This is a genomic window from Rhodospirillales bacterium (assembly GCA_016872535.1).
GTDB lineage: Bacteria > Pseudomonadota > Alphaproteobacteria > Rhodospirillales > 2-12-FULL-67-15 > 2-12-FULL-67-15.
Genome location: VGZQ01000019.1, coordinates 1 through 42943 on the forward strand (window position 1 = coordinate 1; position 42943 = coordinate 42943).

The 42943-nt window shown below is 65.7% G+C and carries 36 protein-coding genes and 1 pseudogene; 21 read left to right on the forward strand and 16 right to left on the reverse strand.

Annotated features, from left to right (window positions below; translation table 11 throughout):
• Positions 1 to 33: 33 nt before the first annotated feature.
• From FJ311_05480 to FJ311_05490, 3 genes are all read right to left on the reverse strand, one after another.
• Positions 34 to 1266, reverse strand: a complete 1233-nt coding sequence (locus tag FJ311_05480) for a site-specific integrase (GenBank protein MBM3950888.1) — start codon at positions 1264 to 1266, stop codon at positions 34 to 36.
• Between the two features lie 977 nt (positions 1267 to 2243).
• The gene (locus FJ311_05485; protein ID MBM3950889.1) at positions 2244 to 2618 is read right to left on the reverse strand and encodes a helix-turn-helix transcriptional regulator; all 375 of its coding nucleotides are present in this window, start codon (positions 2616 to 2618) and stop codon (positions 2244 to 2246) included.
• Between the two features lie 40 nt (positions 2619 to 2658).
• Positions 2659 to 2844, reverse strand: a complete 186-nt coding sequence (locus FJ311_05490; protein ID MBM3950890.1) for a toxin — start codon at positions 2842 to 2844, stop codon at positions 2659 to 2661.
• A gap of 196 nt (positions 2845 to 3040) precedes the next feature.
• Here FJ311_05490 and FJ311_05495 point away from each other — a divergent pair, with 196 nt between their 5' ends.
• Positions 3041 to 3340 carry a chemotaxis protein gene (locus tag FJ311_05495; GenBank protein ID MBM3950891.1) on the forward strand — a complete coding sequence of 100 codons (300 nt, stop codon included), beginning with the start codon at positions 3041 to 3043 and terminating at the stop codon, positions 3338 to 3340.
• A 167-nt stretch (positions 3341 to 3507) separates the two neighbouring features.
• Entirely contained in the window at positions 3508 to 3720 is a 213-nt protein-coding gene (locus FJ311_05500; protein MBM3950892.1) for a hypothetical protein, read from the forward strand.
• Positions 3721 to 3737: 17 nt separating this feature from the next.
• On the opposite strand, the gene FJ311_05505 is transcribed toward FJ311_05500, so the two are convergent.
• Positions 3738 to 5372, reverse strand: coding sequence for an AMP-binding protein (locus FJ311_05505; protein ID MBM3950893.1), 1635 nt, complete (start codon positions 5370 to 5372; stop codon positions 3738 to 3740).
• Between the two features lie 69 nt (positions 5373 to 5441).
• Between FJ311_05505 and FJ311_05510 the strand changes: the two genes are divergently transcribed.
• Positions 5442 to 6278, forward strand: a complete 837-nt coding sequence (locus tag FJ311_05510) for an SDR family oxidoreductase (GenBank protein MBM3950894.1) — start codon at positions 5442 to 5444, stop codon at positions 6276 to 6278.
• Between the two features lie 36 nt (positions 6279 to 6314).
• On the opposite strand, the gene FJ311_05515 is transcribed toward FJ311_05510, so the two are convergent.
• From FJ311_05515 to FJ311_05525, 3 genes are all read right to left on the reverse strand, one after another.
• Positions 6315 to 6653, reverse strand: a complete 339-nt coding sequence (locus FJ311_05515; protein ID MBM3950895.1) for an mRNA-degrading endonuclease — start codon at positions 6651 to 6653, stop codon at positions 6315 to 6317.
• On the reverse strand, positions 6653 to 6898 hold the full coding sequence (locus FJ311_05520) for an AbrB/MazE/SpoVT family DNA-binding domain-containing protein (GenBank protein MBM3950896.1): 246 nt from the start codon (positions 6896 to 6898) through the stop codon (positions 6653 to 6655). The genes FJ311_05515 and FJ311_05520 overlap by 1 nt, the downstream gene beginning before the upstream one ends.
• Positions 6899 to 6961: 63 nt before the next feature.
• Positions 6962 to 8098 (reverse strand): hypothetical protein, encoded by a 1137-nt coding sequence (locus FJ311_05525; GenBank protein MBM3950897.1) that lies wholly within the window; start codon positions 8096 to 8098, stop codon positions 6962 to 6964.
• An 86-nt stretch (positions 8099 to 8184) separates the two neighbouring features.
• Between FJ311_05525 and FJ311_05530 the strand changes: the two genes are divergently transcribed.
• From FJ311_05530 to FJ311_05570, 9 genes and pseudogenes are all read left to right on the forward strand, one after another.
• A complete protein-coding gene (locus tag FJ311_05530) occupies positions 8185 to 10248 on the forward strand; it encodes a molybdopterin oxidoreductase family protein (protein ID MBM3950898.1) in 2064 nt (687 codons plus the stop codon).
• Positions 10249 to 10320: 72 nt separating this feature from the next.
• Positions 10321 to 11331 carry a DUF3179 domain-containing protein gene (locus FJ311_05535; GenBank protein ID MBM3950899.1) on the forward strand — a complete coding sequence of 337 codons (1011 nt, stop codon included), beginning with the start codon at positions 10321 to 10323 and terminating at the stop codon, positions 11329 to 11331.
• An 87-nt stretch (positions 11332 to 11418) separates the two neighbouring features.
• Positions 11419 to 12243 carry an ATPase gene (locus tag FJ311_05540; GenBank protein ID MBM3950900.1) on the forward strand — a complete coding sequence of 275 codons (825 nt, stop codon included), beginning with the start codon at positions 11419 to 11421 and terminating at the stop codon, positions 12241 to 12243.
• A 59-nt stretch (positions 12244 to 12302) separates the two neighbouring features.
• Positions 12303 to 12974: pseudogene (locus tag FJ311_05545) on the forward strand (VWA domain-containing protein).
• Positions 12975 to 13046: 72 nt separating this feature from the next.
• Positions 13047 to 13787: a molecular chaperone DnaJ gene (locus FJ311_05550; protein ID MBM3950901.1), complete on the forward strand. Its 741-nt coding sequence runs from the start codon at positions 13047 to 13049 to the stop codon at positions 13785 to 13787.
• 96 nt (positions 13788 to 13883) lie between these two features.
• Positions 13884 to 14753 (forward strand): UTP--glucose-1-phosphate uridylyltransferase GalU, encoded by an 870-nt coding sequence (gene galU, locus FJ311_05555; protein ID MBM3950902.1) that lies wholly within the window; start codon positions 13884 to 13886, stop codon positions 14751 to 14753.
• 38 nt (positions 14754 to 14791) lie between these two features.
• Positions 14792 to 16111, forward strand: coding sequence for a UDP-glucose/GDP-mannose dehydrogenase family protein (locus FJ311_05560; protein ID MBM3950903.1), 1320 nt, complete (start codon positions 14792 to 14794; stop codon positions 16109 to 16111).
• 4 nt (positions 16112 to 16115) lie between these two features.
• Entirely contained in the window at positions 16116 to 17510 is a 1395-nt protein-coding gene (locus FJ311_05565) for a phosphomannomutase/phosphoglucomutase (protein ID MBM3950904.1), read from the forward strand.
• 2 nt (positions 17511 to 17512) lie between these two features.
• Positions 17513 to 17926, forward strand: a complete 414-nt coding sequence (locus FJ311_05570; GenBank protein ID MBM3950905.1) for a gamma-glutamylcyclotransferase — start codon at positions 17513 to 17515, stop codon at positions 17924 to 17926.
• A gap of 7 nt (positions 17927 to 17933) precedes the next feature.
• Here FJ311_05570 and FJ311_05575 read toward each other — a convergent pair whose 3' ends face one another.
• Positions 17934 to 19217 carry a D-alanyl-D-alanine carboxypeptidase gene (locus FJ311_05575; GenBank protein ID MBM3950906.1) on the reverse strand — a complete coding sequence of 428 codons (1284 nt, stop codon included), beginning with the start codon at positions 19215 to 19217 and terminating at the stop codon, positions 17934 to 17936.
• Positions 19218 to 19611: 394 nt separating this feature from the next.
• Between FJ311_05575 and FJ311_05580 the strand changes: the two genes are divergently transcribed.
• The 5 genes from FJ311_05580 to FJ311_05600 all read left to right on the forward strand — a co-directional run bounded on the left by FJ311_05580 (position 19612) and on the right by FJ311_05600 (position 26436).
• Positions 19612 to 20076, forward strand: coding sequence for a phasin family protein (locus FJ311_05580; GenBank protein MBM3950907.1), 465 nt, complete (start codon positions 19612 to 19614; stop codon positions 20074 to 20076).
• Positions 20077 to 20241: 165 nt separating this feature from the next.
• A complete protein-coding gene (clpS, locus tag FJ311_05585; protein MBM3950908.1) occupies positions 20242 to 20628 on the forward strand; it encodes an ATP-dependent Clp protease adapter ClpS in 387 nt (128 codons plus the stop codon).
• A 2-nt stretch (positions 20629 to 20630) separates the two neighbouring features.
• A complete protein-coding gene (gene clpA / locus FJ311_05590) occupies positions 20631 to 22946 on the forward strand; it encodes an ATP-dependent Clp protease ATP-binding subunit ClpA (protein MBM3950909.1) in 2316 nt (771 codons plus the stop codon).
• Positions 22947 to 22971: 25 nt separating this feature from the next.
• Entirely contained in the window at positions 22972 to 24081 is a 1110-nt protein-coding gene (locus FJ311_05595) for a CoA transferase (protein MBM3950910.1), read from the forward strand.
• A 69-nt stretch (positions 24082 to 24150) separates the two neighbouring features.
• Positions 24151 to 26436 (forward strand): cyclic nucleotide-binding domain-containing protein, encoded by a 2286-nt coding sequence (locus FJ311_05600; protein MBM3950911.1) that lies wholly within the window; start codon positions 24151 to 24153, stop codon positions 26434 to 26436.
• Positions 26437 to 26440: 4 nt separating this feature from the next.
• On the opposite strand, the gene FJ311_05605 is transcribed toward FJ311_05600, so the two are convergent.
• The 8 genes from FJ311_05605 to FJ311_05640 all read right to left on the reverse strand — a co-directional run bounded on the left by FJ311_05605 (position 26441) and on the right by FJ311_05640 (position 37456).
• Positions 26441 to 26983, reverse strand: a complete 543-nt coding sequence (locus tag FJ311_05605) for a hypothetical protein (protein ID MBM3950912.1) — start codon at positions 26981 to 26983, stop codon at positions 26441 to 26443.
• A gap of 36 nt (positions 26984 to 27019) precedes the next feature.
• Positions 27020 to 27616 (reverse strand): hypothetical protein, encoded by a 597-nt coding sequence (locus tag FJ311_05610; protein MBM3950913.1) that lies wholly within the window; start codon positions 27614 to 27616, stop codon positions 27020 to 27022.
• A gap of 44 nt (positions 27617 to 27660) precedes the next feature.
• Positions 27661 to 28827 carry an N-acetyltransferase gene (locus tag FJ311_05615; GenBank protein MBM3950914.1) on the reverse strand — a complete coding sequence of 389 codons (1167 nt, stop codon included), beginning with the start codon at positions 28825 to 28827 and terminating at the stop codon, positions 27661 to 27663.
• Between the two features lie 36 nt (positions 28828 to 28863).
• Complete coding sequence (locus FJ311_05620) at positions 28864 to 30228, reverse strand: TRAP transporter large permease subunit (GenBank protein ID MBM3950915.1); 1365 nt, start codon at positions 30226 to 30228, stop codon at positions 28864 to 28866.
• Positions 30229 to 30234: 6 nt separating this feature from the next.
• A complete protein-coding gene (locus FJ311_05625; GenBank protein MBM3950916.1) occupies positions 30235 to 30804 on the reverse strand; it encodes a TRAP transporter small permease subunit in 570 nt (189 codons plus the stop codon).
• Positions 30805 to 30814: 10 nt separating this feature from the next.
• Entirely contained in the window at positions 30815 to 31873 is a 1059-nt protein-coding gene (locus tag FJ311_05630) for a TRAP transporter substrate-binding protein (protein ID MBM3950917.1), read from the reverse strand.
• A gap of 135 nt (positions 31874 to 32008) precedes the next feature.
• A complete protein-coding gene (locus tag FJ311_05635) occupies positions 32009 to 33391 on the reverse strand; it encodes a response regulator (protein ID MBM3950918.1) in 1383 nt (460 codons plus the stop codon).
• Between the two features lie 348 nt (positions 33392 to 33739).
• Positions 33740 to 37456 carry a vitamin B12-dependent ribonucleotide reductase gene (locus FJ311_05640; GenBank protein ID MBM3950919.1) on the reverse strand — a complete coding sequence of 1239 codons (3717 nt, stop codon included), beginning with the start codon at positions 37454 to 37456 and terminating at the stop codon, positions 33740 to 33742.
• A 661-nt stretch (positions 37457 to 38117) separates the two neighbouring features.
• Here FJ311_05640 and FJ311_05645 point away from each other — a divergent pair.
• From FJ311_05645 to FJ311_05660, 4 genes are all read left to right on the forward strand, one after another.
• Positions 38118 to 38477, forward strand: a complete 360-nt coding sequence (locus FJ311_05645) for an NADH:ubiquinone oxidoreductase subunit NDUFA12 (GenBank protein MBM3950920.1) — start codon at positions 38118 to 38120, stop codon at positions 38475 to 38477.
• A gap of 4 nt (positions 38478 to 38481) precedes the next feature.
• Positions 38482 to 38967 carry an MCE family protein gene (locus FJ311_05650; GenBank protein ID MBM3950921.1) on the forward strand — a complete coding sequence of 162 codons (486 nt, stop codon included), beginning with the start codon at positions 38482 to 38484 and terminating at the stop codon, positions 38965 to 38967.
• Positions 38967 to 39428: an MCE family protein gene (locus FJ311_05655; GenBank protein MBM3950922.1), complete on the forward strand. Its 462-nt coding sequence runs from the start codon at positions 38967 to 38969 to the stop codon at positions 39426 to 39428. The genes FJ311_05650 and FJ311_05655 overlap by 1 nt, the downstream gene beginning before the upstream one ends.
• A 57-nt stretch (positions 39429 to 39485) precedes the next feature.
• Positions 39486 to 42943: PAS domain S-box protein (locus FJ311_05660; GenBank protein ID MBM3950923.1), on the forward strand; the 3458-nt coding region annotated here is incomplete at its 3' end.

The following is a 42943-nucleotide window of genomic DNA, read 5'->3' on the forward strand; positions in this document are numbered from 1 at the left end:
CATCCCGCCGCCAGGTGCCTCGCGCCTCGCACGTCAGGCAACGACCCTCAACTGGGGTTTAGTCTCGTGGCTTCTTATGATGCTTTCAACGAGCTTCGATAGCTTTCTCAGGGCCTCCGCCTTTTCATGGCCATAGTCATGGCGGTCATAGACGCCAGCAACACCGTTGATTGCGTGACCCAGAACCCGTTCAGCCACGTCGGAACGCACCCCGGCGCGGGACATCAAGCTTCTCGCCGTCCGGCGCAGGTCATGCAGGACCCAAGGCTCCAATTTGACGTCGTCCGGACTGACGCCTCGGCCTGTCGCCGTTTCTCTCATAATAAGAATCATATTCCGGTCGAGATCGGCTTTGGCCTTGGAGAACCCGGAAAACGGGCTCTTTCCGTCGGTCGTGAAGCAGTAAGAACCGTCCTTGGGAAGGGTTTTCAGGATTGTTTCCGCGGCCGGGGAGAGTGGCACGGTGTTCGCCCGCTTGGACTTGTAACGTTCAGCGGGGATCGTCCATTTCGTCCCCTCGATTTCCGACCAGCTGGCATTGGCGACTTCGTCCCGGCGCTGGGCGGTAAGGAGAAGAAGCCGCACAAGAGGGCCAAACAGCATCGGCTGGGAGTCCTCCGTTGCCGTCCACAACGCCCGTAACTCATCATCCGTCAGGATACGTGTCCGCGCCCTCTCCCGCGGGCGGACCCGTGCCATGCCGCGGACAATGGGTGATATGAACTTGTCGTCACGGGTGGCATGCCAGTTGAAGAGTCGCCGGATCTGGGCAAGAACCCGGTCGGCCATTACCGGGCCATTCTTGTCCTCGATGCCGTCGAGCAGACGGGCGATATCGGCACGGGAGATATCCCCGACGGGGCGGCTCTTCCAGGCCGGGATGACGTAGCGGTTGAAGATGCGTTCCGTTTCCTTCCAGGAACGGTTCTGCTTCATCGCGACCCGCCTGACGTAGTCGGCGGCCAACCGGTCGAAGGAAGTGAGTTTTTCATTCTGTTTCTTCTTCGTTGCTGCCAGCGGGTCATTGCCGGCGGCAATTTCGCCAAGAATGCGGAAGGCCTCCCGGCGCGCGATTTCCGGCGTCAGGGGGCCGTGCTTGCCGATGGTGATCCACTTCTGGCGATCGCCAACTCGGCTTTTGACGAAATAAGTTTTGGCTCCAGCTCGGGCACGCACCCCAAAGCCCGGTAGAGTGGCGTCCCAGAGGGTTGATCCGGGCTGCAGCTGATCGACGCGCGTCTTGGTGATTGTCGTACGGTTGTGCATGTGTGCTCTCCTAGACCTTCTGATGCTTCCATCGGGCTACCACCGGGCTACCACCAGAGAGAAAAACGTGGCGTAGGCTGGCGAAAGGAGATGTAAGCAATCTGTTGAAATGCGCTACTGAAATCAGTAGGTTGTCGCGCGCCAGCGAAAGACATCGAAAGCAAGCGAAAACCGTCCGACTTAACTTTTAATCAGAGGGTCGCTGGTTCGATCCCAGCCGGGCTCACCAAATAAATAAATGAGTTAGGCCGTTTCACCAAAACACCCCCCAAGCTTTTGGTAACGGTATTGGTAACAAAATACAGGTTAGCGCAAAGAAAAGCCCCACCAAACGGGGCGGGGCTGTGCCCGCGTTTGTCGAGAATCTCCCCCCCCCTGGTTTCGGGCCACCTGAAGGCGGTAACGCCTGCCGACGAGTGACTGAAACCCCAGCAACACCGCCACGCTTCACCCGTAGGGCGTGCCAATCTCGACGTTAAGTTTTTTACGGGGGTAAATTTGCGTTCATAGGAGAACACCATGAACACACAAGTTTACAGCCTGATATTGCCAGAGCGGATTCCGCTGCTTCGGGTTTCCGTGATCGTCCTTAGTGTCATCGGCTTTATCGTTTTCGGTCACTACATGGCCGACTGGTCTAAGCATAAGGGCGATGGCCCCCAGTGCCTCAGGGCTGGCAGTACGCAATTCGTGGTAACGCCCGTTACTCCAGCGGTAATGACGCTTTGCAGGGGCGACGAAAACAGGGCTGGGGAATACCGGTTTCGATCATGAAAGAAAAAACCCGCTGATAGGGCGTGACCCGCGCACCGACTTGTCCTCGTTCATAGGCAGAATCCGTTCTGGTTACGGCTTTCTTTGGGAGCTTAGTAACGAAACTTACCCGAGATGCCTGGTTGGTAAAGGATATGCCGGAATCCTTTACTAACGAAAAATGTTGGTAATCGGTGTCTCGCCGCCGCCGACGGAACGGGGCGTCAAGGTGCGGGTGCGACCATTTCCAAACCGACCCTGAGCGCCTTGGCCAAGGCGCGGAGCGTTTCGAGCGATCCGACGCGCCGGCCGGTTTCGATTTGCGAAAGATAGACCGTGCCGATCCCGGCGGCCTTCGCCAGCGTCGCCTGGGTCATGCCGCGATGTTCGCGGAACGCCTTGATCGGGTTGGCGCCGTCGAGAATGGCGTTGACCACTTCGGCCGGGAAAGCCTCGGCCTTGCGCGCCATGGCGGCGTCGTACAAGGCCTCGTCGGATACGCCCTCGGCGAACGGGCGCACGCGCTCCCACACGCTCCAGGGAATCACCGCGTAGGCGGGCTTGCCGTTGTCGCCGGTGATGATCTGCGGTTTGACCATGACGTTCTCCTAATCGTAGGCCCCGCTAATCGTAGGCCCGCTAATCATAGGCTTTGCCGCGCGGGGCTATGGCCAACACGTGAACGACCAGCACGTCGCGGCGCAGACCGTAGATCACGCGCCAATCCCCGACGCGAAGCCTGTAGCCGGGGCGTCCCTTGAGCGCCTTGACGTTGTTGTTCGGCGCGAAGGGGTCGATGGCCAGGCGCTCGATCTTGGTCCGGATGGTTCGGGCCGGTCAAGAAACGCCGCCGTTCCCGTGCCCGCCGGGCGGATTTGCAAATCCGCCCCTCGCCGGCGCGATCCCGGCCGGGCGCGCCAATGTTTACATCCCCCGTGGATTGTGGATATAAGGCCGGGTCGTTTCGGCCCGATCGCGCCACTCCATCCGACGGCCATCCACAAACGCTTAAGGATCACCGATGAGCGTCGACAGCAAGCTCGCCGAAGTCCGCGCCGAGATCGAATCGCTCCAGGGCGAGATCGAGAAAGTCGGCCGGGTGGCGCAGGAAATCGACGCCATCGCCAAGCAGACCAATCTTCTGGCCCTGAATGCCACCATCGAGGCGGCCCGCGCCGGTTCGGCCGGCAAGGGCTTCGCCGTGGTCGCGGGCGAGGTCAAGAACCTCTCCGCCCAGACCGCGCGCGCGACCAAGGAAGTGTCCGAGGTCGTCAGCACCCTGATGAACCGGGTCGACAGGCTGGCGATGCTCATCGACTGACGGCGCGACGGGCGCCGAATCGGCCGTACGGTTTTTCTTCGAACTTTTTTCCGAATGCGCGCGTCGATTTTCGCCGCGATTTGTGATGGCCGTCACTGAGCGGGCGGGCCCCTCGTGCCATGCTGGGCACGCTCGTCAAATACCCGTTGCTGATAGGGATATGTGAGATGCCCACATTCGAAGTCGCCGTTTACAACCAAGCCGTCCGCGACAAGGTCAAGGCGGGCGAACGCCACCGCGAGCTCAACGACGATTGGGCCGACATCCATTATGTCGAGATCGAAGCCGATAACGTCTCCGCCGCCCGGCGCAAGGCGGAGGGAAAATATCCCCGCAGCCGCGGCTTCGTGATCGAGGACGTCTCCGCCCATCGGTTCTAAGGTTCGCGCGACGCGCGTCACCCTTTTTCCGCCTCGCGCAATTCCTTGCGCTTGATCTTGCCGGTCGCGGTCAGCGGCAGCGATTGGCGAAACTCGATCAGGCGCGGGTATTCGTGCGGGGAGAGGCGCGTTTTGACGAACGCGCGAATGTCCTCTTCCAGCGCCGGGCCGGGGGCGTGGCCGGGCTTCAGCACGATGAAGGCCTTGACCGCCTCGGTGCGGACCGGGTCGGGCACGCCGACGGCGGCGGCCAGCGCCACCGCCGGATGGCGGATCAGGCAGTCCTCGATCTCGCCCGGGCCGATGCGGTAGCCGGCCGAGGTGATGACGTCGTCGTCGCGCCCGAGGAACCAGAGATAGCCGTCGTCGTCGCGGTGGCCTTCGTCGCCGGTCAGCAGCCAGTCGCCGACGAATTTATTTGCCGTGGCCTCGGGATTTTTCCAATAGCCGAGGAACATGACCGGGTCCGGCCGTCGCACGGCGATCTTGCCGACCGTGCCCGGCGCGACCTCGCGCCCCCGGGCGTCGACCACCGCGACCTCGTGCCCGGGCACGGCGACGCCCATGGAGCCCGGCTTGACCGGCATCAGCGCCGCGCAGTTGGCGACCACCAGATTGCATTCGGTCTGGCCGTAGAACTCGTTGATGGTGACGCCGAACGCCGCGCGCCCCCAGTCGAGCAGCTCGGCGCCCATCGGCTCGCCGGCGCAGGCGAGGGTCCTGAGGCCCGGGCGGAAACGCTCGCGGATGTTCGCGACCTGGCGCATCAGGCGGAGCGCCGTCGGCGGCATGAAGGTGTTGCGCACGCCGTGGCGGGCCATCAGATCGACCGCCCGATCCGGGTCGTACTTGCGCGCGCGCGAGGCGAGCACCGGCACGCCGTGATGCCACGATCCCATCAGCACGTTCATCAGCCCGCCGATCCAGGCCCAATCGGCCGGCGTCCACATCAGGTCGTTCGCCTGCGGGAAAAATTCGTGCGGAAATTCGATCCCGGGCAGGTGGCCGAGCAGCGTGCGGTGCGCGTGCAGCGCGCCCTTCGGGTTGCCGGTGGTGCCCGAGGTGTAGACGATGAGCGCCGGGTCTTCGGCGGCGGTCTTGAGCGGCGCGAAATCGGGCGACGCCTTGGCCAGTTCCGCGTGCAGGTCGCGCTGGCCGGGGGTCGCGCCATCGGCGCCCGCGCCGACGGTCAATATGGCCTGCAACTCGGGCAGGCGGTCGCGGATGGCGGCGATCTTGGCGAGCCCGGCGGCGTCAGTCACCACCGCGCGCGCGCCGCTGTCCTTGAGGCGGTATTCGAGCGCGTCCTCGCCGAACAGCACGAACATGGGGATCGAGATCAATCCCGCCTTCCACGCGCCGACGTGGGCGACCGGCGTTTCCAGGGATTGGGAGAGCAGGATGCCGACCCGGTCGCCGCGCCCGAGGCCGAGGGCGAGGTAGAGATTGGCCATCCGGTTGGACAATGCGCGCACCTCGCCGAAGGTGTGGCGGGCGACGCGGCCGCTTTCGTCCTCGACGATCAGGGCGAGGCGATCGGGGTCGGCGTCCGCCCATTTATCGCAGACGTCGACGCCCATGTTGAAGCGCTCGGGGATGTCCCAGCGCAACGCCCGGCGCACGTCGGCGTAGGTGGCGGCCTTGGTCAGCATGGCGTCTCCCTGTGGCCCGGGTGCGCGTTCGTGTATGCTGAGGCGATTTTTCCGGACGGAATTTCCCGAATGTTTCTCCCGGACCTCCTCCAAGGCAAGCGCATTCTGATCACCGGCGGCGGCACCGGCCTCGGCAAGAGCATGGCCGCCCGCTTCCTGGGGCTCGGCGCCGACGTGGCGATCTGCGGGCGGCGCGCGGACGTGCTCGAGGCCGCCGCCGCCGAACTGAATGCTCCGGGACGGATTGCGTGGCGGGCGCTCGACATCCGCGACGCGGACGCCGTCGAAGGCGCGATCGCGGCGTTGTGGGAGGAAAAGCCGCTCGATGCCCTGGTCAACAACGCCGCCGGCAACATTCTCGCGCGAACCGAAACCTTGTCGCACCGGGCGGTGGACGCGGTGGTCGGCACGGTGCTGCACGGGGCGGCCTACCTGACGCTCGCCTGCGGGCGGCGCTGGATCGATGCGGGACGCGCCGGCAACGTTCTCTCCATCGTCACCACCTACGCCTGGACCGGATCGGGCTACGTGGTGCCGTCGGCCATGGCCAAGGCGGGCGTGCTGGCCATGACCCGGAGCCTCGCGGTCGAATGGGGGCCGAAGAACGTCCGCCTCAACGCCATCGCGCCGGGGCCGTTCCCGACCGAAGGCGCGTGGGAACGGCTGGTGCCGACCAAGCAACTGGAGCAAGCCTGGCGCGACCGGATTCCGCTCGGCCGTTTCGGCCGCCACGAGGAACTGACCGATCTCGCCGCCTACCTGCTCAGCGACCGTTCCGGCTACGTCACCGGCGAGGTGGTGACCATCGACGGCGGCGAGTGGCTGAAGGGCGCGGGCCAGTTCAACTTCGCGGAAACGCTGACCGACGACGACTGGGACGCGATGAAACCGAAGGGGAGGAAATAACAGCGCGCTCGAGATTCCACGCCGCGCCGTAGCGCGCTATTCTCCCTTGATGATCGCCTCGGCGATCGCCTGGACGCTCAGCAGCGCCTCGGGCGGGCAGTCGTCGAACTTTCGGACGTTGCGGGCTTGGTAGTCGATGGTGCGCAATTCGTTGGCGAGGATGACGCCCTTGGCTTTTCGCGCGCCGCGCACGGCGATCTCGAACGTTCCGCCCTTCGCCTTGGTGGTAAGGGGAACCACCAGCGCCAGGCCGGTGGCGACGCTGTAGGCCGCCGGAGTCAGGACAAGGGCGGCGTGGCGATCCTTCGTTTCCCGTCCGGCCTGGGGACTGAATTCGACCCAGACGATATCGCCTTTGGCGGGCGTGTACCCCATCAAAGCTTTTCGCGGCCCACGGGCGCATCGTCCCACCCGCGTTCCTCGGGGGCGTGGCGATGGCGCGCCGGATCGAACCCAGCCAGAAGTTCGGTGAGCGTCGGCTTCTTGGCCGATACCAGGGTGACGGTTTCGCCCTCGGTGTGGAAGACGACGGGCCCCCCATCCTTGACGCCGAGCAGTTCCCGGACCTTCACCGGAATCGTCACTTGTCCCTTGACCGTCACTTTCGCCTGAACATTCACGCCCTATCTCCTTACCTAATGCTTAAGTAAAGTAATGGATCATTACTTCATTCGCAAGCCCCCCTAGGGTCGCGTTTCTTCGTCCTTGATGCCGGGGTCGAACTGGTACCAGGCGTCGAGCCCGGCCAGCACCACGCCGTCGAATCCTTGCGCGACCACGCCGTAAAGATACGAGTCGTTGCCGCCGTTGACGATCCGCTGCCAGGCGGGACGCCAATACTGCACCCAATGGCGATCGGGATCGCCGGACATGGGCGAGCCGATGAAGCCGGGGTTGCCTTCGCGCCAGCCCGGCTTCCAGAAAAAGCTGCCGGCGGAAATGGTGGCGATATCGACCCGCGCCAGCACCAGGCGCCGGGAGCCGAGCTTCTTGTACTTCAGCGTCTCGACCGCCTGTCGCGACAACGGCTGGCGGCCGTGGAACACGTCGACGATCACGGCGTCGAAATTGGTGTCGTGCATTTTGAGGGCGAATTCGTCCTCGCGGCCGAACGGGCGCGAGTCGGAGAGGATCATGAAATTGCGCACGGCGGGAAACGAAACGATCGATTCGCCGTTCTCGCGGTACGGCCGCTCGGGGAAGCGCGGCAGCGCGTTGATGAGATCGATGGCGCGCGGGGCGGGAAAGGGGATCGCGCCGATTTCCGCCGCGCGCCGGATCGCTTCGCCGGCCTCGTCGGCGTTCCGCACGAAATCGACGACCATCAGCTTGATCCGCTCCGCGCGCGCGGTTTCGAGCAGCGCCAGGCGCCGTTTCAGGCGTTCCGGGCTCGGCTCGACCCCCGGCTTGGCCGGGTCGTCGAAAAAGAGGCCGGGAACCAGGATGCCGTCGAGCGTCTGCATGTAGGCGCGCGCCGGCGCGGTCTTCAGCCGGTCGGCTTCGTCCTGCTTGACCAGCAGATCGAGGCCGCCCTCGGCGATCACCGCGAAATCGGCGCGCTGGCCGCGCACGAACGCGGCGGACGCCTGGACGAAGCGGCGCATTTCCTCGCGCATGTCGAGCAGCGGCGCGGTCGGCGAGCGGACAGCGGGTTCGGCCGGGCCATTGAGCCTTTCGCCCTGGACGCGGATTTCGCCTTTTTTCGTATCTTTCTTGGTCGCGCCTTTTTGCGCGGGCGCGGCCGGAGCCTGGGCGTCGGCGGGAGAAATCCCGGCGAGAACCAACAGGGCGGCGAGAGCGAGAACGATGAAACGGCGCATGAGGGCCAATCGCGGGTGATATCGCGGCGAAAGTGGGGTCATTCCACCCTTTGCCTCGCTGGCTGGCAAGGGTTAAGAAAACGGGCATGACCTTTGTGCGATTCGTTTGCCCGCACGATTGCCCCTCGACTTGCGCGCTGGAAGTCGAGCGAATCGATTCGCGCACCATCGGCCGGGTGCGAGGGTCGGAAGCCAATCCCTACACCGACGGCGTCATCTGCGCCAAGGTCGCCCGCTACGCCGAACGGGTGCATCATCCCGACCGCCTGAAAACGCCGCTGCGCCGCGTCGGGCCGAAGGCGGAGCCGGGCGGACGCAACCGGTTCGAGCCGTGCTCGTGGGACGAGGCGCTGGACATGACCGCGGCGGCGCTTGGCGAAGCGGCGGCGACGCACGGCGCGACCTCGGTCTGGCCTTATTTCTACGCCGGCACCATGGGCCTCGTGCAGCGCGACGGGATCGATCGGCTGCGCCACGTCATGGGCTATTCGCGCGAAGACGACACCATCTGCATCCGGCTTAGCGATTCGGGCTGGAAGGCGGGCGCGGGCGCCAAACGCGGAACCGATTCGCGCGAGATGGCGGAATCCGACCTGATCGTGTTCTGGGGGACCAACGCGGTTTCGACCCAGGTCAACGCCATGCACCACGCCGCGCTGGCGCGCAAGAACCGCGGCGCCAAGATCGCCTGCGTCGACGTCTACCGCAACCCGACCATGGAAGCGGCGGACATCCCGTTGCTGCTGCGTCCCGGCACCGACGGCGCGCTCGCGTGCGCGATCATGCACGTGCTGTTCAAGGAGAATTACGCCGACCGCGACTACCTCGCGCGCTACACCGACGCCGACTCGCGCCTGGAGCGCCACCTCGAGGCGCGCACGCCGGCCTGGGCCGCCGCCGTCACCGGCCTGCCGGAGGAGGGAATCGTCGCCTTCGCCCGCCTGTACGGCCGGACCAAGCGCAGCTTCATCCGGCTCGGCTACGGGTTCACGCGCCAGCGCAACGGCGCGGCCGCCATGCACGCGGCGAGCTGCCTGCCGGCGGTGACCGGCGCTTGGCGGCACAAGGGCGGCGGCGCGCTCTATTCCCAGAGCGGGATATACAAGAATTTGGACCAAAGCGTGATCATGGGCCTCGACCGGCTCGACCGCCGGGTGCGCGCGCTCGACCAGTCGCGGATCGGCGCGGTGCTGCTCGGCGAGCCGGAGGCGCTGCTCGGCGGTCCGCCGGTCAAGGCGCTGTTCATCCAGAACACCAACCCGATGGTGGTCGCGCCCGATCTCGCCAAGGTCCGCGCCGGTTTCGCGCGCGCGGATTTGTTCGTGTGCGTCCACGAGCAGTTCATGACCGAAACCGCGGCCGCCGCCGACGTGGTGCTGCCGGCGACGACGTTCCTGGAACACGACGACATCTATCGCGCCGGCGCGCATACCTGGCTCCAGATCGGGCGCAAGGCGATCGAGCCCTACGCCGAGGCGCGCTCGAACCACGAAGTGCTTCAGGGCCTGGCGCGCAGGCTCGGCGCCAAACACCCGGGCTTCGACATGACCGCATGGGAGTTGATTGACGACATGCTGCGCCGCTCGGGCCTGCCGCCCGCCGAGCAGGTCTGGGCCGACGGCGGCGTGGATTTTTCGAAGGGCTTCGAGGACATGCATTTCCTGAACGGGTTCGCCCATCCCGACAAAAAGTTCCATTTCGCTCCCGACTGGAAGGCGGTCGGCGCCGATCACATCGCCATGCCGGCGTTGCCCGATCATGTCGAGATCATCGAAAAGGCCGACGCCGGGCATCCGTTCAAGATGGTGGTCGCGCCCGCGCGCCAGTTCCTCAACTCCACCTTCACCGAAACGCCGGGTTCGCAGAAGCGCGAAGTGCGGCCGACCGCGCTGATCCACCCCGCCGACATGGCCCGCCTGAACATCGCCGAGGGCGACCGCGTGCGCCTCGGCAACCGGCGCGCGAGCGTCGTGGTCCACGCGCGTTCGTTCGACGGCGTGCGCGAAGGGGTGACGGTGGTCGAGGGAATCTGGCCCAACAAGTCCTTCGCCGAAGGGCTCGCCGTTAACGCCCTGATCGGCGACGACCGCGCGCCGCCGGCGGGCGGGGCCGCCTTCCACGACACCGCCGTGTGGATCAAAAAGGCGTGAGGATCGGGTTTCCGGCGGTTTCGTTCAACCGCATGTGATCGCGGATTTCCGTCGGGCGATCATAATGCCGGAATGGAACTTGACTCCCGTTTTGCCAATGTCGCCCGCGCGGCGTGCGCCGCCGCCCTGGCTCTCGTATTCGCGCATTCGGGGTCGGTGTGGGCGGGCGCGGCGCCCGACGAGTGGCGAGTCGAATGGCCGCGCACCGATTTCACCCGTGCCGGCGTGCCGTTCGACGAAATCATGTCGGGCGGCCCGCCCAAGGACGGCATCCCTTCCATCGACCGGCCGAAATTCGTTCCGCTCGCCGAAGCGCGGGGTGTGCGCGACACCGAGCCGGTGATCGGCCTCGTCCTCAAGGGCGAGGCGCGGGCTTATCCGATCTCGATCCTGATCTGGCACGAGATCGTCAACGACACGGTCGGCGGCGTTCCGGTCGCGATCACCTATTGCCCGCTCTGCAATTCGGCGGTGGTGTTCGATCGGCGGTTGGGCGGGCGAACGCTGGAATTCGGCACCACCGGCAAGCTCCGCCACTCGGACCTGGTGATGTACGACCGCCAGACGGAAAGCTGGTGGCAGCAGTTCCTGGGCGAAGCCATCGTCGGCGCGTTGACGGGGGAGACACTGCGGATGGTGCCGAGCCGGCTGGAATCCTTCGCCGAATTCCGCCAACGCGCGCCGGCGGGGCGCGTGCTGGTGCCGAATAATCCCGGCATGCGGCGTTACGGTATGAATCCGTATGCCGGCTACGACTCCTCGGACACGCCGTTTCTGTATCGCGGGCCGCTGCCCGAAGGGATCGGCGCGCTCGAGCGGGTGGTCGTGGTCGGACGCGAGGCTTGGCCGCTGACGCGGGTGCGGGCGAAGGGAGTCATCGCGCGTGACGATCTCCGCCTGACGTGGCGACCGGGCCAAGTGTCCGCGCTCGATGCGCGCCGCGTGGCCGAGGGCCGGGACGTGGGCGGGGTCGTGGTCGAACGCCGCCGCGCCGACGGCCAATGGGAAGACGCCGTTCACGACGTGGCGTTCGCGTTCGCGTTTCGCGCCTTCCACCCCGCGGGCACGCTTCATCTCGATTAAGCGGCCTAATGACTTGTTAACCGCGCCGGGCTAGGTTATCCCGAAATTATCGGACGAATCGGAAAGTCCCGCGAGGGGAATCGCGCCATGTCGGCGAAGCGCGCGCACGTGATCGTGCTCGGCAACGAGAAGGGCGGGTCGGGCAAGTCGACCACCGCCATGCACGTCATCGTCGCCGCGCTCCGCGAAGGGCGCAAGGTCGCCAGCATCGACCTCGACGCCCGCCAGGGCACGCTGACCCGCTATCTCGCCAACCGGCGCAATTACGCCCGCGCCGAGGGATTCGATCTGCCGATGCCGGCGCATTACGCGGTCGACCGGCGCAACAACCTGCCGTTCGGCGCGCCGTTGCTGGCGGAGGAACGCGACCGGCTCCGGCTGCTGCTCGACGGCGCCATGTTCGCCCACGACCTGCTGGTCATCGACACGCCGGGCAGCGACAGCGAATTGTCGCGCTACGGCCACGCCTACGCCGACACGCTGGTCACGCCGATCAACGACAGCCTGGTCGATTTCGACGTGCTCGCCCACGTCGATCCGCGCACGCTCACGGTCAAGGCGCCGAGCCATTACGCCGAGATGGTCTGGCAGGCGAAGAAGGAACGCGCCGAGCGCAACCTGGGTTCGATCGATTGGGTCGTCATGCGCAACCGGCTCTCGCACCTGGATGCGCGCAACAAGCGCGAAATCGAGCGCCTGATGCGCGACTTCGCGACTCGCCTCGGCTGCCGCGTCGCGCAGGGCTTCGCCGAGCGGGTGATCTACCGCGAATTGTTCCTGCAGGGCCTGACCATGATGGACTTGGAAGACGTCAAGCCCGGCGCCATGTCCATGAGCCACGTCGCCGCGCGCCAGGAAGTCCGCTCCCTGCTCGACGCGCTCCGCCTGCCGCCGCGCCGGGCGGCGGCGTAGAAATCGGAGGCTGTGGCGTGCCCTGTCGGTGAAGGTTATCTTTGCCGGCGGGTGAAAGCATGGCCGGTAAAGATCGCCTTCCCGACGCGGGCGCCGATAAAACCGAAGCCGCGAAAGCCGTGTCCGAATTTCTGGCGCGGGCCAAAACCGTGCCCGCGCCGCGCGTTCGGGGCGCGGGCCGGGGCCGCTTGCTGTTCGTCATGGACGCGACCGCCAGCCGCGAGCCGACCTGGGACAAGGCCGCCCGCATCCAGGGCGAAATGTTCCGCGCGGCGGAGGCCGTGGGCGGGCTCGACGTGCAGTTGGCGTTCTATCGCGGTTTCGACGAATTCAAGGTCAGCCGGTGGGTTCGGGACGCGGATGAAATGACGCGCCTGATGGAATCCGTTTTCTGCCTCGCCGGCGAGACCCAAATCCGCAAGGCTCTTGGTCACGCCGCCGGCGAAACACGGGCGGCGCGCGTCAACGCGATGGTTCTCGTCGGCGACGCCTTCGAGGAGGACATCGATCGCGTCGTGGCGGCGGCGGGCGAGCTCGCCTTGCTCGGCGTCCCGGCGTTCATGTTCCATGAGGGCGACGATCCGGCCGCCGAATTCGCGTTCCGCCGGATCGCCGAACTGACCCGCGGGGCCTATGTCCGTTTCGATGCCGCCAGCGCCGACGCGCTTCGCGATCTCCTGACCGCGGTCGCCGTGTACGCCGCCGCCGGCGCGGACGCCTTGAACAAAATCGCCCGCGCCAAGGGCGGGACGATTTTGGCCGTAGCCCGCCAGGTGTCGGGCCCCAAGGGTTGAGCGGGAATGCTGACCTGGTTCCTGATCGGGCTTTTGCTGCTGGCGGCGACGGTCCTGGTATTGAGGCTCTTCGTCGCCGCCGATCCCAAGAAACTCGCCCGCGCCATCGTCTGGACCGCGAGCGGCGTTCTCGGCGCGCTCTTTCTCTATCTCGCCGTCACCGGTCGGCTGTCGTGGCTGTTCGTCGCGATCCCGGCGATCATGCCCTGGATTTTCCGGGCGCGGGCTCTGGCGCGCATGTTCAAGACCTTTTCCCGAATGCGCGGCGCGCCGACCGGCGCGGCGAGCGGACAAACTTCGCGGGTCGAAACCCGGCACTTGCGCATGACGCTGGACCACGACAGCGGCCGCATGGATGGCGAAGTGATCGAAGGAAACTGGGCCGGCCGAAAACTCTCGGACATGGATCGGATCGCGTTGATCGCGCTTTTGGCGTACCTGAACGAGGTCGATACGCAGTCCGCTTCGTTATTGGTTGCCTATCTCGATCGGGAACGGCCGGGATGGAAGGAGGGGGCGGAAGCCCGAGCAGCCGGCGCGAACGCAACCGACGGAGCCGAATCGGAGGGTTTCGCTTCCGGCCCCATGACCCGGGAAGAGGCGCTGCGCATCCTGGGACTGGAGGAGAGCGCGGACGAAGCCGCGATCAAGGCCGCGCATCGGCGCCTGATGGCGCAATTGCACCCCGACCGGGGCGGTTCCTCCTACCTCGCCGCCAAGATCAACCAAGCCCGCGACACGCTGCTGTAACCCGCGGTTTCGCCGCCGTGGCGCGCCTTGCGCCCCTCCCTCCCGTGTGGCAATAAAACCGCCTTCCGAGCCCAAGCCACCTGCCAGGGACCCCCGATGGTCAAGCCCGTCAAGAAGGCCGTTTTTCCCGTCGCCGGCCTCGGCACGCGCTTTCTGCCCGCGACCAAGGCGCTGCCCAAGGAAATGCTGCCGATCGTCGACAAGCCGCTGATCCAATACGCGGTCGAGGAAGCGCGCGACGCCGGCATCGAAGAATTCATCCTGGTCACCGGGCGCGGCAAGACGGCGATGGAGGATCATTTCGACCACGCCGTCGAACTCGAGCAGACCTTGAAGGAACGCGGCAAGATGGAGGCGCTCAAGGAAGTGCTCGACTGCCTGCCGGAATCGGGACGGGTCTATTACACCCGCCAGCAGAAACCGCTCGGCCTCGGCCACGCGGTCTGGTGCGCGCGCAGTTTCATCCACGACGAGCCGTTCGCCGTGCTGCTCGCCGACGACCTGATCATGGCCGAGCCCGGCTGCCTGAAACAGATGGTCGATATCTATGCCCAGGTCGGCGGCAACATGGTGGCGGTCGAAAACGTGCCGCGCGAGAAGACCAACCAGTACGGCATTCTCGACGTGGCCCAGGAGCAGGGCGGGCTCGCGCGCGCCAAGGGGCTGGTCGAAAAGCCGGCGCCCGAGGTCGCGCCGTCGACGCTCTCGATCATCGGGCGCTACATCCTCCAGCCCGAGGTGTTTCACCACCTCGACCGCCAGGACCGGGGCGCGGGCGGGGAGATCCAGCTCACCGACGCCATGGCCAAGACCATCGGCCAGGTGCCGTTCCACGGGCTCCGCTTCAAGGGCAAGCGCTTCGATTGCGGCAGCAAGCAGGGCTTTCTCGAGGCCAACCTCGCCTTCGCGCTCCGCCGCCCGGACCTCGCCGAAGGGGTCAGGGCCATGCTCAAGCAGTACGTGTGAGCGATCGCTCACGCCATTGACGGGAAACGGATCGCACCATGCGCGTCGCCATGATCGGCACCGGCTACGTCGGACTCGTCTCCGGCGCGTGTTTCTCCGAATTCGGGGTCGAGGTCGCTTGCGTCGACAAGAACGGCGGCAAGATCGCCGATTTGCGCCAAGGCAAGATGCCGATCTACGAGCCGGGACTCGACGAACTGGTCGCGCGCAACGTCCAGGCCGGGCGGCTGTCGTTCTCGACCGATCTCGCCGCCGCGGTCAAGGGCGCGGACGCGGTGTTCATCGCGGTCGGCACGCCCAGCCGGCGCGGCGACGGCCACGCGGATTTGAGCTACGTTTATGCCGCCGCGCGCGAGGTGGCGGCGGCGTTGACCGGCTATGCCGTCATCGTCACCAAGTCGACGGTGCCGGTCGGCACCGGCCGCGAGGTCGAGCGCATCGTGCGCGAAACCCGGCCCGACGCCGACTTCGACGTCGTCTCCAACCCCGAATTCCTGCGCGAGGGCTCGGCCATCGGCGACTTCATGCGCCCCGACCGGGTGGTCATCGGCGCGGAGACCGAGCGCGCGCGCGAACTGATGCGTCGGCTCTATCGGCCGCTCTACCTGATCGAAACCCCGATCATCTTCACCGCGCTGGAGACCGCCGAACTGATCAAGTACGCCGCCAACACCTTCCTCGCCACCAAGATCACCTTCATCAACGAGATCGCGGACTTGTGCGAAAAAGTCGGCGCCGACGTGCAGGACGTCGCCAAGGGCATCGGCCTCGACGGCCGCATCGGGCGCAAATTCCTGCACGCGGGACCCGGCTACGGCGGTTCGTGTTTTCCCAAGGACACGCTCGCCCTGGTGCGCACCGCCGAAGCCGTCGGCAGCCCGATCCGCATTGTCGAGACGGTGGTGGCGGTCAACGAGCGGCGCAAGAAGGCGATGGCGGCGCGCGTCGTCGCGGCGTGCGGCGGCTCGGTCAAGGGCGCGACCATCGCGGTCCTCGGCCTCACCTTCAAGCCCAACACCGACGACATGCGCGATTCGCCGAGCCTGGAGATCGTGCCCGCGCTGCAAAAAGCGGGCGCCCGGGTGCGCGCCTACGACCCCGAAGGCATGAAGGAAGCCAAGGCGCTGCTGCCCGGCGTCGACTGGTGCCGGGACGCCTACGACGCGCTTCAAAACGCCGACGCGGGCGTGATCGTGACCGAGTGGAACCAGTTCCGCGCGCTCGATATGGCGCGGCTGCGCCAGATCATGAAACGCCCGGTGCTGGTCGATTTGCGCAACATCTACCGCCCCGACGAAATAGCCGCCGCCGGCATCGCCTACCATTCCATCGGCCGGCCGCCGGCGGACGCGAAATAGCCCGATGGCCAAGGCCGGCGCTCGCGCCCTGCACCCGACGCTGCTGCGCGAATACGACATTCGCGGCATCGTCGGCAAAACCCTGACGGCGGAAGACGCGCGCGCCATCGGTCTGGCGTTCGGCTCGATCCTCGCCCGGGACGGCGGGCGCACGGTCGTGGTCGGCTACGACGGCCGCATCGAATCACCGGATTTGGAGCGGGCGCTGGTCCAAGGCCTGACGGCGACCGGCATGTCCGTCACCCGGATCGGCCTCGGGCCGACGCCGATGATCTATTTCGCCGCCCACGACATGGCGAGCGACGGTTCGGTGATGGTGACCGGCTCGCACAATCCCCCCGAATACAACGGCTTCAAGTTTTCGCACCGGGGAAAACCCTTTTACGGCGCGGACATCCAGAATCTGGGGCGGGTCGCGGCCGAGGGCGCCTTTGCTTCCGGGCGCGGCGAAACCCGCGACCGCAACGTGCTGGATGCGTACGTCGCCCGCTTGGCCCGGGATCACCGGGGAACGCGCGAACTCGCGGTCGCCTGGGATCCCGGCAACGGCGCCGCCGGCGACGCGCTCGCGCGGCTGGTGCGGAAGCTGCCCGGACGCCACACGGTGATCAACGGCGCCATCGACGGGCGCTTTCCCGCCCATCACCCGGACCCCACGGTCGAAAAGAACCTCGCCCAACTCAAGGCCGCCGTGACCGGGGGCGGGTGCGACCTCGGCTTCGCCTTCGACGGCGACGCCGACCGTATCGGCATGGTCGACGGCCGGGGCCGCGTGCTGTGGGGCGACCAGATTTTGGTTCTGCTCGCGGGCGAAGTGCTCAAGGACGAGCCCGGCGCGACCATCATCGCCGACGTCAAGGCGAGCCAGGTGTTCTTCGACGAGATCGCCCGCCTCGGCGGCAGGCCGCTGATGTGGAAGACCGGCCATTCGCTGATCAAGGCCAAGATGCAGGAACTGAAGGCGCCGCTCGCGGGCGAGATGAGCGGACACATCTTCTTCCGTCACCGCTTCTACGGGGTCGACGACGCGCTCTACGCGGCGGTCAGGCTGCTGTCGGTGGTCGCGTCCGGCGACATGAGCCTCGCCGAACTGCGCGACGCCTTGCCGGCCATGGTCAACACGCCGGAAATCCGCTTCGACTGCGCCGAGGACCGGAAATTCCGGGTGGTCGAGGAGGTTCAGCGCCGCCTCAAGACGGCGCCCGGCCTCGCGGTCGACGACGTGGACGGCGTGCGGGTGACGACCGCCGACGGCTGGTGGCTGCTGCGCGCGTCCAACACCCAGGCGGTGCTGGTCGCGCGCTGCGAATCGCGGAACGCCGAAGGCCTCGCCCGCCTCAAGGCCGCGCTCGCCGAGCAGCTGACGTTGAGCCGCGTCGCGATTCCCGATCTCGGCTGACCATGGCCGATTATTTTTTCTACGGCTCGCTGATGGACGCCGACGTGCTGTCGGCGGTGGCCGGCGAGCGCATCCCGCCCGGGCGCCTGATCCCGGCGCGTCTGCCCGGTTACGAGCGCCTCGGCATGCGCCACGGCGTTTTTCCCACGCTGGTCGAATATCCGGGCGCCGAGGTGGCGGGAATGCTGGTGCGCGGCATCGACGCGGACGTCGCGCGGCGCCTCGCCCGTTACGAAGGCCCGGGCTACATCCTGGCGCGCCGGACGGTGACCACCGCCGACGGCCCGATCGAGGCCAACGTGTTCATCCTCATGCGTCCCGGCCGAACGTCGGGCAAGATTTGGGATTTCGAAACTTGGTGCCGCCGGCACAAACGCCGTCTGTTGCGCGCGCTGGCGAAGGATCGCGCGCGCTGACGATTTCTCACGAGGCGTTGGCGTATTCGGCGTGCTCGGCGTCGATGGCGCGGATGCAGGCCATGTTCTTGGCCTGAAGCGCGGCGCAGGCCTTGGCCGCTTCCGCCTTGGAAAGACCGGCGATACGGGCGCGATAGATCGGCTTTCCCTTTTTCGGATTGGTCGGAACGATCTTGATCTCGCCGTTGCCGAGGGTCACGGGCGCGATCTTGGCCGCGGTTTGCGCCGCCTGTTCGGCGAGCGCGTAACGGTGGAACGCGCCGACCTGGATCATCCATTGCCCGCCGGAGGCCTGCGCGGTTTCGGTTCGCGCGCGGGCGCGGTTTTGTGCCGGCGAAGGCGCCTGGCGCGCCGCGACCGCGGTCGGCTTGGCTTTGTCGGCCTTCGGCGTCGCTTGCGCGACCGAGGTGCGCATGCGTTCCGGCGCGGCGGGGAAATCGGCGATCCGGACGCCGGCCAGGGTTTCGAAGCCGCGATCGAGCAGATCGGCCATGCGCGCGTTGCGGGTCGCCGGCGAGCGGTCGCCCATGACCACGCCGATCACGCGGCGCTTGTCGCGCACGGCGGAGGCTACGAGGTTGTAGCCGGACGCGCGGATGTAGCCGGTCTTGATGCCGTCGGCGCCGGAATAATCGCCGAGCAACTGGTTGTGATTGCGATGCGTGACGCCGGCGTGGGCGAATTCCGGCGTGGAAAAGACCGCATAATGGTGCGGAAAGTCGCGGATGATCGCGCGTCCGAGGACGGCCATGTCGCGCGCGGTGGTGACCTGGGCCGGATGCGGCAGGCCCGAGGCGTTGCGGAACACGGTCCGGGTCATGCCGAGCGCCTTGGCCTTGTCAGTCATCGCCAAGGCGAAATCGGATTCGCTGCCGGCGATGCGCTCGGCCAACGCCACCGTCATGTCGTTGGCCGATTTGGCGACGATGGCCAGCACCGCGTCGCGCACCAGGATGCTCTGGCCGGCGGGGACGTTGAGCTTGGAGGGCGATTGGGCGGCGGCGTTCTTCGACACCCGGATGCGTTCGTAGGGCGAAAGTTGGCCTTTATCCATCGCCTCGAAGGCGAGGTAGAGGGTCATGATCTTGACGAGCGACGCGGGATGCACCAGCCCGTCGGGATTGACCGCGTGCAGGACCCGGCCCGAATTCGCGTCGACCACCACCTGGGCGAAGGGCACTTCGGCGCGCAGCGCGGGCGCATCGATGAGAAGGCCGGCGGCGAGCAGGGCCGAAGCCCCGAAACGGGTCATGGCCGGAAACCAGGACGAACGGCAGGCGTTGGACGGCATCGGATGGCTGAAGCGGCCCCTGGTGTTGTTTTTCCGTTGTCGGCGCCCGAATCGCGCACCGGACACCCTACGATTAGAGCCCAAGACCTCGTGCCGCCACAAGAGCGAGAGGAGGGGGCTACACCCGTTTAAAACCGATTACCGAACAAACGGTTAAAGCCGCCGTTTCCGTTCCAAGCAGGGAGCCGCCACGGTTTGCATATGCGAGAAAATGAATAGCTGATGGGTGTGGTTAAAATTAATTTATTTGTTTTCAATATGTTAAAAAACAACCATAAAATGGTGCTATGCACAAAAAAGGTTGACAGACGGGTTTTTAGAGCGTATTTGTTGGACCGTCACGCTGCATTGCAGCATCACAGAATTTCCGAAACCGAGGCAGAGGTTTTTCGCCATGAACGCTCCCACCCGCAAGACCGCCGTCGCCAAAAGCGCCGATCTGATCGAATCCGTTTCCAGCGTCGCCAAGGACGCGATGGAGGGCTTCTTCAACCCCGCCGCCGCGACCAAGCAGTTCGAAACCGCCGTGGCGTTCGGCCGCGCCAACTGGGACGCCGCGTCCCAGGCCGGCAACGCGTTGCTGGCCGGCGCGCAGCAGATGGGCCAGGCGTGGCTGGCGCTGGCGCAGGAATCGATCGATGACGGCGTCGCCGCCGCGCGCCGCCTGACGGCGTGCCGCAGCACGCCGGAATGGCTTGCGGCCCAGAGCGACATCGCCCAGGCCTCCTACGCCAAATACACGAGCAAGAGCCGCGCGCTCTCCGGTCTCGCGGTGAAACTCGCCGAGGACGTTTCGTCCCCGGTCGTTGCCCGCGCCGACGCGGCGCTCGGCGCCCTCGTCAAACCGACTGCTGCCTGACCTCCCTCCCATCCCCCCAAGAGACGGGCAGCATCCGCGCCCGGTGGATCCTCCCTCCACCGGGCGCATTCTTTTTGGTAAATGCGCGGGGCGCGCGCCGTCGGAACGCGGATTTGGCGGGGCGGATCATTTTCTTTATACTCCGGGGTCAGGGAATTCGTGGCCATGACCCCTTCGTCCCACCGATTATCCAGCGTGCCGCCGAGCGGCCCTCCCCGGGTGCCGCCCGCGCGCCGCGACGACGACGGGACCCGGACCGGGCTCGCGGTCAAAACGCGGCCGAAGGTCAAGAGGCCGTCGCTCTACAAGGTGCTGCTGCTCAACGACGACTACACGCCGATGGAGTTCGTCGTGCACGTGCTGGAGCGTTTTTTCGGCAAGTCGCACGAGGAAGCGACCCGGATCATGCTGCATGTCCATCACAAGGGGGTCGGCATCTGCGGCGTCTACACCTACGAGATCGCCGAGACCAAGGCCGGCCAGGTGATGGACCTCGCCCGCCAGCATCAGCACCCGCTCCAGTGCACCATCGAGAAGGAAGGGGACGGCTGACCGTGTTGTCGCGCAATCTCGAGCAGACGCTGCACCGCGCGCTGGCGAGCGCCAGCCAACGCCGCCAGGAGTTCGCCACCCTCGAACATCTTCTCCTCGCGCTCTGCGACGACCCGGACGCGATATCGGTCTTCCGCGCCTGCGGCGTCGACGTGGAGTCGCTGCGCGCCGAGATGACCGAATTCGTCAACGGCGACCTCGCGCGCATGGGGCTCGTCCAGCGCAACCAGGAACCGAAGCCGACCGCCGGATTCCAGCGCGTCGTCCAGCGCGCGATCATGCACGTCCAATCCTCGGGCCGCGAGGAAGTGACCGGCGCCAACGTCCTGGTCGCGCTGTTTTCCGAGCGGGAAAGCCACGCGGTCTACAGCCTGCAAACGCGCGAAATGTCGCGGCTCGACGCGGTCAACTATATTTCCCACGGCATCGCCAAGGTCGGCGCCTCGCGCGCGCGCGGCACGCCCCACGGCGCCGACGAGGACGCGCAACCGGAAAAAATCGTGCGCAAGGGGCACGAGGCGCTCGACACCTATTGCGTCAACCTCAACAAGAAGGCGCGCGAAGGGCGCATCGACCCCCTGATCGGGCGCCACGCCGAAATCGAGCGCACCATCCAAATTCTCTGCCGGCGCAACAAGAACAATCCGCTGTTCGTCGGCGACGCCGGGGTCGGCAAGACCGCGATCGCGGAAGGCCTGGCGCGGCGCATCGTCCAGGGCGAGGTGCCCGAGGTGCTCAAGGACGCGACCATCTTCGCCCTCGACATGGGTTCGCTGCTCGCCGGCACCCGCTATCGCGGCGATTTCGAGGAACGCCTCAAGGCGGTCATCGGCGAAATCGAGAACACGCCCGGGGCCATCATGTTCATCGACGAAATTCACACGGTGATCGGCGCGGGCGCGACCTCGGGCGGGTCGATGGACGCGTCCAATATCCTGAAACCCTCGCTCGCCGCCGGCGCGGTGCGCTGCATGGGCTCGACCACCTACAAGGAATACCGCGCCCATTTCGAGAAGGATCGCGCGCTGGTGCGCCGCTTCCAGAAGATCGACGTCTACGAGCCGTCGATCGAGGACGCGGTCAAGATCGTCAAGGGCCTGAAGCCCTATTTCGAGAAGCACCACAAGGTCCATTACACCGAGGGCGCGCTGCGCGCCGCGGTCGAACTGGCGGCGCGCCATATCCACGACCGCAAGCTGCCCGACAAGGCGCTCGACGTCATCGACGAAGTCGGGGCTTCCCGCATGCTGCTGCCCGAACCGAAGCGCAAGCGCACGGTGAGCGTCAAGGACGTGGAAACGGTGGTCGCCAAGATCGCGCGCATTCCCCCGAAGAGCGTGTCGATCGACGACCGCAAGGCGCTCGGCACCCTCGAAGCCGACCTCAAGGCGGTGGTGTTCGGCCAGGACAAGGCGATCGAATCGCTGGCGTCGTCCATAAAGCTCGCCCGCGCGGGCCTGCGCGAGGGCGAAAAGCCGATCGGCTGCTATCTGTTTTCCGGGCCGACCGGCGTCGGCAAGACCGAGGTCGCGCGCCAGCTCGCCAAGATCCTCGGCGTGCAATTGGTGCGCTTCGACATGTCGGAATACATGGAGCGCCACTCGGTTTCGCGCCTGATCGGCGCGCCGCCGGGCTACGTCGGCTTCGACCAGGGCGGCCTTCTGACCGACGCGGTCGATCAGCAGCCGCACACGGTGTTGCTGCTCGACGAAATCGAAAAGGCGCACCCCGATCTGTTCAACATTCTTTTGCAGATCATGGACCACGGCAAGCTCACCGACCATAATGGCAAGAGCGTCAATTTCCGCAACGTGATCCTGATCATGACCACCAACGCGGGCGCGGCCGAAATGGCCAAGGCCCCGATCGGGTTCGAGCGCATCGAGCGCGAAGGTGACGACAAGGAAGCGATCGAGCGCGCCTTTTCGCCCGAATTCCGCAACCGGCTCGACGCCGTGGTGTCGTTCGCCCATCTGCCGCCGGAGGTGGTGGCGCGCGTGGTGGACAAGTTCATCCTCGAGCTCGAGCTGCAACTCGAGGAACACGGCGTGATCCTGGAAATCACCGACGGCGCGCGCGCCTGGCTCGCCCGCACCGGCTACGACCGGCAGATGGGCGCCCGTCCGCTCGCCCGCGTCATCCAGGAGCACATCAAGAAGCCGCTCGCCGACCAGCTGCTGTTCGGCCGCCTGGCTTCGGGCGGGGTCGCCCTGGTGCGCGAGGCGGACGGCAAGTTGGCGATCGATTACCCCGACCCTTCCGGGCGCACCCTTCCGGCCAAGCGCAAGGACCGCAAGCCGCCGGCGCTGGTGGAGTAGGCCCGCCGTCCGGCGGCCGCCGCCGATGCTCAAATCCTGGCTCGCCGGCACGCGCGTGCTCGACCTCGGCCAATACCTGCCGGGGCCCGGGGCGGCGCAAATCCTCGCCGATCTCGGCGCCGACGTACTCAAGGTGGAGCCGCCCTCGGGCGATCCCCTGCGCGCCCTCGATCCCGTGACGGGAAATCCCGTCTCGGGCGTTTCGCCCTATTACGCGTCGATTAATGCCGGAAAGCGCGTCCTCCGCCTCGATCTCAAGAGCGAGGAGGGCAAACGAGCGTTCGCGCGGCTGGCGGAGGTCGCCGATGTGTTGATCGAATCCTTCCGGCCCGGCGCGCTCGCCAAGCTCGGGTTCGGCGCCGATCGCTTGCGCGCCGCGAATCCGCGCCTGATCCATGTCGCGCTTTCGGGCTACGGCCAGTCCGGTCCGCTCGCCGTTACCGCCGGGCACGACCTCAACTACCTCGCGTTTGCCGGATTATTGGCGGCGAGCGGGCCGCATGCCGCGCCGGCCATTACGTTTCCGCCCATCGCCGATCACGCCAGCGCCATGCATGCGGCGCTCTGCGCCCTCGGCGGCCTGCTCGGGCGCGCGCGCACGGGGCAGGGGGCGTTCATCGACGTCTCGCTTGCCGAAACCGTTCTCGCCTGGCAGGGATGGGGCCTGACCGCGGCCCGGGCGGGCGCCGCCCCCGCGCGCGAAGGGGCGCTGCTCAACGGCGGCGCCGCGTATTACCGGATTTATCGTACCGGCGACGGGAAATTCGTCGCCCTGGGGGCGATCGAAAAAGCGTTTTGGCGCAACTTCTGCGAAGCCGTGGCCCGACGTGATTGGACCGACCGCCACGCCGACCCGTTGCCGCAAACCGCACTCATCGCCGAAGTCGCGGACGTTTTCGCGGGCGCGCCCCGCGCCGAATGGGATCGCAGACTCAAGAACGTCGATTGCTGCTACCAACCGGTGTTGGATTACGGCGAAGTGCCGGCGCATCCGCATGTCGCGGCGCGCGGATTGGTGCGCGGGGCCGAAGCCGCGTTTGCCGCGATCGTCGATGGCGAGCCGCCGTCCATGCGGGCGCCTCATCGGGATGTAACCATAGAAGAAGCCGTGGCGGCGTGGGTCGAAACGGTGTAAGAAACGCCGGCTCCAGCGGATTGCCATGCGGCGTCGGATTATAAGAAGCATCCTGGGGGAGGGAGCGTCATGAACGGCGAACCGGCCGCGTCGGTCGGCCGCGATCTCGTTGGCGGATTCAACGCCGCGATGATCGGACTGCCCTATACCCTCGGCCTCGGCATCGTCGCGTTCGCGCCGCTCGGACCCTCGTTCGCCGCCGAGGGGGCGCTCGCGGGTATCCTCGGCGCGGTGGGCGTTGGCCTTCTCGTTCCATTATTCGGCGGGACGCGGGTAATGATTTCCGGCCCGCGGGTAACCATGGCGCTGGTGGTGGCCGCGACGTTGGCCGAGATTGCGGCGCCCGGATCGCCTTTCGCCGGCCGGCCGGCGGTGGTTGCGGCCTTTGCCATGCTCGCGCTTGCCGGAATGATTCAAGTTCTGCTCGGGGCATTTCGGATTGGCGGGCTTATCCGCTATGTCCCGTATCCGGTCATCGCGGGAATCGTGACCGGATCGGGCATTTTGATCGTTTTAGACCAAATGCGCGCGTTGTTCGCGATCCCGAGCGGAACCGGATGGTTCGACGCAATCGCGCGCGGGCATCTGCCGCCGGTCGGGGCGATCCTCGTCGCGGCCGCGACGGTCGCCGTGGCCTGGACGGTCCCGCGCGTGTGGCCGCGGCTCCCGGGCGTCTTGCTCGCCCTGTTTGCGGGCCTTGCGTTTCACCACGCGCTCGAGCCGGTTCTGGGTTCGGCGGCGCTCGGCGAGGCGGTCGGCGCGATGGAAGGCATGAACCAGGTTCTCTTCGCGGGAACCGTTGAGAACTGGTCGACTTGGCTCCGGGGCGATATGTGGGCCGGCATCGACCTCGACCACCCCGCGATTACGACGCTGGTCGTCGGCGCCGTGTCGGTTGCGGCGCTCGCGACCCTCGACACCCTGCTCGCGGTTCAGTTCGCCGATAGCCTGACGCTCGATCGCACCAGCGGCAGCCGCGAACTGCTGGTTCAGGGGTTCGCCAATATGCTTGTCGCCCTGGGCGGGGGCTTGACCGGGGCCGGTTCTCCGGCTCGGACCGCCGCCAGCCATCATGCCGGCGCGCGAACCCGGTTGGCGTCCGTTTTCGGCGCTCTTGCCATGCTGATCCCGCTCGCGTTCCCCGGCGCTCTCGCGCATCTGCCGGTATCCGTGGTTACCGGCATTCTGATCGTGATCGGCCTCGAGTTGATCGACAAATGGACGGTCGGCCGCGCCCGCGACCTGGCCGTGTCCGGCTGGCGCAATCATCCCCAGATCCTCATCGAGGTCGGCATCGCGGGGCTCGTCGCACTGATCGCGGTGGCGCTCGGCCTGATAACGGCGCTGGGGCTCGGCGTCCTGATCGCGGGCGTTGTCATGATCGGACGGTTAAGCCGCTCGCTGGTGCGCCGGGTCTACCGTGGCGCCCATATTCATTCCCGCCGCCAGCGCGACCGGCGCAGCCTGGACATCCTCGCGCGGGACGGCGATCGGATCGCGGTCCTGGAACTGGAGGGACCGATTTTCTTCCACAGCGCGGACCATCTCGAATCGGTGGTGGAACGCTTGATCGCCGATGGCGCTCGCTACGTCATCCTCGACATGAAGCGGGTGACGGAAGTGGACGTGACCGGCGCGCGCACGGTGGAGCACTTGGTTCGCCGCGCCGCCCGTTCGGGCGTCTTCGTCTTCATCAGCTATTTGCCGGCGGAAAAGCGGCGTGGCCGGGGCGATTTCATGGGAACGGAGCGCCGGCGGGTCGGGAACGCGCGCCGGGCGCGGATCGCCTTCGAACGGTTCGGCGTCGTCCGCGCGGTCGGAGAGAATCACATATTTCCCGATACCGACTCGGCGCTCGCGGCATGCGAGAACTTGGTCCTCGGCGTCGGCGAGCGCGATCGTCGCGACGATCATGGGCGAGAAGCGATCGTCGGCGTCTTCCGGGGCTTTACCGGGGCGGAACTCCGCGACATTCGCCGCCGGGCAAAGCGGATATCCTGGCGCAAGGGCGAGACGATTTTTGCCGAGGGCGACACGGGCGACGCGATTTTTCTTTTGTCGCGCGGACACGCGGACGTGATCATACGGGTACCGGGCAGCGAGCACGGCAAACGCCTGGATACCCTGACGCCCGGATCGGTCTTCGGCGAAATGGCGGTTCTGGACAACAAGCCCCGCGCCGCCGCGGTCATCGCGGCCGATCACGCCGTCGGTTACCGATTGTCGGCGGCGGCGTTCGCGGCGCTGAAAGGGGAACGACCGCAGATCGCCCTCAAGCTGCTGTCCAATCTCTGCCTGATCATGACGGCGCGGATGCGTTCCGCCAATCGCATGATCGCGGAATTGGAGGGATGAACGCTCAACTGCCGCAGCCGGTTTCGGCGACGATGCGCGCGCCGGCGGCGCCCAGCGCATCGAGCGGCGCGTTGCCCTTGCCCTTGAGATCGTAGCTCATGCGCGTCTCGCCGCCGCCCGCGCCGTAGCGCGCGACCGTGATCTTGCGGCACGAATCGCAGGAATTGAGCATCATGATCCGGTCGGCGACGCGATAAAGCTTCGTGCATTCGATCTTGGGCGGCGGCGGGGGCGATGCTTGGGGGTCGACGATGTTGACCGGGGCGTCGGGGGTGCCTTCGCACGGCGCCTCCGACATCATGCGCGAACGTCCCGCACCCTTGAACGGCAGGTCGACCGGCATGCCCGGGTGGACGGTGAAACTGCGCTGGGTCGGCGCCGCGTTGCCGGCGCGGCCGCGGTGCACGGTCACGATCCGGCAGGCGTTGCATTGGTTGATCAGGGTCTCGCCGCCCGGGCCGGGCACGAGGCGAACGCACTCCTCGGCCGCCGCCGGAAAGGCGGCGGCCGAGGCGAGCGCCAGCCACAGGAGAAAGCGAAACGCCATGCCGGGCAGCCTGCGCCCGGCATGGTTAACGCCGGGTTAATCGGCCGCCGAGGGCTTTTTCGGCCCGGAATCGCGGGCGTCCTGGCGGCGGCGGAAGCCCTCCGCGTCGCCGTAGTCGAGGAATTCGTAATAGCGCTGGTGCGGCGGCTGAACCGCTTGCGCGTGCTTGATCGGGCACCAATAAGCCTCGGTCCGGCTGCCGATTTCGCGGGCGTAGGCGATGACCCCGGTGGCATAGCCGCAATAATCGCAATTCAGTTTCTCGATCAGGTTGAGGTAGCCGAGATGATGCCGGTCCCAGGCGATGAAATCGGAACGGCGCACTTTCTTGATGCCGTACACCGGAAAACAGACGTGCTGATAGACGAACAGCGCGACATCGAGCAGCGCGATCGGGATCAGCATGGCGTAGATCACCGGCGCGGTGACGATAAACAGCACCGGCGCGCGCGCGAAAAAGGCCGCGAGGCCGCGCCGGAACCGATGCTGTTGGTCGAGCACCGCGCGCTCGAAGCGGAGACGCTGGCGATCGAATCCGGCGCCGAGGCGCTCCCGTTGGCGCGCCAGCTCGCGGTCGAGATCGGTTTCGGCCTCGCGCAGGCGGGCGAGCAGGCGATCCTGGATGTCGGTCATGGCGGCACTCCCCGTTGCGGGACACACGCAGGGTACGTCGCAGGTCAGGACCGGCGATAGGGGGAAAACTCCGTCAGTTCGGCGATTTCGGCCATGACCGCCGCGCGCTCGCGCGCCAAGTGCCGCCCGAGCAGATCGCGAAAGGCCGCGTTCGCGATCCAATGATAGCTTCTTGTCGCCTCGGGCAGGTAGCCGCGCTGGATCTTGTGCTCGCCTTGCGCGCCCGCCTCGACGCGGGCCAAGCCGCGCCCGATCGCGAACTCGATCGCCTGGTAGTAGCAAGCCTCGAAATGCAGGAATCGGAAATCCGCGGCGCAGCCCCAGTGCCGCCCGTAGAGCGTGTCGCCGCCGAGCAGATTGAGCGCCCCCGCCACCGGCCGTCCGCCGTGTTCGGCCAGCACCAGCACGACGCGGTCGGCCATGCGCTCGCCCAGCAGCGAAAAAAAGGCCCGCGTCAAATACCCGCCGCCCCATTTGCGCGAGGCGGTATCGCGATAGAAGGCGTAAAAGACGTCCCAATGGGCCTCGCGCAAATCCGATCCGGTCAGGACGGATATGGCGACCCCGGCATCGCGGACCGCGGCGCGTTCCTTGCGGATGGCCTTGCGCTTGCGCGAAGAAAGGGCGGCGAGAAAGTCGTCGAAGTCGCGGTAACCGCGATTGGTCCAGTGGTATTGGACGCCGAGGCGCGACAGATATCCGGCGGCCTCGAGGGCTTGGGCGTCGACCTCGGCGGGAAAATTGACGTGGAGCGAGGAAACGCCGTGGCGTTCGGCGATCCGAATCATCGCCGCGGCGAGGGCCGCGCGCAGTTCGTCGGCGCGCTCGCGCGCGAGCGCGGGCGGCACCAGGAGCCTCGGTCCGGTTGCGGGCGTGAACGGCACCGCGCACAGCAGTTTCGGATAATAACGTCCGCCCGCGCGTGTGTAGGCGTCCGCCCAGGCGTGGTCGAACACGTATTCGCCGTAGGAATGGCTTTTGGCATAGAACGGAGCGCAGGCGAGGACGGCGCCGTTCGCGTCCTCGATCACCGCGTGCGCCGGCGCCCAGCCGGTTTCGGCGGTGGCCGATCCGGATTCTTCCAGGGCGGCGAGAAACGCGTGGGCGACGAAGGGATTATCCGCTCCCGCCGACGCATCCCAATCCGCGGCCGCGAGGCCGCGGATCGAGGTCAGCGTGCGCGCGATCAGGGGTTCGCGGCCGTCCGGCATGGGGAAAGGATGGCCGCCGCGCGGCGGGAACGCAAGCTATCCACCGGAGCCGTACATCTTGGCCGGCAGCCACAGCACGAGATCGGGCCAGACGAAACACGCGGCCACGGCGAGAAGTTGCACGATCACGAACGGAATGACGCCGAGGTAGATGTGGCGGGTGGTGATTTCCTTCGGGACCACGCCCTTGAGATAAAAGAGCGAGAATCCGACCGGCGGGGTGAGGAACGACGTTTGCAGCATCACCGCGAGCACGACCAGGAACCACACCATGTTGATGCCGAGATCCTTGATCACCGGCGCGACCAGGGGAAGGATGATCAGCACGATCTCCAGCCAATCGAGGAAGAAGCCGGCGATGAAGGCGACGAACAGGATGAAGATCACGATGCCGGTCGGCCCGAACGGCAGCCCCTTGAGCGCGTGCGCGATCAATTCGTCGCCGCCGAGCGAGCGCAGAATGAACGCGAAAATCGTCGCGCCGATGAAAATGCCGAAGATGAAGCAGGTGGTGAGCGTCGTCTCGATGCCGACTTGACGGATAACCTTGAGGCTGAGCCTGCGGTTGAAGAGCGCGAGCAAAGTCGCGCCGAAGGCGCCGATGCCGGACGCCTCGGTCGGCGTCGCGATACCCATGAAGATCGCGCCGAGAACGGCGAGGATCAGGCCGGCGGTCGGCACGGTCGCCAGCACCGCGCCCCAAATCTCGCGCCCCGTCAACGGCGGGGCCTTGGGCGGCGGTGGTGCCGCCTTGGGATTGAACAGGCCGACCAGAATGACATAGAGCATGAACAACAGGCCGAGCATCACGCCCGGGATCAGCGCCCCCATGAACAGGTCGCCGACCGATATGGAAATCTGGTCGGCCATCAGCACCAGCATGATCGACGGCGGCACCAGGATGCCGAGGGTTCCCGCCGCGGCGACCACGCCGGAGGAGAGCGTCTTCGAATAATTGGCCTGCAGCATGATCGGAATCGCGAGCGTCGCGAGCAGGACCACGGACGCACCGACGATGCCGGTCGAGGCGGCGAGAAGGATGCCGATCAGGATGACGGTGATGGCGAGGCCGCCGCGCAACCGGCCGAACACGCGCACCATGTTGGTCATCATCTTCTCGGCGACGCCCGAATTGTCGAGCATCAGCCCCATGTAGATGAACATCGGCAGCGACACGAGGACCCAGTTCGACATGATCGCGTCGACGCGATCGATGATGGCGCCGAGCTTGGGCCAGCCGGTGAGCAGGAAGGTATCGACGCCGAGGCCGTTGAGCGCGAGGCCTCCGGCGGCGAACAGCAGCGACAGCCCGCCCAGCAGCCACGCGACCGGATAGCCGGTGAACAGCGACCCGATGAAGGTCGCCATGAAGATGACGACGATGATTTCGTAGACCGGCATCGCCGACTACCTCGTTCCCGCCCGCAACGCCGCCCACACCCGTGTGAGACGGGAGACGCCCGCCATCGCCAGCAGAACGAAAGCGGTGACGATGAACGATTTCAAGGCCCAGCGATACGGCAGCCCGTCGGGCGCGGCGGAGATTTCGTTCAATTCCCACGACCTCGCCACGAACGGCACGGCGTACCAAATCATGAAAACCGCGACCGGCAGCAGCAGGAACAACAAACCGCCGAGTTCGATCCTGAGGCGGGTCCGACGCGAGAAGTGTTCGGCCAGCACGTCGACGCGCACGTGGCGCTGGCGGACTTCGGTGAACGCGAGCCCGAGCAGAAATCCGATGGCGTAGATGTGCCATTGGATTTCTTCGAGCTTGATCGAACCGACGGAAAAAACATAGCGCTGCACGACCTGATAGACGATCAGCAGCATCAGGATCGTCCACAGCCAGGACGACGCTTCGCCGATGGCGACGATCACCCGGTCGAACGCCCGGGAGATCGCCGTTTCGGGCAGCGAAAAATCGGACGGCCCCGAGGAGGGGCCGTCCATAGGCGGTTTGATCTCCGCCGCCATACCGGCGGGATCAGTGCTTGAAGTCGCGCGGCAAGTAGCCGAAATCGTGCCACTTGCTGTTCTGTTTCTGGAAGGAGCGCTGGCTGTCGTAAACCTTCTTGAACATGGCGTCCTTGGCGCTTTCCTCGGCCATCACTTCGTCGGTGGCTTTTTTGAAGGCGGCGAGCAGTTCGGGCGACACCTTGACCGCCTTGACGCCTTCCTTCTCGAACTTTTCCAGGGTCGTGCCCTGCAGGGCTTCGGCCTTGGCGAGCGATATGGCAACGCCCGCGGTGCAGGTCGTTTCGATCAGCGCCTGGGTGGCGGGCTTCAGCTTCGACCACTGATCGAGGTTGACGTAGAGATACTGGTTGGTCGAGGGCTGGTGCCAGCCGGGCAAGTAGTAGAACTTGGCGACCTTGTGGAAGCCGAGTTGGTCGTCCACCGTCGGCAGCGAGAACTCGGTGCCGTCGAGCACGCCTTTTTCCAGCGCCTGGAACAGTTCGCCGCCGGGCAGCATGGTCACGGAGGCGCCGACCTTCTGATATACCTTGCCGCCGAGGCCCGCGGCGCGGAACTTCAGGCCCTTGATCTCGTCGGGCTTGGTGATCTCCTTGCGGAACCAGCCGGCCGCTTCGGGGCTGATGGTGCCGCAGAAGATGGGGTGGACCTTGTGCGGCTTGTAGAGTTCCTTGAGAAGCTGGTCGCCGCCGCCGAAATACATCCACGCCGAGAACATCGGGCTTTCCATGCCGAACGGCACCGCGCCGAACAGGGCGGAAGCGGGGAGCTTGCCGATCTCGTAGCCCATCCAGGTGTAGCCGGCTTCGACCTTGCCCTGGCTGACGGAATCGAACACCGCGAGCGCCGGGACCAGCTTGCCCGGTTCGAACACCTGCAGTTTGATGCGGCCGCCCGAGGCGCGGTCGAGCTGCTGCGCGACCCACGGCATGGTGTCGCCGAGCGCCACCAGGTTGGATCCGAACGCCATGGGGATGCCCCAGCGAACGGTATCGATTTCCTGAGCGTGGGCTATTCCGCCGGCATTCAGCGCCAAGGCAACCGTCGCCGCGGTAACGTATTTCTTCATCGAAAGCCTCCCGGTTGAAAGATTTATTTCAGGTCGCGACAGGCGTCGTCGCCGTCCAATCGCACGCGGTAGCGAGCCGCCGGAAGGGCACCGTAACATACGGCATCGACCGGCGAAAGGGTCTCGGAAGGGGGGTCAGAGCCGCAGCAAAAGCCCTTCGTGGGGGGCGACGACTCGGGTCTTGGAACGCAATTTCGCCAACTGGCTTTCCGCGGTTTCGAGCTTGGCGTCGATGGCGGTGTCCGATTGGTCGGGATCGTGGTGGAAGAGATAAAGGTTCTTGACCTTGGCGGCGTGGGCCAGCTTGACCACTTCGCCGATGCAGGAATGGCCCCAGCCGACCTTGCTCGCGTATTCCTGGTCGGTATAGGTGGTGTCGGTGATGAGCACATCAATCCCTTCGACAAACTTGGCGAGCTTGGCGACGTAGTGGGCGTTGTGATGCGGGTTGCCCTCGAGGAACAGTTCATTGTCGGTGACGTAGCCGATCGAGCGGCCGTTGTAGTCGATCCGGTAGCCGAGGCAGCGGCCGGGATGGCTGAGCAGCATGGTGCTGACCTTGATCCGGCCGAACATCAGCTCTTCCTCGTCGAGGTCGTGGAAATAGACCCGCGCGCCGAATTCCTGGAAGGTGATCGGGAAGTAGACGCCGTCCATCTGCGCGGAAATGATCTGGCGCATGGTGGTGTCGCCGTGGCGCGCGCCGAGGATCTCGAAATCGTTGCCCGGCAGGTAGAGAGGGACGAAGAAGGGAAGCGCGTTGATGTGGTCCCAATGCGGATGCGACAGGAAAATCTTGGCTTCGATACGGGTTCGCTTCTGCCTGAGCAGATGGTCGGACAGATTCTTGATGCCGGTTCCGGCGTCGAACACGAACAGCTGGTGGGTCGGAAATTCCAAAGTCACGCACGACGTGTTGCCGCCGTAGCGCAGGCTTTTTCCGCCGGCGACCGGCAGCGTTCCGCGTACGCCCCAGAAGGTGAGGTCGATCTTGTCCTCGACGATGCGCAACACCCGGGACATGAACGTCTCGGCCGAGATCGGCTTCTGGATGAAGCCGTCGGCGCCGGTACCGAGGGCGCGTTTGCGGTCGAATTCGTAGGTCTTGGCCGACACCACGACGATTTTCATTGCGGCGGTCGACGGTTTCGCGCGCAGCATCGCGCACAACTCGATGCCGTCCACGTCCGGCATCATCAAGTCCACGATCACCACGTCCGGCTTCTGCACCAGGATATCGGCCAGCGCCGTCAGACTGGAGGTGGAGAATTTAACCGTGTGTCCGGCTTGCGCGATCAGCGCCGTCATCATTTTCGCCGCGATCGGATCGTCGTCGACCACGTGGAAGCTGAGACGCCGGCTTGCGCCCTGTTGGGCGATGGCGTTGGCGAGAAACGGCTCGTTCTCGGCGAGTTGCACCGCGACCGGCCCGCGACTCACGGACAACGGTCCGGGGGCGCTGGTGCCGGCGGCGGACTTGCGGCGGGATTTGGAGGACTTTTTGCGCGAAGCGGCCACGAAGGGGTATTCCTCAGAATCGGGCACGTGTGGTGTCGGATACTTCCCCCGCGCGAGCTTTTTTCAAGCCTTATCGACGCGCTATTAGGCACTATTCGGCGCTATTGGGCATGGAAATCGCCCCGATTTCAACCGTAAAAAATCGATCGATGGAAAAATGCAGCCGCCGCGGTTCAAGGCGCTCGAGACCCGCGCATCGTGGCCTTTTCTCACGAGGGGGATTCGGTCGCTGAGCGAACGGAGAAATAAAGGAAGGGATCGGAAAAAATCGGGCGCCCTCCGGATGTTAGCGATCCGGAGAGCGCCCCAAGTTTCCCAGGGAGGAACGTTTGCATACCGTGCGCGCCATCAGGAGCATCCGGTGGTGGAGCCACACGTGTTGCATTTGAGGCAGGTGCCGTTGCGCACCAGCGTAAAATTTCCGCACTCGCCGCACGGGTCGCCTTCGTAACCCTTCATGCGGGCTTCGCGAATCTGATCGAGCCGGGTGTCCACCGCCTGCACGACCTCGGCGTCGAGGCTGAGGGCGTACACCCCTTGCGCGGCCGGAGACATGGCCGTGACCGGGGCGGACATGACGGCGGTCGCGGCCGCGCCCTTGGCGCCCCGGATGACCATGAGCTTGGAGCGGACATAGCCCTGGCTTGCGGCCGGCGGGATCGCGCCTTCGGCGGTGCCCGGCAAGTCGCCTTCGTCGTTGCCGCCGCCGAGGCTGTCGGGTTTCAGGTCGTCGGGCTGGATGTGGGCAAGGTCGTTGCGCCCGAGATAGGAAACCGCCAGTTCCCGGAAGATGTAATCGATGATCGACGTCGCCGACTTGATCGCGTCGTTGCCCTGGACCAGGCCAGCGGGCTCGAAGCGGGTGAAGGTGAACGCCTCGACGTATTCTTCGAGCGGGACGCCGTACTGAAGCCCGATCGAGATGGCGATGGCGAAATTGTTCATCAGGCTGCGGAAAGCTGCGCCTTCCTTGTGCATGTCGACGAAGATCTCGGCCAACCGGCCGTCGCCGTATTCGCCGGTGCGCAGATAGACCTTGTGGCCGCCGACGATCGCTTTCTGGGTGTAACCCTTGCGCCGGCTGGGCGGGCGTTCGCGGTCGCGCTTGACGTGCTCGACCACGCGTTCGACGACCCGCTCGACCACCCGTTCGGCGACCAGTTCCGCGCGCTGGACGGGGTTGGCGGCGGCGATGCGCTCGGCCGTATCCTCGGCTTCGTCCGCGTCGTCGGCGAGCAGGGCCGCGTTCAGCGGCTGCGACAGCTTGGATCCGTCGCGGTAAAGCGCGTTGGCCTTGAGACCGAGCCGCCAGGACAGCATGTACGCGTTCTGGCAGTCGGCGACCGTCGCCGCGTTCGGCATATTGATGGTCTTGGAGATGGCGCCCGAAATGAACGGCTGCGACGCCGCCATCATGCGGATGTGGCTCTCGACCGACAGGAACCGCTTGCCGTTGCGCCCGCACGGGCTGGCGCAGTCGAACACCGGCAGATGCTGCGGCTTCAGGTACGGCGCGCCCTCGAGGGTCATGGCGCCGCAGACATAGGCGTTGGCGGCGTCGATGTCGGACTTGGCGAAGCCGAGCGCGGCGAGTAGATCGAAATCCACTTCGTCGAGCCGCTTCGGGTCGATCTTGAGGGTATCGGTGCAGAACGCCTCGCCCAACGTCCATTTGTTGAACACGAAGCGGATATCGTAGGTGCTCGCGAGCGCGGCTTCGACCTTGGCCAGGGCCTCGTCGGTGAAGCCGTGGGCGCGCAGCACGTCGTGGGTTACGCCCGGCGCGCCCTTGAGGGTGCCGTGGCCGACCGCGTAGCGGACGATTTCGCCGATCTCCTCCTCGGCGTAGCCGAGCGTCTTGAGCGCGCGCGGAACGATGCGGTTGATGATCTTGAAGTAGCCGCCGCCGGCGAGCTTCTTGTACTTGACCAGGGCGAAATCGGGCTCGATGCCGGTGGTGTCGCAATCCATCACCAGGCCGATGGTTCCGGTCGGCGCGACCACGCTGACTTGGGCGTTGCGGAAGCCGTGCGCCTGGCCGAGCTCAAGGGCGCGATCCCAGATCATGCGCGCGGCGGCCGCCAGTTCCGCGTCCGGGCAGTCGGCGCCGTTGAGCGGCACCGGCAGGACCGAGAGACCCTCGTAGCTGCCGCTGGCGCCGTGCGCCGCGCGGCGGTGATTACGGATGACCCGGAGCATCGCGTCGCGGTTGGCTTCATAGCGCGGGAACGCCCCCATCTCGCCCGCCATCTCGGCGGAAGCCGCGTAGGACGCCCCGGTCATCAGCGCGGAGACGGCGCCGCAAATCGCGCGCCCCTCGGCCGAATCGTAGGGAATGCCGGCGGCCATCAGGTAGCCGCCGATGTTGGCGAAGCCCAAGCCGAGCGTGCGGAATTCGTAGGACAGCTCGGCGATGCGCGGCGACGGGAACTGGGCCATGGTCACCGAGATTTCGAGGGTCAGCGTCCAGAGCCTGACCGCGTGCTCGAAACGCGCGACGTCGAACTGGCCGTCCTTGCCCAAGAACGGCAGCAAGTTGAGCGAGGCGAGGTTGCACGCCGTGTCGTCGAGGAACATGTACTCCGAGCACGGGTTGGAGGCGTTGATCCGCCCCGATTCCGGGCACGTATGCCATTCGTTGATGGTGGTGTCGAATTGCAGGCCGGGATCGGCCGAGGCCCAGGCGGCGTAAGCGATCCGCTCCCACAATTCCTTGGCGCGCACGGTCTTGGCGACCCTGCCGTCGACCCGGCGGGTGAGCGGCCATTCGCCGTCGCCGACGACGCGATCGAGGAAGGCGTTGGACACGCGCACGCTGTTGTTGGAATTCTGCCCGCTCACGGTCATGTAGGCTTCCGAATCCCAGTCGGTGTCGAAAACCGGGAAATCGATCGCGGTGTAGCCCTGGCGCGCGAATTGGATGACGCGGCGGATGTAGCTGTCCGGGATCATCGCCTGGCGGGCGCCGCGGATGGCGCGCTTCAAGGCGCCGTTGCGGGTCGGCTCGAAGCGGTCCTCGCCGCCGCGCCCCGATAGGGGCGCATCATCCAAGACGCGCGGGGATTCGCCCGCGCGAGGCGCGTCGGTATTGCACGCGGCCATGATCTCGTTGAGGTGCTTGTGGGCGAGGCGCGAGCCGGCGACGAGGGCGGCGACCTTCTGTTCCTCGCGCACCTTCCAATCGACGAACTGCTCGATGTCGGGATGATCGACGTCGACCACCACCATTTTGGCGGCGCGCCGGGTGGTGCCGCCCGATTTGATGGCGCCGGCGGCCCGGTCGCCGATCTTGAGAAAGCTCATCAGGCCGGACGAACGCCCGCCGCCGGAAAGCTTTTCGTTTTCCCCGCGCAGGCGCGAGAAGTTGGAGCCGGTGCCGGAGCCGTACTTGAACAGGCGGGCTTCCCGTACCCACAAATCCATGATCCCGCCTTCGTTGACGAGATCGTCGTCGACGCTCTGGATGAAACAAGCGTGCGGCTGCGGGTGTTCGTAGGCCGAAGCCGAGCGGACCAGTTTGCCGGTGCGGAAATCGACGTAATAATGTCCCTGCGCCGGACCGTCGATGCCGTAGGCCCAATGGAGGCCGGTGTTGAACCACTGCGGCGAATTGGGGGCGCCGATCTGGGCGGCGAGCATGTGGCACATTTCGTCGTAATAGGCGCGCGCGTCCGCCTCGCCGTCGAAGTAGCCGCCCTTCCAGCCCCAATAGGTCCAGGTGCCCGCCATGCGTTCGAACACCTGTTTGGCCGATGTCTCGCCGACCGTGCGCTCGTCCTTGGGCAGTCCGGCCAGCGCGTCCTCGTCGGCGACGTGGCGCCAGAGCCAGGACGGCACGCCGTTTTCCTCGACGCGCTTGAGCCGGGCGGGGACGCCGGCCTTGCGGAAATATTTCTGGGCCAGCACGTCGCAGGCGACGTCCGACCAGTGCGCCGGCGCTTCGAGGCGCTCGAGCCGGAAGACGACCGAGCCGTCGGGATTTCGGATTTCGCTGGAGGTAACCTTGAACTCGATCCCGCCGTAGGGGGTTTGGCCTTCCTTGGTGTAACGACGCGCGATACGCATAGTCCCCTCTTTATGTTTTTGTCGGTCCGTGCCCCCTGGCCGAGGGTCCGGCCCGCCGTTGCGTGATGGGAGTGATCGGTCTTGGAAGAACGCGCATCCCTCGCGGGAAGTCCCCCAGAAGACTTCAAGCCCCCGTTTTATTGCCTCTCCCGACGCCGCTTTGATCCGCCGGCTTTCGAGCGCCCAGCCTCTCGATACGACACCAACAATGTGCTAGATACGGTGGCTGTTTCGATGGCGAGGGGCAAAATCTAGCCCAGTGCGATTCTCGGAGCAATCGGAAACTCCATATCTAGCGTTTGTGGGACATATTTTTTACAACATGTAGTGCTAACAAGGGGTTAAGCGGGCGGGGTTGAAGCCCGGCCTGAAATGCCGCCAAGGGATTGGGGAGACGTTCGATAGTCAGATGAATTGTTATTTTTATACAGAAGGTTATCAGCCTTCGACGAGAGCGCGGGAAATCGGGCCCGGGCGTTCCAGGGAGGGGATTTCCTAACTGTTCCCATGGCGCGAATGGCCCTAGGAAAGCGGAGTCGCTCGCGTTTGCACCCGATCGTGCGGCTCTTCGGCGGGGATAACGAAGGCGGTGACGCCGTGAAATACTCGGTCGGCGGAGCTACGATTATCGGTAAAGGAAGTTAAAGTTAAGGAGCGAACGATGGCGACACTGGGCACGCTGATCTACACCCTGTTCAAAGGCGTCCGGGTCGGCGCCGACGAATTCGGCAATCGCTATTACCGCGCGCGCGGGCAACGCCTGCACGGGCGCGAGCGGCGTTGGGTGATCTATAAGGGCGCCAACGAGGCCTCGAAGGTTCCCGCCGAATGGCACGCGTGGCTGCACCACACGGTCGATCAGCCGCTCACCCAGACCGCGGCCGAGGCGCGGCCGTGGCAAAAGCCGCATCAACCCAATCCCACCGGCACCGCGGACGCTTATCGTCCCGGCGGGCACGAACTCCGGGACGGACATCATCCCGCGACCACCGCCGACTACGAATCGTGGAGGCCGACGTAACTCCATGCGCGGGGAAGCCAAGGAAATCGCGGTCGGCGCGGTCGCGCTGTCGTCGCTGCTGCTGGTGCTGGGATTTTTTCAGGCCGGGCGCACGCACGCGGCCGGCCGCGCGACCGGATACGAGATCAGCGCCACCTTCAACCGGATCGACGGCCTGTTTCCGGGCGATCCGGTGCGCCTCGGCGGCATCCGGGTCGGCACCGTGGCCAAGGCCGAACTGGACGCCAATCATCGCGCCCGGCTCACGATGCGCCTCGATTCCGGGATCAAATTGCCGGAAGACACGGCCGCGGCGATCCACACCGACGGCCTGTTCGGCTCCAAGTTCGTGGTGCTGCTGGTGGGCGGCGACGACGCGGTCATCAAGCCGGGCGGAGCGATCACGCACACCCAGGACGCGCTGATCGTTTCCGAGCTGCTCGATCTCATCATCGCCGAGGGCCGCGCCGCGCGCGCCAAGGCTACCCCCAAGGAAGGAACCCGGCCATGATCGGACGCAATCTCGTCGAAACCGTGCTTGGCGCGGTCGTGCTGATGGTGGCCGGCATCTTCGTTTACTTCTTTCAGCAGACCGCCCAGGTGCGCGCGACCCAGGGCTATGCCATCAGCGCCCATTTCGCCAAGATCGGCGGTCTGGCCAAGGGCAGCGACGTGCGCATCAGCGGGATCAAGGTCGGCACCGTGACCGGCCAGCGCCTCGATCCCCAGACCTTCGACGCGATCGTGACGATGACCATTGCGCCGGAGGTGAAGCTGCCGGCCGACACGGTCGCGGCGGTCGACAGCGAGGGCATTCTCGGCGGCAAGTACGTGCGCCTGGAGCCGGGCCGCGCGGCGGAGAAAATTCCGCCCGGCGGCGCGATCCGCAAGACCCGCGATTGGCGCTCGCTCGAGGACCAGGTGGGCGAGATCATCTTCCTCGCGACCGGCGGCGACAAAGGCAAAAATTGACGCGAGTTCGTTTCCGTCCTCGCGACGCTTCGGGCACGGGTTGAAAAGCGCGCGCATATGGGCATCGGCGCCAAAATCCGAACGCGAATCTCTTCCTTGTACAGTTCGCCGATCGCAATCGCCTTGGCGGCGATCGCGATTTTCGCCGTGTTGTACGGGGTTTTTTCGGCTCTCGGCGTGGCGGAGAATCTGGGAAAGCGGCTCGAACAGTATGAACCGTTCAAGGCCGATGAAGCCCTGTTCGCGGGGCTTGTCATGTTCGTTCTTTTTGTGGTCGGCGGAATTTGGGAACTTCGCCGGAGAGGCGCGGATCTTCAGCAATCCCGCGATCTGCTGCGCACCGCCCTCGACAGCCTCAAGGACGGCGCCGCCCTGTTCGACAAGAACGAACGGCTGGTGTTCTGGAACGAGGGATTTATCCGCACCTCGCCGGCGTTGCGCGACGTCGTCTCGCCCGGCTTGTCGTTCACCGAACTGGTCACGCGCATGACGGCCCAGGGCCGTTACCTGGGCGTCGACCGGAATTGGGTCGAAACACGCGTCCGCCAGTTCCGAGCGCTGGAGCCGGTCGAGAACCACATGCGCGATCCCGACGGCAAGGAACGCTGGGCCCATGTGCATCTTCATCGCACGCAGGATGGCGGCACGTTCCTGATCCGCGAGGATATCACCGAGCGCAAGCGGGCCGAGGCGGAACTGGCGACCGTTCGCCAGCGCCTCGCCGATGCCATCGACAGCCTTTCCGACGGCGTCGCGCTGTTCGACAAGGACGAACGCCTGATCCTGCACAACCAGAGCTACCATCTCGCCGTGTCGCGGGTCATCGGCAACTTTCGCCTCGGCATGTCGTTCGAGGAGGAAATCCGTTCCCTCGATCGAAAAGGATTCTATGTCTCCGTCCGCGGCGACGACTGGATCGCGAAGCGTCTGCGCGCCTTTCGCGCGCTGGACCCGGTCGAATACCGGGCACAGGACATCCTCGGGCAGGATTTGTGGATCAAGGTCCATCACTACCGCACGCGCGACGGCGGCACGCTCCTGATCCGCGAGGACGCCACCGCGCAAAAGCAATCGGATTTGAAGGTACAAGCCGGCGAGCGGCTGCTGGGCCTTTTTATCGAACACGCTCCAGCGGCCCTGGCCATGTTCGACCGCGAGATGCGCTACCTCCATGTCAGCCGCCGGTGGCTCACCGATTATGGCCTCGGCGAGCGGGATTTGCGCGGCCTTTCGCATTACGATGTTTTTCCGGAAATTCCCGAAGCATGGAAAGAGGCGCATCGTCGCGGGCTGACCGGAGAAGTGCTCCGGATGGACGCCGAATCTTTCACGCGGCTCGATGGTTCGGTGCAATGGCTGAAATGGGAATTGCGACCATGGTTCGACGCGACGGGCACCGTCGGCGGGATCATTCTATTCACCGAAGACATCACTGCCCGCCGCAAAGCCGAATCCGACCTGGAGTCCTCGCGCCAATTGTTGCAAACGGCGCTCGACAGCGTCGGCGGCGGCATCGCCTTGTTCGACAAGGACGAACGGCTGGTCCTGCACAACCAAAGCCTGGCGACGAATCTCAAGGCCTTTCCCGGCGCGCTCGCGCCTGGGATTTCCTTCGTCGATTTCGTCAAAACGATCGCCGCCGGCGGCGGCTACAAGGACGCGGGCCCGGAGTGGATCGCCGAGCGTATCCGCAAGTTCCGCGATCTGGAGCCGGTCGAATTACACCGGCGCGATCCCGACGGAACCGAGCGCTGGCATTTGATCCGCCATTACCGCACCCGCGACGGCGGCACGCTCAGGATCGGCACCGAAATCACCGAGCGCAAGCGGGCGGAAGCGGCGCTCGAATCTTCCCGGCAACTGCTGCAGTCCGCGCTCGACAGCATCGCCGCCGGCGTCGCCTTGTTCGACAAGGACGAACGCCTGGTGATGTGGAACGGCAACTATGTCGATACCCGCCCGCAATTGAGCGGCTATATCAAAGCCGGCGTGTCCTTCACCGACATAATCCGGCATCTGGTGGAACAGGACGGTTACGTTGGCGTGGACGAAGCGTGGGTGACCGAACGCGTTCGCCGTTTTCGCGCCTTGGAATCGTTCGAAGCCCACATGCGCGACCCCGATGGCGGCGAGCGCTGGGCCCTCGTAAACCATTACCGCACCCGCGACGGCGGCACGTTCCTGGTGCGCACGGACATCACCGCGCGCAAACGGACGGAAGCGGCGCTCGAAGACTCCCGACACCTGCTGCAAACGGCGATCGACAGTATTGGCGATGGCGTCGCGCTCTACGACAAGAACGAACGGCTGGTTCTGTTCAACGAAGGGTACGCCCGCAGCCTGCCGCTCATCGGCGACATCCTGAAACCGGGATTGTCGTTGCGCGAAGAAGTCACGGCGCTGGTCAAGCGCGGCAATTACGTCGGCCTCGGCGAGGATTGGATCGAGGAACGCCTTCGCCTGTTTCGCTCACTGGAAACGGCATTGAGCCGGCAGCACGATCCCGCCGGCGACCGGTGGATTTCATCGAGCCATTATCGCACCCGCGACGGCAGTACATTCCTGGTACGCACGGATATTACCGCGCGCAAGAGGGCGGAGGCGGAATTGGCCAGCGCCCAGCAGCGGCTCGCCGATGCGATCGAGAGCATCAGCGACGGCATCGTCCTGTTCGACAAGGACGAACGGCTGGCGCTGTTCAATCGCCGCTATGCCGCCGAAGTCGCGGCGATTGCGGACATCTTCAAGCCCGGATTGACGTTCGAAAATTTTGTCCGCGCGCTCGCCAAAGCCGGTTATTACGGCCCGGCCAAGGTCGGGGACGAAGCTTGGGTGCGCGAGCGCCTGCGGCGCTTCCGGGCGCTGACGGAAGCCGAATACGCGGTGACGCCCGATGACGGCGAACAGGCGTGGCGCCTGGTTCGTCATTTCCGCACCGCCGACGGCGGCACCCTGCTCGCGCTCAGCGACATCACCGCGCGCAAGCGGATGGAAACGGAGCTTCGGTCGAGTCAGGAATTGTTGTGGACCGCGCTCGAAAGCATGAACGACAGCGTTTCTTTGTTCGATTCGAGCGAGCGGCTGGTATTGTTCAACGAGTCGTTCGCGCGTTACCCGGCAATGATGCGCGATGTATTCAAGGTCGGTCTGCCGTTCGTCGAAATGGTCGAAACCCTGTTTGCGCGCGGCGGATATGCCGATAAGGATCGCGACTGGCTCGAACGGCGTATCCGTTGCTTCCGCGCGCTGGAGCCGATCGAGATCGCCTTCCGGGATGTGGACGGCAGCGAACGCTGGCTCAAGTTCACCCACCATCGCACCCGCGACGGCGGCACCCTGATGGTGCGCAAGGACGTCACCGATCAGATCCGCGCGCTGGGCGAGATCGAGCATGCCCGCAGCGTCGCCGAACAGGCAAATGAAACCAAAACCAAGTTCCTCGCCTCCATGAGCCACGAGTTGCGCACGCCGCTCAACGCCATTCTCGGTTTTGCCCAGATGATCGAATTGGGTAT

What these genes read in the sequence shown, in the direction of transcription:
- FJ311_05540 (MBM3950900.1), top strand. Translation starts at nt 11,419, where the DNA reads ATGTCGGCGAAGCGCGCGCACGTGATCGTGCTCGGCAACGAGAAGGGC.
- FJ311_05600 (MBM3950911.1), top strand. Translation starts at nt 24,151, where the DNA reads ATGAACGGCGAACCGGCCGCGTCGGTCGGCCGCGATCTCGTTGGCGGA.
- FJ311_05595 (MBM3950910.1), top strand. Translation starts at nt 22,972, where the DNA reads ATGCTCAAATCCTGGCTCGCCGGCACGCGCGTGCTCGACCTCGGCCAA.
- FJ311_05620 (MBM3950915.1), bottom strand. Translation starts at nt 30,228, where the DNA reads ATGCCGGTCTACGAAATCATCGTCGTCATCTTCATGGCGACCTTCATC.
- FJ311_05510 (MBM3950894.1), top strand. Translation starts at nt 5,442, where the DNA reads ATGTTTCTCCCGGACCTCCTCCAAGGCAAGCGCATTCTGATCACCGGC.
- FJ311_05575 (MBM3950906.1), bottom strand. Translation starts at nt 19,217, where the DNA reads ATGCCGTCCAACGCCTGCCGTTCGTCCTGGTTTCCGGCCATGACCCGT.
- FJ311_05515 (MBM3950895.1), bottom strand. Translation starts at nt 6,653, where the DNA reads ATGGGGTACACGCCCGCCAAAGGCGATATCGTCTGGGTCGAATTCAGT.
- FJ311_05560 (MBM3950903.1), top strand. Translation starts at nt 14,792, where the DNA reads ATGCGCGTCGCCATGATCGGCACCGGCTACGTCGGACTCGTCTCCGGC.
- FJ311_05605 (MBM3950912.1), bottom strand. Translation starts at nt 26,983, where the DNA reads ATGGCGTTTCGCTTTCTCCTGTGGCTGGCGCTCGCCTCGGCCGCCGCC.
- FJ311_05480 (MBM3950888.1), bottom strand. Translation starts at nt 1,266, where the DNA reads ATGCACAACCGTACGACAATCACCAAGACGCGCGTCGATCAGCTGCAG.
- FJ311_05500 (MBM3950892.1), top strand. Translation starts at nt 3,508, where the DNA reads ATGCCCACATTCGAAGTCGCCGTTTACAACCAAGCCGTCCGCGACAAG.
- FJ311_05580 (MBM3950907.1), top strand. Translation starts at nt 19,612, where the DNA reads ATGAACGCTCCCACCCGCAAGACCGCCGTCGCCAAAAGCGCCGATCTG.
- FJ311_05610 (MBM3950913.1), bottom strand. Translation starts at nt 27,616, where the DNA reads ATGACCGACATCCAGGATCGCCTGCTCGCCCGCCTGCGCGAGGCCGAA.
- FJ311_05630 (MBM3950917.1), bottom strand. Translation starts at nt 31,873, where the DNA reads ATGAAGAAATACGTTACCGCGGCGACGGTTGCCTTGGCGCTGAATGCC.
- galU (MBM3950902.1), top strand. Translation starts at nt 13,884, where the DNA reads ATGGTCAAGCCCGTCAAGAAGGCCGTTTTTCCCGTCGCCGGCCTCGGC.
- FJ311_05525 (MBM3950897.1), bottom strand. Translation starts at nt 8,098, where the DNA reads ATGCGCCGTTTCATCGTTCTCGCTCTCGCCGCCCTGTTGGTTCTCGCC.
- clpS (MBM3950908.1), top strand. Translation starts at nt 20,242, where the DNA reads ATGACCCCTTCGTCCCACCGATTATCCAGCGTGCCGCCGAGCGGCCCT.
- FJ311_05625 (MBM3950916.1), bottom strand. Translation starts at nt 30,804, where the DNA reads ATGGCGGCGGAGATCAAACCGCCTATGGACGGCCCCTCCTCGGGGCCG.
- FJ311_05565 (MBM3950904.1), top strand. Translation starts at nt 16,116, where the DNA reads ATGGCCAAGGCCGGCGCTCGCGCCCTGCACCCGACGCTGCTGCGCGAA.
- FJ311_05495 (MBM3950891.1), top strand. Translation starts at nt 3,041, where the DNA reads ATGAGCGTCGACAGCAAGCTCGCCGAAGTCCGCGCCGAGATCGAATCG.
- FJ311_05645 (MBM3950920.1), top strand. Translation starts at nt 38,118, where the DNA reads ATGGCGACACTGGGCACGCTGATCTACACCCTGTTCAAAGGCGTCCGG.
- FJ311_05615 (MBM3950914.1), bottom strand. Translation starts at nt 28,827, where the DNA reads ATGCCGGACGGCCGCGAACCCCTGATCGCGCGCACGCTGACCTCGATC.
- FJ311_05570 (MBM3950905.1), top strand. Translation starts at nt 17,513, where the DNA reads ATGGCCGATTATTTTTTCTACGGCTCGCTGATGGACGCCGACGTGCTG.
- FJ311_05650 (MBM3950921.1), top strand. Translation starts at nt 38,482, where the DNA reads ATGCGCGGGGAAGCCAAGGAAATCGCGGTCGGCGCGGTCGCGCTGTCG.
- FJ311_05505 (MBM3950893.1), bottom strand. Translation starts at nt 5,372, where the DNA reads ATGCTGACCAAGGCCGCCACCTACGCCGACGTGCGCCGGGCGTTGCGC.
- FJ311_05485 (MBM3950889.1), bottom strand. Translation starts at nt 2,618, where the DNA reads ATGGTCAAACCGCAGATCATCACCGGCGACAACGGCAAGCCCGCCTAC.
- FJ311_05530 (MBM3950898.1), top strand. Translation starts at nt 8,185, where the DNA reads ATGACCTTTGTGCGATTCGTTTGCCCGCACGATTGCCCCTCGACTTGC.
- FJ311_05640 (MBM3950919.1), bottom strand. Translation starts at nt 37,456, where the DNA reads ATGCGTATCGCGCGTCGTTACACCAAGGAAGGCCAAACCCCCTACGGC.
- FJ311_05535 (MBM3950899.1), top strand. Translation starts at nt 10,321, where the DNA reads ATGGAACTTGACTCCCGTTTTGCCAATGTCGCCCGCGCGGCGTGCGCC.